The following is a 54,755-nucleotide window of genomic DNA, read 5'->3' as shown; positions in this document are numbered from 1 at the left end:
TGTGCACCGCGGCCGCCGCATGTCTGCGGAGCCCTCAAATCCCGGCCTTCCGCAGCAGCCTGCTGTTCGACGTGCGGATTCGTGCAGGTCGGACGGGAGATGAGGAATGAGTAAGCCCGATCTGCGTCGGCCGGTTGCCGGACCTTATCGCCAATCGCGATGGGCGGCCGGACTGGAGGCCGTCTTTGGATGGGTGGCCAAGGGCACGTTGGTACTGGCCGGGCTGGCGATGGTCGCGTTGATGGCACTGACGGGTGACGTCGGCGCCGTGACGGACCTGCCGTCGACCAGGAAGGGTTGGCTATACCTGTTGTTGATCCTGGTCGTGGCGCTTGCGCTGATATTTACGGTGTATCACTACTGGCTGCACCCGGCCGGCGCACGTCCGGCGGGTTAGCCGGAACGGAAAATGATGTGGCCCCGAGATTCGCGCAGGCAATAAAAAAGCCCGCTGCTTGAGCGGGCTGAATCCATGTTTGGAGACATGGAGGAGACAGACGTCAATTTAAGGGAAAACCCGGACGTTTGCAAGCGCTAGTTGTATCCATGCAACTGGCAGCCGCGTGATCCATTCACATGCCGCTGGCCCGCGCATGTGCCGCAAACGCGCCGAACCGCTCCTGCGCGACGGGCAGCGCGTACTTGTCGCGCATTTCCGTCTCGATCCATGCACAGGCCTCGCGTGCGCAGTCGGTCAGCGCATGCCGCGTCGCATGGCCGTCGATGTCGTAGACGAAGCGTACGCCGACCTCGTCGTCGGCCACCTGGCGCTCGAGCTGATTGAGCTGCAGTTGCGGCCCGTGCTGCTGCGACAGCGCGCGCAACTCGTCGAAGTGATATTCGAGCCAGTCGGCAAAGAACAGCGCGTCGCTGTGGCACGGCAGGCGAAAGGCCGTGCTGCGTGACGGGCGCGGGGCGGCTTCGCCTGCCGGGGCGAGCGGCGCGCTGTCGGCGGCGCGGGTCGTATCGACGGGCGCCAGCGGGTGCCGAATGTGCCGGTACGGTGCGCGATCGCGCAGCGCATGCCACAGCAGCTCGTCGCCGGCGGCGCCGGACGGCTGCATCGTCAGGTCGTGCTGGCCGCCTCCGGCCGGGGCGGTGCCGCGAATCACGAGGCGCAGCGAGCAGAGCGGCTCGTCCGCGACCAGCAGCGTCGCGGGGCGCGGCAGCCCGCAGACGAGCGGCGCGGCGCCGGCGGCGCGAAACACGAGCCCGCGGCGGTCGAGCCGCACGAGCGGCAGCGGCCTGGGAAACGACGGATAGGCGACCGCAATGCGGGCGCCGCCGGCGCTCGTCAAGCCGGGCATCATCGCGCGAAAGACCTGAGACTGGTCCACGTTGGTTCTCCTTCGTTACGATGCCGCCCGGACGGACACGCGCGTTCCGGCTCAGGCGGCGATGGCTTGCCGGGTTGCCTGCCCCGGCTCGATTCCTAGCGCGGCAAACGTTTGCGGATCGATGTCGATCCAGCACGCGACCACCAGACGACCGTCCACCTGTTTCGGCGGGCCTGCGCGGTGCGCGTGAATGCCGATCCGGCGGAACAGCCGCTCCATGCTCGCGAACGTCACGCCGATCAGCTGGCGCGCGCCGAGCTGCGCCGCGCATTCGACGACCGCGGCCAGCATCGGGCGCACGGCCCACTCGGCGTTGCCCGGGCCGCCTTCGTCGTCGGTCGCCGCGAACCTGGACAACTCCCAGACGGCGGCCGATTGCGGCAGCGGCATGTCTTCGGCGATCAGGTCGGCGAACAGCGACTTCAGCAGGTACGGGCGCGTGGTGGGCAGCAGGCGCGCGCATCCGCACATGTCGCCGCCGGCGTTCCTCGCGAACACGTAGACGGTATCGTCGCGATCGAACTGGTCGCGCTCGAAGCTTTCGTTCGCCGACGGAAGCGCCCAACCGAGCTGTTCGACGAATACGCGGCGCCGATAGCGCCCTAGATCCGCTGCAAGTTCGTGTGGCAACCGCCCTTCCTCGTGAACGAAGGTCCGCATGGTGTCCTCGGATCTGTGCTTTTGTATGCGTGCATTACATCGCGCGGCACGAGGGGGCTGTAACTGGTAACTCTTACAGGGTGGCGGCCCAAAGGCGCCATTTGCGGCGTGGTAACGGTTTCTTGATCGACGGGATTGAAAACTGGACGGCTTTTGCTTATAAAGAGCGCCAGTCTTGCGAAATGATCAGATGAATGCGCGGCAGGTTGTCACTGGAGCGTGGGACCGGCATGATAGGCGTCGTTGCGACCGAGCACGGCCGACGCGACCGCGGCGGGCCAGTCCATGCCGGCAAGTCGCGCGGCGAGCGCGGCGGCCGTGCGGACCATGCCGATGTCGGCGCCGGTGGCATCGACGACCATCACGTTGCTGCGGACGTCGCCGCCCGCGATCACGAACGTGCCCGTCGCGCGTTCGAGGTACCAGTCCCAGCCGACCGTCACGTAAGGGGCGCCGGCGCCGGCCGCGCGGTGCCATTCGGTGTAGCCGGCGAGGCGTGCGTCGATCGCGCTGTCGCGCAGTTCGGCCAGCAAGGATGCGTCGAGGCCGCTCGAGACATGGTCGAGTGCAAGCACGGCCAGTGCGTCTTTTGACAGGCGTACGTAGCCGTCCGGGGACGGGCCGGGGACCGGGTGCAGCAAAGGTGAGGTCATGCGCGGAATGTATCAGCCTCGAACGGGTGCTGGAACCTGACAAGTATGACAGCGTGACGTTGTCGGAGAACGAATGGAACTGCGCTGGCAGGATGCCTATCAACAATTCAGCGCCGCGGAAGACGAGCAGCAGCTCTTCCAGCGGATCGCCGCCTATTCGAGGCGGCTGGGATTCGAATACTGCTGCTACGGCATTCGCGTACCGCTGCCCGTATCGAAGCCGTCGGTCGCCATCTTCAATACCTATCCCGACGGCTGGATGGCGCACTACCAGGCGCAAAACTACATCGAGATCGATTCGACGGTTCGCGACGGCGCGCTGAGCACCAACATGATCGTCTGGCCGGATGTCGACCGGATCGACCCGTGCCCGCTGTGGCAGGACGCGCGCGATTTCGGGCTGTCGGTGGGCGTCGCGCAGTCGAGCTGGGCGGCCCGCGGCGCGTTCGGCCTGCTGAGCATCGCGCGCCATGCCGACCGGCTGACGCCTGCCGAAATCAACATGCTGACGCTGCAGACGAACTGGCTCGCGAACCTGTCGCATTCGCTGATGAGCCGCTTCATGGTGCCGAAGCTGTCGCCCGCGGCGGGCGTCACGCTGACCGCGCGCGAGCGCGAGGTGCTGTGCTGGACGGCCGAGGGCAAGACCGCGTGCGAAATCGGCCAGATCCTCAGCATCTCGGAGCGGACGGTCAACTTCCACGTCAACAACATCCTCGAGAAGCTCGGCGCGACCAACAAGGTCCAGGCGGTCGTGAAGGCGATTTCGGCCGGGCTCATCGACGCGCCGTGACGCAGGCGAGGGCGGCGCCGGATGCGGCGGCCGCCACGCCGCTCACTCCATCATCGGTTCCGCTTCCTTCGCGGTCCAGCTCACGCTGGAAATGCTCTTCTCCATGCTCATCCGGCTCGCGATCTGTTCGAGCTTCTGCTGATCCTTCGGATGCAGCTTCAACGTCGCGGTCACCTTCAGCCGGTCCGGCTGATCGGGTACGTCCTCGCTCGTCAGGCTCTGGAACGACAGCGGCTTCGCGTACATCGCGTTCGACAGCAGCGTGCGGATGTGCACTTCGTCGGCGGCCAGGCAGATCACCGTGATCTGGTATTCGCGCACGAGATCGGCGTTCGAGACGGGCGTCGCGTTGATCGCCTGGCTGACACCGCGCAGCACGGTATTGGTGAGCAGCACGACGCCGGTGCCGGCCAGTGCGGGCACGTAATGGCCGGAGCCGGCCAGCACACCGACGGCGGCCGAGCACCACAGCGTCGCGGCCGTGTTGATGCCCTGGATCGAGCCCTTGTCGCGCATGATCACGCCGCCGCCGAGAAAGCCGACGCCCGACACGACGTAGGCGGCGATCTGCGTGACGCCCGCGACGCCATTGCCGGTCAGTACGCCGAGCGTGACGAACAGGCACGCGCCGCTGGCGACGAGCGTGATGGTGCGCAGGCCGGCCGTGCGCTGGCGCATCTGGCGCTCGAGGCCGATGGCGACGCCGCAGGCGAACGCGGTGAAAAGACGGAGTGCGAAATCGAAAGTCATGGTTGTCCTGCCGTGCAAGAAGCGCGCGCCGGCCGTCGTCGCCGCGGCGCAAGGCCATGGGCGACGCGTGGACGGCCGTCATCGCGCGGTACTGTACCGCGCGAATGCGTCATTCAGTGTGTAACGGGGGGCGTGCGGGCTCGCGGAACGCGAGCCGGGGCAGGAGAACTGCGTCGGACAGGCGTTCAGGCGGCAAGCGGCGCACGCAACGGAGTGCTGCAACTGTCCACGATGGTTCCTGAAGGAAGAATGGGCGGCATTCTAGTGGGCGGCGCGCGCAGGCGTCAACCGCCTTGCGGCGGCCGTGCTACTGCGCGGCGCCGATCGTGCCCGTCGCGAGCGCGAGCGCGGCGGCGGCCGACAGCGCGCCCGCATAGCTGCCGACCTCCGCGTTTCGGGCCGCGAGCAGCTGGCTCTGCGCGATCGTCGCGTCGGTGACCGAGCCGACGCCGTTGCGGTACGCGGTCAGCGCCGCGTCGTAGCTCGTCTGCGCGGCATCGACGAGCGCCTTGGCCGCGTCGTGCGACGCGAGGCTCGTCTGCACCGCGTTCTGCGCGGCGACGACCTGCCGCACGGCTTCCTCCTTGGTCCGCGTGAGGCGCGCGGACGCGCTTTCCGCATCGTTGCGCGCCTGCATCAGCACGGCCGAGCGCAGGCCGCCGTCGTACAGCGGAATCGTCACGCCGAGAAACACGCCGCCGCCGTAGCGGCTTCCGTTCAGGTTGACGGTCGGCGCCTGGTCGCCGATCGCGGGTAATGCGGAAATGGCCGTGCCGCCACTCGCGTATGACGTCGACGCGGACAGGAAGATCTTCGGCATGAACGCGGCTTCGGCGGCCTTGATCTTCGCGCGATTGGCCTTTTCGAGCGCGAACGCGCCCTGCAGGTCGGGGCGGCGCGCGATCGCATCCGACACGATCGCATCGACCGACGAGCCGAGCGCGGGTGGCAGCGGCCGCTTCGGCAGCGCGGCGATCGTCGGCTTCGACAGCGGCGAGATGCCGAGCGCGGAGACGAGCGCGAGGTAGCTGTCGCTTTCCGCGCCGTTTGCCTGGACGAGCGCGAGGTTCGCCTGCGCGCGGTTCTGCGTCGCCTGCGCGAGCTCGACGACCGTGCCGACGCCGTGCTTGAGCCGCGCGCGCGACGCCGCGAGGATCGCGTCCGCGTTCGCGAGACCCTGCTGGGCGCTGACGGCGCGCGAGCGCGCGGCTTCGTAACGGTAGTACGAGACCGTCACGTCGTGGATCACCTGCTGGTGCACGGCCGTGAACGCGACGTTCGACGCGATCGAGGCCTGTTCGGCCGCTTCGACGCGCGCCGCGCGGCCGCCGAAATCGAACAGCAGCCATTGCAGCGACAGCGCCGAAATCGTGCCGTGCACGGTGGTGTCGCTCGACGAATCGCCGAGGATCGTGGACGTCGAGCCGTGGCTCGTCTGGTACGCGCCCATCGCGGTCGCCGACAGGCGCGGCAGGTAGGCGGCCTTGGCGAGGCCGACCGCGAGCGCCGCATTGCGAGCGTCGTTCCACGCGATGCGGGTGAGCGGGTTCGCCGATTCGGCGAGATCGATCAGCTCGGGCAGCGTGTACGGATGCGCGGCATCGAGCACGGCCGGCGGCGAGACCGACGCGAGCGCCGGCGACGCGGGCAGCGTGTAGTCGTGCGCGCCTGGCGCGGACGCGCGCGGCGGGCCCGGCACGATGTCGCCCGCGGCCGACGTTTGCGGCTGCCACGGGCGGTCGGATGCCTCCGGCGCCAGGTCGATCGACGACGTCGCGCAACCGGCCAGTGCGACGGCGGTCGCGAGGGCGGCTACGGCGATCGAGGCGGCCGGCGGTTCAGGTCGACGCATGGGGGGCAGGCTCCTTCGGTGTGGCTGGACGGGCGGCGTCGGCGATCTGCGCGAGCCGCGTGTCGATCAGGTTCAGCAGCGCGTCGCGTGCGGGGTCGGTGGGGGCGGCGCCCGGCGGCGCGGCCGAGGGTGCGCGGGCGTCCGTATCGGGTGCGTTGTCGTCGCCCGGTTCGGTCACGCGCGCGAGTTGCGCGTCGATCGCGATGTCTCCGGGTTGGCGTTCGGCGAGCAGGAACAGCGGGCCTTCGATCGCGCCGAGTTCCGCGAGCGCGCGCCGCCGCGAGGCGAGCCACGTCGCGGCCGGCCGGACCCACGACGGTTCGTAATGGACCAGGCCGAGCTCCTGCGTGATCGCGCCGTGGCGCGCGAACGCTTCGGCCGCGAGCGTGCGCCGCTCGGCCGGCTGCGCGATCCGCGCGATCCGCCGCCACTGGTCGAGCAGCGCGGCGAGCGCGACGTCGATCTGCTTGCCGATGCTGACGGGCCAGATGCGCGTGAACACGAGATACACGACGACGTTGCCGAGCAGGATGCCGATCGTGCGGTCGCGCGCGATCGTCAGGTCGAAGCCGGGGCCGGCGCCCTGGATCACGCACAGGAAAAACGCGAACGCGATCTGGAAACCCGCATACGCGATGCGCGGCGAGCCGAATGCGATCCACGCGGACAGCCACGCGCCGGCGAACACCAGCGCCATCAGGTGGCCGACCGACGACAGCGCCGGCACGACGAACACGAGCGCGGCGGTGCCGAGCAGCGCGCCGACCATGCAGCCGACGATCCGCAGCGTGAGCTTCTCGACCGTCTCGGCCGTCGAGCCGAGCGACACGATGTAGCAGGTGACGACGCAGGTATGGATGCCCGACCAGTCGAGTTGCGAGTACAGCAGGTAGCAGAAGATCGCCGCGGCGGTCGTCTTCAGCGCATAACGGATGTGGTCGGGATTGGTGCGGGCGTCGGGCAGGAAGAAGCCGCCGCGTGCGGCCGGCGCGGGGGCTTCGGGTATGGCGGCAGGGGCGGCGGGCGCGGCATCGGCCGTCGCGCCCGGCTCCGCGAAACGCGTGATCGCGGCATGGAGGTCGGTCGCGGCGATGTGCGCGAGCGGCGGCAGCGCGTCGGCGGGCGGCAGCGCGAGCGTCACGTCGACCGGGTAGCCGCCGCGTTCGAGAATGGCGGCCATGTCGTCGAGCGTCGCGGCGATCGGCGCGGCGAACGCATCGGGCAGCCGTGCGTCCGGTTCGCGATCGGCCAGCGCGACGCCGACCATCAGCGCGGTGCTCGACGCGATGGCCTGCCGCAGCGCCGCGACGTCGGCGGCGCTCGACGAGCCTTCGAGTTTCGACAGCTTGAGCCACGTGAGCAACTGCTTGTCGCCTTCGCGCAGGCTCGCGTCGAACGCGGCGCGTGCATCGTCGCCGCCGCGCAGTCGTCGCGCGGAGAGCCGCAGCCGCTTCGCGAGTTGCGCGTGCAGGAGCTTGCGCGGCGACGGCGCGATCAGCAGGTTGACGACGATCGCCACGCCGACGGGGATCGCGATCGTCAGCCAGATATAGAGCAACGCGCGCGTCGCGGCCTCGCCGAACGGCGCGAGGCCGAGCTGGTCGAGCCCGAAGCCGACGATCATCGCGAGGATCGCGCCCACCGGGCGCAGCTTGCTGGCGGAAGTCAGATACAGGAGGGCGACCGACAGCACGGCCATGCAGGCGACCCGCAGGATCGAATAGTCGATGCTGAAGATCGCGATGCCGAGCACGAGCCCGATCACGATCGTGACGATCAGCAGCAGCGCGGCCGCGAGCACGATGCTCGTCACGCGGTCGGCGCGGATCATGAAGAACACGACGTACGCGGACAGCGCGGCTTCGGGCGTGCCATTCGCGGCCGTCACGAGCGCGGTCAGCGCGCAGATGAGCGCGACGCGCACGGCGATGGCCGTGCGCCCCGGAAACGGCGCGAGCAGTCGCAGGACTTCGCGCGGGCCCGGCGCGCGAACGTCAGCGGCAGGCAGTGCCATGCCGGACCTCGACGATCGCGCTGGCGCCGACGCGTACGAGCGCGGCGTCGGGCTCGTCGAGCTTCACGCGCACCGGGAAGCGCTGCGCGACGTGCACCCAGTTCACCGAGTTCTGCACGATCGGCAGCGAGCGCGGCAGGTTGATGCGCGCGCTGTCCGCGATGCCGGCGCCGATGCCGACGACCTTGCCCGTCAGCGGGCGGCTGCGGTCGATCATCGAATAGACGGTGGCGCAATCGCCGACCGCGATGCGGCTCAGCGCCGTCTCGCGGAAGTTGCCGACGGCGAACCATTCGCGCGCGTCGATCAGCGTGAAGATCGACTGGTTCGGCGCGAGGGTTTCGCCGGCGAGCACGGTCAGGCCCGTCACGAGCCCGTCGTGCGGCGCGCGCACGACCGTATCGTCGAGTGCATGCTGTGCGCGGGCGAGCGCGGCTTCGCGCGCATGCAGCGTCGCGATCGCGTCGGCTTCGTCGCCGATCGTCCGGGCCGATGCGTGCTGCTGTTCCTGCGCCTGCGCGAGCGACACGGACGCGTCGCGCTGGCGGACCTTCGCCTGGTCGAACTGCTGCGCGCTGACGTAGCCCTGCGCGGCAAGCGGCGCGAGGCGGTTCACGTCGCGCGTCGCGAGATCGTAGTTTTGTGTCGCGCGCTTGACCTGCTCGGCGGCGACCGCCGCGTTCGAACGCTCGCCGATCAGCGAGCGGCGGCGCGTGTCGAGCGATGCGCGCGCGAGTTCGACGTCGGCCTGCGCCTGCGCGACCGACAGCCGGTACGGCACGGGATCGATCTCGTACAGCAGGTCGCCCTTCGCGACGCGCTGGTTCTCGTGCACCGCGAGTTGCACGATGCGGCCGCCGACCGGCGATGCGACGTGCACGACGTCCGCGTCGATCGACGCGTCGTCGGTGGACGGGTAGGCCGTCGTGCGGTAGTACGCATACACGAGCGCGGCGATGCCGAGCGCGACGATCGCGAGCGCGATCACGCGGCCTTTCACGGACGGGCGGGGGAGTCCGGCGGCCTTCATGCGAACGGCCCCGTGCCGGTGAGCCAGACGATCACGGCGACCACGAGCCCGATCGCGGTGCAGACGGCGAGCTGGTAAGGCACGGTGGCGGCCCAGCCGGTCGCGACGAACACGCGGTGCGCGACGATCGCGCCGATGACGCCGACGATCGCGCTGACGAGCCAGAGCGGGAAATACGCGCCGAACAGCACGTACGACGGGGCGCCTCGCGACGCGCAGCCCGCGAGCGGCAGGGCGGGCGCCAGGGCGGCGGCAACGCGCAGGGGCGCGCGCGGCATTGTTTTTCTCATGGTGTGACGAGCTCGACGTTGGGGGTGGATGCCGGGCGCGGCGCAATGCGGATCGTCGCCGCGACGACGATTCCAGGGTACGGAGCCGATCATAAATCAGCGCGATGCGGATCGCCAGCCATCCGGCGCGCGTGCACGGCACGGGCGGTGCGCGCTCGCGGACGCGCCGACGGTCGTGCCGGTCCGTCCGGCCGCGCGTTTCCGCAACGATGGCTGGCCCGCCGCGATTCTGCCAGTGCACGCTCGCGTAGGGTTGCTAACGGACTGTAAAGGATCGTCAGATGAAAGAAGGGAGGCGGCTTTTGCCATGCCGACGCAGTGCAATGACGGTGGAAACGATCGATTGCTGCCTGACCGTACGCGAATCCGGCCGGCTATCGCGTGAAGCCGCGCGGTCCTTCACCGGCGGCCGCGACCGGTCGTCACGGGCGGGATCTGTGTACCATCGTGCGTATGGCGCGACGTGCGGTACGGGACAGCCCCGTGCCGCGCGTCGCGGAAGCGGTATCGCAACGAAGGTGAGTGTTCCATGCGAAGTTTCTTTGTCCGGTTCATTGCAATCGGCGTGCTGTTCCATCTGTACGTCGGGATGCGGATCATTCCCGATGCATTCGCGTCGCCGGTCGCGCGCGCGATCGCGGCGCTCGTGCTGGCGAGTTTCGTCGTGCTGATTCCGGTCGGCATGTTCTCGCGCCGCTTCGACGAAGGCTGGGCGGCGACGCTGGTCGGCTGGGCCGGCGCGCTCGTGATGGGTTTTTTTTCGTCGCTGCTGGTGCTGACGTTGCTGCGCGAGTTCGTGCTGCTCGGCGTGGTCGCGTGGCGGTATCTCGGGCACGACGGCGCGTGGCGCGGCGCCGCGACCGACACGGCGCTCGGCGTGCTGGCGGCCGCGGTGCTCGTTACCGCGATCGGGTTCGTCGGCGCGCGCCGCACGGCGGCGGTCAAGCGCGTGTCGATTCCGGTGGCGGGGCTGCCGGCGGCGCTCGACGGGTTGACGATCGTCCAGCTGTCCGACATTCACGTCGGGCCGACGATCAAGCGGCCGTACATCGAACGGATCGTGCGTGCGGTCAATGCGCTCGACGCCGACCTGGTGGTCGTGACCGGCGACGTGGTGGACGGTTCGGTCAAGCGCCTGCGCGACCACACGGCGCCGCTCGGCCAGATGCGGTCGCGGCACGGCAGCTTCCTCGTGACCGGCAACCATGAGTATTACGCGGGCGCGCATGAGTGGATCGACGAATTCCGCCGCATCGGGCTGACGGTGCTGCTGAACGAGCACGTGCTGATCGAGCATGACGGCGCGCGCGCGGTGCTCGCGGGCGTGACCGATTTCACGGCCGGCGGGTTCGATCCCGCGCATCGCAGCGACCCCGAGCAGGCGCTGGCGGGTGCACCGCGCGACGTCGGCACGAAGATCCTGCTCGCGCATCAGCCGCGCAGCGCGGAAGCGGCGAATCGCGCGGGTTACACCGTGCAGTTGTCGGGCCATACGCACGGCGGCCAGTTCCTGCCGTGGCCGCCGTTCGTACGGATGCAGCAGCCGGTGATCGGCGGGCTGAACCGCTTCGGCGACATGTGGCTTTATACGAGCCGCGGCACCGGATACTGGGGGCCGCCGAACCGCTTCGGCGTGCCGTCCGAGATCGCGCTGATCCGCTTGACGCGTGGTTGAGGCCGGCGCAAGCCCGTTAACGGCGTGAACGGGCTTGCGCCCGCAACCGTTATTCGATGCGTGCGATGTCGTCGAAATCGAAGCGCGGGCTGCGCGGGAACAGGCCGGCCGGATCGCCGTAGCCGAGATTCACGAGGAAGTTGCTCTTGATCGCGGTGCCCGGGAAGAATTCGGCATCGACCTTCGCGCCGTCGAAGCCCGACATCGGGCCCGCGTCGAGGCCGAGCGCGCGTGCGGCCAGGATCAGGTAAGCGCCTTGCAGCGACGCGTTGCGGAACGTGGTGGCCTCGATCAGCGCATCGTTGCCGGCAAACCAGCTGCGTGCGTCGGCGTGCGGGAACAGGCGCGGCAGGTGCTCGTAGAACGCGTAGTCCATCCCGACGATCACGGTGACGGGCGCGGCCATCGTTTTCGCGAGGTTGCCTTCGGACAGCGCGGGTTTCAGGCGCGCCTTCGCTTCGGGCGACTTGACGAACACGAAGCGCGCGGGGCTCGAGTTCGCCGACGTCGGGCCGAATTTCGTCAGGTCGATCAGGCGGTGCAGCAGCGCGTCGTCGACGGGTTTGTCCTGCCACGCGTTGTGCGTGCGGGCGGAGCGAAACAGTTGATCGAGGGCGGAATCGGAGAGCGTCGTCATGATGGGATCCGGGAAGAATGCGGCCGGGTCGCGCCGGCCGGCATGGCGGAGAAAAGCGGCGCCCCTCGGCGGGGCGTGCCGCGACACGCCGCGATGATAGCGTGATGCGCGAATGCGCATCGCGGCACGCGGCCGCTTCCTTTCATCGGCGAATGACAGCGCATGGCGGGGCGGGGCGCCGTTGGCTAGTATGCAGACAGGCCTCGTTCGTTCCGTTTCTCGCCCGTTCCTTCCGACATGTCGACCCCCGATTTCTTCGCTGACACGCCCGTGCCCGACGTGGACTGGTATCCCGACTGGCTCGCGCAACCCGATGCCGATCGCGCGCTGGCCGCGCTGATCGGCGAGGTCGCCTGGCGGCAGGACACGATCCGCACGCCGCGCGGCCGCATTCCGTTGCCGAGGCTGACCGCGTGGCAGGGCGAACCGGATGCCGTCTACGTGTACTCGGGGATCCGCAACGTGCCCGCGCCGTGGACGCCGGCCGTGCTCGACCTGAAGCAGGCGGTCGAGGCGACGTGCGGTACGCGCTTCAACAGCGTGCTGCTCAATCGCTATCGGAACGGGCTGGACGGCCTCGGCTGGCATGCGGACAACGAGCCGGCGCTCGGGGATGAACCGGTGATCGCATCGGTGAGCCTCGGGGCGATGCGCGTGTTCGATCTGCGCCACCGCGCGACCGGCATCACGCATGCGTATCGCCTCGTGCACGGCAGCCTGCTCGTGATGCGCGGGCGCACGCAGGCGGAATGGCAGCACCGCGTGCCGAAGGCGCCGGGTGTGCAGGGCGAGCGCGTCAACCTGACTTTCCGGCGCGTGATGTCCGCCGGATAGGTCGCGCCCCGTTTATGCGATCCACGAATGGCCGATGCAAGCAATCGTTCGCGTGTGCGGCACGTTGCCGCACGAATGCGATGCCGCATCGCCCGACGCGGCGCGAAAGCCCGTGCCGTATGGGTTTCAGTCAGTTTCGATCGACCGGCCGGTTCCGATAGATGAGTGAAACCTCTGATGGTGCGTCGCAACAATTATTGACTAGACTGTCGAATGGCAGAAGCGCGTCGGCACACCGGCGCGACCCTTTCGACATGCCTCGAGTGTGGCCTATGCGGCGCGCAAGGGGCAGGAGCAAAACGCGTGACCGTACTCGACCCTTCCTTCGAACCCTCGCTGCACGTCTTCGAGCAAGACGGCGGATGGCAATGGGCGCTGACGGTGAAGCGGGCGACCGGCGTCGGTGTGAAAGTCGTTGCGTTCAGCCAGGAAGGCTTTCGCGGCGAGGCCGAGGCGTACGCCGCCGGCCAGCTTGCCCGCGCCGAATATGACGCAGCCGTGACGGCCTGACGCCGTCGCGGCGGTCCGCCCGAGGATCGCCTCTCGCCGTCCCCCTTTCGCCGCCCGCTGCCGGGCGGTGCTTGCCCGATTCCTTTCCGTTTTCAGCTTTTTGTCCGCCGCGCGGCGCGCATCGCGCGACACCGCATGCGGGACGTCGTCACGCGCGTCGAGTTCGTGTCGCTCGGCGATCCCGGTGCCGATGCGACGCTGCGGCAACTGCTCATGACCGGCCCGCTGGCGGAGCCGCGGCCCGACATGCCGCAGCCGTTGCGGGTGCGCCCGCGGCTCGCGCCGAATCCCGACACGTTGGCGGCGGCGCGCACGCCGTGACACCGGTAGCAGGGTCGGCGCCGGCGGATATCGTAATAAGATATGAGGTTATCGCGCCGGCGGGACGACGGCGTCCGTTTTCCTCACAAGGAGCTATCCATGCAACTGACCCAGCTAGGCGGGCATGTCGCCCAATCCGGCCTCGGCGAAAGGCAAAAACACGCGCAGGCGCTGATGTTCGGGATGGCCAACATCAACGAGTACGTGTCCGGCGGCGTCTGCTACGACGCCGCGGCCTATGTCCGGTATCTGCTGCGTGCCGACGCGCTGATCGCGCCCGGTGCGCTGCTCGACACGATCGGCCAGCTGTGGAAGTCGCGGTTCAACTTCGAGACCGGCGATCAATGGGACGGACGCGCGAGCATTCCGGCGGGCACCGCGGTCGGCTTCTCCAGAAACGGCAACGTGTTTCATGCGGCGATCGCCGTCGGCGGCAGCCGGATCCGCGCGATCAACGGCGGCCTGCTGGGCAGCGGCTGGATGTATGCGGTCGATCTCGCGCGGGTGCTGGAGCCGGATCCGGCCGGCGGCTTCACCTACGACCGCGCGAACATTCGCGTCTACCTGTCGCGCCTGTAGGCGATCCGGCGCGCCACGCCGGACACGGGCCGGCCGCACCTCGGCGGTGCGGCCGGCTGCCCGCCGTTCGGCGATTCCCGCATGGCGTCGCGCCGTCCAACGCTGCTATCCTCTCGACCTTGAATGACACCGCATCGCGGTGTGGATGCGCATGTTGCGTCGCGGCGTGCGTGCCGGTGCGATCCGGCGCGCGCGCTGAGGTAGCATGACTGAATATCCACGATGATCCATGACCTGTTTCGTGACTGATTTCCTTTCGTCCATGTCCACATGGTCAAGACAACGATGAGCGGCGCACCCGATCCGGCGACGCCCGGCGACGACGAATCGTCCGGCGGCGCGTCGTCCTACCTGGTGCCGGGGCTCGAACGCGGGCTGCGGATCCTGGCCGAATTCTCCGCGCGCGAGCCCGTGCTCGGCGCGCCGGAACTGTCGAAGCGCATCGGCATTCCGCGCACGACCACGTTCCGTCTGCTGCAGACGCTCGAGGCGCTCGGCTTCCTCGAGCGCGTGAACGGCGACCGTTATTTCCGGCTTGGCGTCGGCGTGCTGCGGCTCGGTTTCGAATACCTGAATTCGCTTGAATTGACCGATCTCGGCACGCCCGTGCTCGAACGGCTGCGCGATGCGACCGGCCTGTCGACGCATCTGCTGATCCGCGACCAGCGCGACGTCGTGTTCGTCGCGAAGGCGCAGAGCAATACGTCGATGTTCGGTTCGGTGAAGGTGCACGTCGGCACGCGCTTGCCCGCGCACGCCACCGTGCATGGCCACGTGCTGATGGGCGACCTCACGCGCGACGCGTTGCGTCAGCTCTATCCGGAGAAAAAACTCGAGCAGTTCACCGAGCGCACGCCGGGCAGCGTCGACGAGCTGTACGAACGCGTGCGCCACTACGCGCGGCTCGGCTACGCGGTCAGCGAGGCGGCGTTCGAGAGCGGCATTTCGGCGGTGACCGCGCCCGTGCGCGATCAGTCGGGCTCGATCGTCGCGGCGATCACCGCGACGGTGCCGCGTTCGGAGATCGGCGAGGCCGGCGAGAAGGAACGGCTCGTCGAAGCCGTGTGCGGCGCGGCGGTCGACCTGTCGCAGCGGCTGAACTATCGTCCGCTCGAAAGCGATCCGACGTTCGCGCACGCGCGCCACAAGGTCGCGATGTTCTGACATCGACGCTTCGGGCAGGCCGCCGCACGCGGCCGCGCACAGAAGAAAGAGCGGCCCGCGGGCCGCTCTTTTCGTTTCAGGCGCCGGACGCCCGGCACCGCTCAGAACGAGTGATGGATCCCGGTCAGGACGATCACCTGGTTCGCGGTGCTCGACACGCCGGCCGTGAAGAACGCGGCCTTCGCGCCGCCCGACCCGTGTTCGTAGAGCACGTTCGCATAGAGCTGCGTGCGCTTCGACAGCGCGTAGATGTCGCCGAGCTCGACCTGCGTCCAGCGGCGGCCGGCCAGCGTCGTGGTCGCCGCGCCGCCCGCGATCGTGTTGAACGCGCTGCTGCGGTAGTTCACGCCCGCGTCGTAGCTCTGGAACGTATCCGAATAGCCGTTCGACTGCATCTTCGTGCGCGTGTAGAGGCCATGCACGAGGAAATCGCCGAACTGGTAGGACGCGCCCGCGCCGATGTTCTCGACCTTGTTCGCGAGATAGCCGTTCGCGGTGTTCTGCCCCTGGAACGACGTAATGCCGGTCTGGCTGATCAGGATCGAGCGGTCGTGCTCGTTCGAGTACACGGCCGACGCCTTGAACGGCCCGTTCGCATAGTTCAGCGCGACGCCGACCGACTTGCCGGTCGAGAAGTTCGTCGTGTTGCCGAGCGCCAGCGTGGCCGCGGCCGAGAAGCCCGCGAAGGTCGGCGAGCGGTACTTGACCGCGTTGTTGTACGGCACGTTGCCGGTCGCGGCGAGCCCGTCGATGTTGCCGGGGTGGAACGCGTACCAGCTCAACGCGAGGTAGGCCGTGCTGAGCGGATCGAGATAGTCGAACGACAGCGGCGTCTGGCGGCCGAGCGTCAGCGTGCCGTAGCGGTCGGAGCTCAGGCCGACGAATGCCGCGCGGTTCCAGATCGTGTTCGCGGTCGCGAACTGGCCGTTGTTCGTATAGAAGCCGTTTTCGAGCTGAAAGATCGCCGACAGGCCGCCGCCGAGATCTTCCTTGCCCTTCAGGCCCCACCGGTCGGGCTGGGTGTTGCCCTGGATCATCGCCCACTTTGCATGGCCGCCGACGTTGTTCACGTATGCGACGCCCGCATCCAGGCTGCCGTACAGCGTCACGCTGCTCTGCGCCCACGCGCCCGACGCGGCGCCCAATCCGACCACTGCTGCTGCTACCGCATGCTTGACCATTTGATCTCCTGAATCTCCAACCTGATGAAAACGTGCCATGGCGGCATGTGCGGGGACGGCCGGCCGTCGCACTGGGGTTCGCCATTTGGTGGGCATTTTTGTGTTCCATATAAGGAACGATGTGCCTCTGATGGAATGGAGTATAGAGTCGTCAAGCACCGTATCAAAAATAAATTTTTCGGGCCGGAAGGGTTTTCCGACGATGCCCGGCATCGGTGCGTGATGCCCCGAAAATGACGATAAATGCCCGTTACACAACAAAAAATTACATTTGACAAGGTGATCGAAGGCGATCGCCGATCGCACGGTCAGTGTTTTCCCTAGGACATGCAGCTTTTTATTTTACTCACGGAAGGTCGCTCCTATAATCACCATCCATAAACTGATGTTCCTGATATGGAACAAATCGGAACAAACCGAGAGTCGATCAGAAGGAAGGGTGTGAGATGTCAGAGCAATGGATTTGCGCCGGTCACGCCGGCGCGCTGTCGGAAGACACGCCGATCGAGTTCAAGCGGACCGACGGCGTCGAAATCGGGATCTATCGCGTCGGCGACGACGTGTATGCGCTCGAAAACGTGTGCCCGCATGCGTACGCGCTGCTGACGCAGGGGTTCGTCGACGAAGGCACGGTCGAATGCCCGCTGCACGAGGCCGTGTTCGACATCAAGACGGGCGAATGCCTGAAGGGTCCGGGCGGGCGCGCGCTGAAGCAGTACGCGGTGCGCCTCGCCGGCGAGGAAATCCAGATCAAGGTGGAATGACATGAAAGAAGCGACCGTCAACTTCAATCCCTTCCTGAAGCCGTGGGTGGCGCCGCAGCCGAACAACGTCGCGGGCAAGGGGCAGATCGAGATCCCCGGCCAGGTCGAGAACCAGGTCTGGCAGAACCGCAAGGCCGCGCCGACGCAGTACGAGAACGATCTCGGCGATGCGCTCGAGCGCGTGTTCGAAGCCGGCGCGACCGAGCTGGACGACGTCGTCGCGGGCCTGAACCGCATCGGCTTCCGCGCACCGGACGGCACTGCGTGGACCGCCGAACGTTTCCGCGCCGAAATGGCCGCGCTGGCGGAATGAGCGCGCCGCGCGCGTGAACGCCGACCCGACGACAACCGCATCCGGAGCACACTGATGACGTCCCCCGTACAACACGCAGTCCAACACGACCCGGTCCGTGACTATCTCGACCGCGGCATCAAGAACTACTGGTATCCCGTTGCACCCAGCTGGCAGGTGTCGAATGCACCCGTCGGCCTCACGCGCCTGTCCGAGCAGATCGTGCTGTGGCGCGATCACGACGGCAAGGTCCACGCGCTCGAGGATCGCTGCCCGCACCGCGGCGCGCGCCTGTCGCTCGGCTGGAACCTCGGCGGCAGCATCGCGTGCTGGTATCACGGCATCGAAGTCGACGGCGGCGGCACCGTCAACCGCGTGCCGGCCGTATCGAACTGTCCGCTCGAAGGCACGAAGTGCGTGAAGTCGTACCCGGTGGAAGAGAAGGCCGGCGCGATCTTCCTGTGGTTCGGCGACGAAGCGCACGGCGAGCCGGCGCCGCTGAACCTGCCCGAGGAACTGGTCGCCGACGAGTACGCCCATTTCCTGTGCGTGTCGAACTGGAAGTGCAATTACCAGTACGCGATCGACAACGTGATGGACCCGATGCACGGCGCGTACCTGCACGCGACGTCGCACTCGATGGCCGAAGGCGACAAGCAGGCCGACATGCGCGTGCGCAAGACGGAAACGGGCCTGATGTTCGAGAAGACCGGCCAGCGCGACGTGAACTTCGACTGGGTCGAGCTCGGCGAAACGGGTTGCCTGTGGATGCGCCTCGCGATTCCGTACAAGCAGAAGTTCGGCCCGGGCGGCAACTTCGGGATCATCGGCTTCGCGACGCCGGTCGACGGCGACAACTGCCAGGTCTATTTCTGGCGGACGCGCAAGGTCGGCGGCTGGCAGCGCGACGTGTGGCGCTTCATGTACCGCAACCGTCTCGAGGGCCTGCACTGGGACGTGCTCGAGCAGGACCGCTACGTCCTCGAAAGCCTCGCGCCGCACGCGCGCGATCACGAATACCTGTACCAGCACGACGTCGGCATCACGCGCGTGCGCCGGATGCTGCGCCAGCGTGCGCAGGAACACCTGTCCGCACTCGATGCGCATCGCGCGGCACACGCCGCTTCGGAGCCCGCGAATGGCTGAGCTCGCTCCGGTCGTGCCGCTGCCGGGGCGCCGCGTGCTCGTCACGGGCGGCGCACGCGGTCTCGGTGCGGCGTTCGTGAGGGCGCTCGCCGCCGCGGGCGCGCAGGTCGCGTTCGGCGACGTGCTCGTCGAAGAGGGCCGCGCGCTGGCCGCGGAACTCGCGCAAGCGGGCCACGCCGCGCATTTCCTCGCGCTCGACCTGGCCGATCCGGCGAGCATCGACGCGTTCGTCGCGCAAGGTGCCGCGGCGCTCGGCGGCATCGATGCGCTGATCAACAACGCGGCGATCACGAACTCGGGCGGCAAGCTGTCGACGGAGCTCGACGTGTCGACGTGGGACGCCGTGATGAACGTGAACGTGCGCGGCGTGTGGCTCGTCAGCAATGCAGCGCTGCCGCACCTCGCGCAGTCGGGCCGCGGCGCAATCGTGAACCTCGCATCGGACACCGCGCTGTGGGGCGCGCCGAAGCTGCTCGCGTACGTCGCGAGCAAGGGCGCGGTGATCGCGATGACGCATGCGCAGGCACGCGAGTTCGGTGCGCACGGCGTGACGGTCAACGCGATTGCGCCTGGGCTCACCGAAGTCGAGGCGACCGCCTACGTGCCGGCCGAGCGTCACGCGTTCTACCTGCAGGGCCGCGCGCTGACGCGCGCGCAGGTGCCCGACGACGTGACGGGCCCCGTGCTGTTCCTGCTGTCGGACGGCGCGCGCTTCGTGACGGGTCAATTGCTGCCGGTGAACGGCGGCTTCGTAATGAATTGATGTTTTCACACTGAATGAAGGAGTGGACGATGGCGGACGCCGATCTCGAACGCAAGTCGTGGGACCAGCCGGAAGGCGCAAGCTTCAACGACTGGATGGAAGGGCGTGTCGCGCGTTACGCGACGCGGCGCTACGACTGGGACGCGCTGAAGTTCCAGGCCGACTACGACCCGAAGTACCGCCGCGCGCAGATGCGCTACGTCGGCACGGGCGGCACGGGCGTCGCGAAGGACGTCAACACGGTGCCGGCCGGCGGCTTCACGTTCTCGACGATGGTCATTCCGGCCGGCAACATCGGCCCGAGCCACATCCACACCGACGTCGAGGAAATCTTCTTCGTGCTGCGCGGCAAGATGAAGGTCATCTGCGAGCGAGACGGCGAGACATGGGAAGCGATCCTCGGCGAGCGCGACCTGATCTCGGTGCCGCCGGGCGTGTATCGCACGGAAATCAACGTTGGCGAGGAAGATGCGCTGATGTGCGTGATGCTCGGGTCACCGAAGCCGATCACGCCGACGTATCCGCCCGATTCGCCGCTCGCGAAGATCAAGCGTTGAGACGGAGCCGGTGAAGCAATGAGTGTCATCGACAAACGTGAACGCGACCGCACCGCGGCGTTCGCCGCGCTGCTCGGGCAGTTTCCCGAGCAGCGTTGCGCGGCCGGCGCGGCGGGCACGATCGGTTACCGCGAGGCCGGCGCGCAGCATGCGGGCCGCGCGCTGCCCGTCGTGCTGCTGCACGGGATCGGCTCGGGCGCCGCATCGTGGGTTCGCCAGCTCGACACGCTCGGCGCGTCGCGGCGCGTGCTCGCATGGGATGCGCCCGGTTACGGCGTGTCGACGCCCGTGCACGGCGCGTCGCCGGATGCCGCCGATTACGCGGCATCGCTGAACGCGTGGCTCGAGGCACTCGGCATCGAACGCTGCGTGCTGGTCGGTCATTCGCTCGGCGCGATCGTCGCGGGCGGTCTCGCCCGCGCGATGCCTGCGCGGATCGCCGGCCTGCTGCTGGTATCGCCCGCGGGCGGTTACGGCAGCGCGCCGGCCGATACGCGCGACGCGCGCCGCGACGCGCGGCTCGCGATGCTCGCGGCGCTCGGTCCGGCCGGGCTCGCCGAGCAGCGCAGCGGCAACATGCTGTCCGGTTTCGCGAACGAGGAAGCGAAGGCGTGGGTGCGCTGGAACATGGCGCGCATCGTGCCGGTCGGCTACGCGCAGGCCACGCATCTGCTCGCGAATGCCGATCTCGCGACCGATCTCGCCGGCTTTCGCGGCCGCACGGCCGTGGCCGTCGGCGCGCACGACGCGATCACGCCGCCCGCCGCGTGCGAGCGGATCGCCGCGGCCGCGCACGTCGCGCTGCAGGTGATTCCGCAAGCAGGCCACGCCGGCTACGTGGAAGCGCCGGCCGTTTATTCCGCCTTGATCGACGGTTTCTGCCGTCAATGCGACCCACAGCGGGGGCTGGCATGAGCGAACCGCTGCAACGACCGGCATCCGAACACGCGAAGGCCGACGCGAACTATGTGGTGCCGGGCCTCGAACGCGGGCTGCGGATTCTGGCCGAATTCTCGCCGCGCGAGCCGGTGCTCGGCGCGCCCGAACTGTCGAAGCGGCTCGGCATTCCGCGCACGACGGTGTTCCGTCTGCTGCAGACGCTCGAATCGCTCGGCTTTCTCGAGCGTGCGGACAAGGATCGCAACTACAAGCTCGGCATCGCCGTGTTGCGGCTCGGCTTCGAATACCTGAGCTCGCTGGAGCTGACCGATCTCGGCCTGCCGGTGATCGAAAGCCTGCGCGATGCGACCGGCTTCACGACGCACATCGTGATCCGCGACGGCCGCGACGTGGTGTTCGTCGCAAAGGCGCAGAGCCAGTCGCCGGTGTTCAGCTCGATTCGCGTGAACGTCGGCACGCGCCTGCCCGCGCATGCGACGACCCACGGCCATGTGCTGATGGGCGACCTGTCGCTGAAGGAGCTGCATGCGCTGTATCCGGAAGGCGCGCTGACCCGGATGACGAGCGCGACGCCGGAAACGGTCGACGCGCTGTACGACGTGATCCGCGAGGATGCGCTGCGCGGCTACGGCGTCAGCAATTCGTCGTTCGAGCGCGGCATCTCGGTGGTCACGGCGCCGGTGCGCAACGAGACGCAGAAGATCGTCGCGTGCATCACGGTGACGGTGCCGCGTCCGGAGATTGACGCGGCGCTGATCGCGGACGGGCTGATCGACAAGGTGCAGCGCGCGGCGGCGGAATTGTCGCGGCGGCTCAATTACCGCTCGGATGACGAGCACACGTTTCTGAAGGCTTTAGGACTCCGATGATTCAGATCGATCTGACCGGGCAGGTCGCGGTGGTGACGGGCGGTTCGTCCGGCATCGGCCTCGCGACGGCCGAACGGTTCCTGCAAGCGGGCGCGTCGGTTGCAATCTGCGGCCGCGACGGCGACCGCCTTGCGCGCGCCGAAGCGATGCTCGACGGGAAATACCCGGGCGCGCAACTGCTCGCCGCGCGCTGCAACGTGCTCGACGAAGCCGACGTGGCCGCATTCGCGCAGGCGGTATCGGCGCGCTTCGGCCGTGCCGACATGCTGGTCAACAACGCCGGCCAGGGTCGCGTGTCGACCTTCGCCGATACGACCGACGACGCATGGCGCGAAGAACTCGAGCTGAAGTACTTCAGCATCATCCGCCCGACGCGCGCGTTCCTGCCGCTGCTGCGCGACGCGCAGGCGCCGACGATCACGTGCGTGAACTCGCTGCTCGCGCTGCAGCCGGAGCCGCACATGGTCGCGACGTCGTCGGCGCGCGCGGGCGTGCTGAGCCTCGTGAAGTCGCTCGCGACCGAACTGGCGCCGCAGCGCATCCGCGTGAATTCGATCCTGATCGGCATCGTCGAGTCGGGGCAGTGGCGCCGTCGCTACGACACGCAGGCGCAGCCCGGCGAAAGCTGGGAAGACTGGACGGGCGCGCTCGCCCGCAAGAAGAACATTCCGCTGAACCGCTTCGGCAAGCCTGACGAGGCCGCCTGGGCACTCTTTTATCTCGCAACGCATCTGTCGTCGTACACGACGGGCAGCCATATCGACGTTTCTGGAGGCTTTGCACGCCATGTCTAAAAAAACCACGGTTGGCGAGCTGATTGCCGCCTTTCTCGAGCAGTGCGGCGTGAAAACCGCATTCGGTGTCATCTCGATCCACAACATGCCGATCCTCGACGCGATCAACTCGCGCGGCAACATCCGCTATGTCGGCGCGCGCGGCGAAGCGGGCGCATTGAACATGGCCGACGGGCTGGCCCGCGTGTCGGGCGGCCTCGGCGTCGCGTTCACGAGCACCGGCACCGCGGCCGGCAATGCGGCCGGCGCGATGGTCGAGGCGCTGACGGCCGGCACCGCGCTGCTGCACGTGACGGGACAGATCGAGACGCCTTACCTCGACCAGGATCTGGCGTACATCCACGAAGCGCCCGACCAGCTGTCGATGCTCGACTCGATCTCGAAGGCCGCGTTCCGCGTGCGCACCGTCGAAACCGTGCTGCCGACGATCCGCGAAGCCGTGCGCATCGCGCAAACGGCGCCGACGGGCCCCGTGTCGGTCGAGATTCCGATCGACATCCAGGCAGCCGAAATCGAATGGCCGGAAGACCTCGCACCGGCGCACGTCACGGTGCGCGAGCATGACACCGCGCGCGTCGCGAAGCTCGCCGACGCACTCGCGGCGAAGCGCCGCCCGCTGCTGTGGCTCGGCGGCGGTGCGCGCCACGCACGTGAGGAAGTCGAACGCCTCGTGAAGCTCGGCTTCGGCGTCGTGACGAGCGTGCAGGGCCGCGGCGTGCTGCCCGAGGATCATCCGGCGACGCTCGGCGCGTTCAACGTGCACGCGTCCGTCGAGGCGTTCTACAACACCTGCGACGCGCTCGTCGTCGTCGGCTCGCGCCTGCGCGGCAACGAGACGCTGAAGTACAAGCTCGCGCTGCCGCAGCCGCTGTTCCGCGTCGACGCCGATGCGCTCGCCGACAACCGCGGCTACCGCAACGAACTGTTCGTGCACGGCGATTCGAAGCGCGTGCTGGCCGAACTGGCCGATCGCCTCGAAGGCCGCCTGTCGGTCGATCCGCAATTCGCGGCCGATCTCGCGGCGGCCCGCGAACAGGCGGTGGCCGACGTGTCGAAGGGCCTCGGGCCGTACAAGAAGCTCGTCGACACGCTGCAGGGCGCGGTCGGCCGCGACTACAACTGGGTGCGCGACGTGACGATCTCGAACAGCACGTGGGGCAACCGCCTGCTGAAGATCTTCGAGCCGCGCTCGGGCGTGCATGCGCTCGGCGGCGGCATCGGCCAGGGCATCCAGATGGGCATCGGCGCGGCGCTCGCGGGCGCCGCGGCGAAGACGGTCTGCCTCGTCGGCGACGGCGGCCTGATGGTCAACGTCGGCGAACTCGTGACGGCCGTGCAGGAAAACGCGAACGTGATGATCGTGCTGATGAACGACCAGTGCTACGGCGTGATCCGCAACATCCAGGACGCGCACTACGGCGGCCGCCGCTGCTTCGTGCAGTTGCACCAGCCCGATTTCGCGCAGTTCTGCGCGAGCTTCGGCCTCACGCACTACCGGATCACGTCGCTCGACGACGCCGAGGCGATCGTGCGCGAAGGGTTGGCGAAGGAAGGGCCGGTGATGGTCGAAGTCGACATGCTGTCGGTCGGCACGTTCGCGTCGCAGTTCGCGGGCCCGCCGGTGAAGAAGGAAGCGCCGACGGAGCGCCAGTATGCGTAACGCGCACGCACCCGTCGACGTCGCGATGATCGGCTTCGGCGCGATCGGCGCGGCCGTGTACCGCGCGGTCGAGCACGATGCGTCGCTGCGCGTCGCGCACGTGATCGTGCCGGAACACCAGCGCGCGGAGGTACAGCGCGTGCTCGGCGGTGCGGTGGAGGTCGTGTCGTCGGTCGACGCACTGGCCCGCCGCCCCGAGTTCGCGCTCGAATGCGCGGGCCACGGCGCACTCGTCGATCACGTCGTGCCGCTGCTGAAGGCCGGCACCGACTGCGCGGTCGCCTCGATCGGCGCGCTGTCCGATCTCGCGCTGCTCGATTTGCTGTCGCGGGCGGCCGACGAAGGCGGCACGACGGTGACGCTGCTGTCGGGCGCGATCGGCGGTATCGACGCGCTGGCGTCCGCGAAGCAGGGCGGCCTCGACGAAGTGCTGTACGTCGGCCGCAAGCCGCCGCTCGGCTGGCTCGGTACGCCGGCCGAGGCCTTGTGCGACCTGCATGCGATGACCGGGGAAAAGGTGATCTTCGAAGGCACCGCGCGCGACGCCGCGCGGCTGTATCCGAAGAACGCGAACGTCGCGGCAACCGTGGCGCTCGCGGGCCTCGGCCTCGACGCGACGCACGTGCGGCTGATCGCCGATCCGGCGGTCGAGCGCAACGTGCACCGTATCACCGCGCGCGGCGCGTTCGGCGAGATGTCGCTCGAAATGAGCGGCAAGCCGCTGCCCGACAACCCGAAGACGTCCGCGCTGACGGCGTACAGCGCGATCCGCGCGCTGCGCAACCGCGCGGCCCGCTGCGTGATCTGACCGGGCCTTGGACCGTCCGCCCGCGCCACGGCGAGGGCGGACGCGCAGACACAGAATTGTGGGACTTGTGACATGACTCCTTTCGATACCAGCCTCGTACCCGACGGCACCATCCTGGTGGGCGGCGAGTGGCGGCGCGGCCGTGGCGCGCCCTACGCGAGCATTTATCCGGCCGACCAGTCGCTGAACATGGAAGTGTCGACGGCGAACGCGGAAGACGCGGCCGAAGCCGTCGAGGCCGCCGACGCCGCCTGGCGTCGCGCCGACTGGGCCGGGCTGAAGCCGCACCAGCGCGCGCAGGTGCTGTACCGCATTGCCGACCTGATCATGCAGCGCCACGAGGCGCTCGCGAATCTGCAGCGCCGCGACAACGGCAAGCCGATCGGCGAGACGCGCGTGCTGGTGGCGAGTGCGGCGAACACGTTCCGCTATTTCGCGGCGTGTCTGGAGACGCTCGACGAGGAACTGACGCCGTCGCGCGGCGATTACCTGACGATGAGCGTGTACGAGCCGATCGGCGTGATCGCGGCCATCACGCCGTGGAATTCGCCGATCGCGTCCGATGCGCAGAAGCTCGCGCCGGCGCTCGCCGGCGGCAACGCGGTCGTGCTCAAGCCGGCCGAAGTCACGCCGCTCGTGTCGCTCGCGCTGGCGCGCATCTGCGAGGAAGCCGGCGTGCCGAAGGGCGTGCTGAGCGTGCTGCCGGGCAAGGGCTCGGTGATCGGCGACGTGCTCGTGCGCCATCCGCTGGTGAAGAAGGTGTCGTTCACGGGCGGCACCGAAGTGGGCCGCGGCATCGCGCGCCTCGCGGCCGAGAAGCTGATGCCGGTGTCGCTCGAACTCGGCGGCAAGTCGCCGACGATCGTCTGCGACGACGCCGATCTCGATCACGCGGTCAACGGCGTGCTGTACGGCATCTTCAGCTCGTCGGGCGAAGCGTGCATCGCCGGTTCGCGGCTGTTCGTGCAGCGCGCGGTGGCCGACGAATTCATGAAGCGCCTGGTGGCCGGCGCCCGCAAGCTGCGCGTGGGCGACCCGACGCGGCCCGACACGCAGATGGGGCCGCTGATCACCGCGAAGCATCGCGAATCGGTGGAGCGCTACGTCGCGCTCGGCCTTGAGGAAGGCGGCCGCCTGCTGTGCGGCGGCGAGCGGCCGTCGGGCGACGGGCGCGAGAACGGCTTCTTCTATCAGCCGACGATTCTCGAAGGCTTGCCGAACAGTGCACGCATCTGCCAGGAAGAAATCTTCGGGCCCGTGCTCGTCGCGATGCCGTTCGACGACGAAGCGTCGCTGATCGCGCAGGCGAACGACAGCGTGTTCGGCCTCGCGGCCGGCATCTGGACGCGCGACTACAAGCGCGCCTGGCGCATCGCGCGCGCGCTCGAAACGGGCACCGTATGGATCAACACGTACAAGCTGTTTTCGATTTCCACGCCGTTCTCGGGCTGGAAGGAGAGCGGAATGGGGCGCGAGAAAGGGCGTCTCGGTATCCGCGAGTACATGCAGCAGAAGAGCCTCTACTGGGGCTTGAACGACGCGCCGCTGCCGTGGGCGAACTGAGCGAAGGGGAATGACGCAATGAGCATTTTGGGAATCGAGCAGATCACATACGGCGTCGACGATCTCGCGACCTGCCGGCGCTTTTTCGCCGACTGGGGGCTGAAGGAAATCGCGTACGACGACACGCGTGCGCGTTTCGAGACGCTGAACGGCTGCACCGTGCTGGCCGTCAAGGCCGACGATCCGGCGCTGCCGCCGGCATTCGAGGCGGGTCCGACGCTGCGGGAAGTCACGTGGGGCGTCGCGACGCAGGGCGAACTCGACGCGCTGCGCACGACACTCGCCGGCCAGCCCGGCTATTACGCGCAGGACGATGCGGTCGGCTGTATCGACCCGAACGGCATGGCGATCCGCATCGAAGTCACGCGCAAGCGTGCCCTCGACATCACGGGCTCGCCGTCGAACGTGTGGGGCCGGACGCTGCGCGTCGACCAGCCGAGCCCGATCTACGCACGCGCGGAGCCGGTCGAGGTCGGGCATGTCGTGTTCTTCACGAACTGCCTCGACGCGCAGGAAAAGTTCTATCACGAACTGCTCGGCTTCGAGACGTCGGACCGCTACCCGGGCCGCGGCGCGTTCATGCGCTGCGCGCCGCACGGCGGCCACCACGACCTGTTCCTGCTCGCGCTGCCGACGGGCAAGCGTGGCCTGAACCACGTCGCGTTCACCGTGCGCGACATCCATGAAGTGTTCGGCGGCGGCATGCACATCGACCGCTGCGGCTGGGAAACGCAACTCGGTCCGGGGCGGCACCCCGTGTCGTCCGCGTACTTCTGGTACTTCCAGAACCCCGCCGGCGGTCTGATCGAGTACTACGCGGACGAAGACATGTTGACGCCCGAATGGCAGCCGCGCGAATTCGAGCCGGGCCCGACCGTGTTCGCCGAATGGGCCGTCGACGGCGGCCTCGACGGCAACACGCGCCGGCAGAAGCACGCGCAGGCGCCGGAAGGCAAGTTCATGACGGAGCGCAAATCATGACCGAAGCGAATACGTCCGCGCAGCCCGCGCCGGGCACGGTCGTCGTGATCGGCGGCGGCCAGGCCGCCGGCTGGGTGCTGAAGACGCTGCGCGCGCAAGGCTACGCGGGCCGTCTCGTGATGATCGCCGACGAGCCGCACCTGCCGTACGAGCGTCCGCCGCTGTCCAAGGCCGTGCTGGCCGGCGACGCCGACATCGAGACCGTGCGCGTCGTGCGTCCCGACGAATTCGACGCGTTGAACGTCGAGGCGTGGCAGCCGGAACGCGCGGCCTCGATCGACCGTGCGCGACGCGTGGTGACGACCGCGAGCGGGCGCGAGATCGAATACGACCGGCTCGTGATCGCGACCGGCGGCACGTCGCGCCGCCTGCCCGATTCGATCGTCAGGACGCCGAATCTGCATTACCTGCGCACGCTCGACGAAGCGGCCGCGCTCGGCGAGAAGCTGCGTGCGAGCCGGCGCGTGCTCGTGATCGGCGGCGGCTGGATCGGCCTCGAAGTCGCGGCGACCGCGCGCAAGCTCGGCGTCGACGCCGTCGTGGTCGAAGGCGCGCCGCGGCTGTGCGGCCGCTCGGTGCCGCAGATCGTGTCGGATTTCCTGCTCGACCTGCATCGCTCGAACGGGGTCGACGTGCGCACGGGCGCGGCGCTCGCGTCGCTCGACCCGCAGCCGGACGACGCATCGAAGGTACGCGCAACGCTCGCCGACGGCACGACGATCGACGCCGATTTCGCGGTGGCCGGCATCGGCCTCGCGCTGAACGCGTCGCTCGCGAGCGATGCGGGGCTGGCGGTCGACGACGGCATCGTCGTCGACGAATTCGGCGCGACCAGCGACCCGGCGATTTTCGCGTGCGGCGACGTCGCGAACCATCACAACGGCTGGCTGAAGCGGCGCGTGCGGCTCGAATCGTGGGCCAACGCGCAGAACCAGGCGATCGCGGCGGCGAAGGCCGTGCTCGGCGTGCGCGCGCCGTACGCGGAGATTCCGTGGTTCTGGTCCGATCAGTACGACGTGAACCTGCAGATTCTCGGCGATCTGCCGGCCGATGCGCAGCTCGTCGTGCGCGGCGAGCTCGCCGCGCGCCGTGCGACGCTGTTTTTCGTGGGCGATGGGCAGGTGAGAGGTGTCATCGCCGTGAACAACGCACGTGAGCTGAAGCTCGCGCGCAAGTGGATGAACCAGGGCCGGGCCGTGGATACGGAAGCCCTGGCAGACACAACCCAAGCGCTTGCCTGACCGGCGAAAGACCAGGAGATCCCCCGCATGAGCACTTTCGACAACGTCGTGGCCGGTCGCGCCACGATGGAAGCTGCCGCCTCCACGCCCGGCGCGATCATCGCGCGGCTCGAGCGGCTTCCGGCCAACGCGATGCAGATCCGCGCGCGCGTGCTGATCGGCACCGCGACATTCTTCGACGGCTTCGACGTGATCACGATCGCGGCGACGCTGCCGTTGCTGATTCACAAATGGGGGCTGTCGCCGACGCAGATCGGCATGCTGATCGCGTCCGGCGCGATCGGCCAGCTGATCGGCGCGTTCCTGTTTCCCGCGCTCGCGGAAAAACACGGTCGCGTGAAGGCGATCGCGTGGAGCTCGGCCGTGATCGGCATCACGAGCATCGCGTGCGGCTTCGCGCCGACCTTCGAGGTGTTCGTGCTGCTGCGGATCCTGCAGGGGCTCGGGCTCGGCGGCGAGCTGCCGGTTGCCGCGACGTACATCAACGAGATCACGCGCGCCCATGGCCGCGGCCGTTTCGTGCTGCTGTACGAGATCGTGTTCCCGATCGGGCTGCTCGTGTCGATGGCGCTCGGTGCATGGCTCGTGCCGCGCTTCGGCTGGGAAATCATGTACTTCGTCGGCGGGTTGCCGCTGATCCTGGCGCTCGTGCTGACGCGCCTCGTGCCGGAATCGCCGCGCTGGCTCGCGTCGCGCGGGCGGCTCGCGGAAGCCGGGCGCGCGACGAGCGCGTTCGAAGCGTCGGTGCGCGGCGATCTGCCGCCCGTCACGCAGACGGCCGCGTTCGACGAGATGGTGCGCCAGCATCCGAAACGCAGGATGAGCGACCTGTTCCGCGCCGCGTATCGCAAGCGCACGCTCGCGGTGGCGACGTTGTGGGCGACCTGCGGGTTCATCCAGTACGGGCTGTCGACGTGGCTGCCGACGATCTACAAGAACTTCTATCACGCACCGCTGCAGCTCGCGCTGAATCTCGCGGTGATCGGCTCGGTGATGGGCGTGCTCGGCTCGCTGGCCTCCGCGCTGCTGGTCGACAAGCTCGGCCGCAAGCCGGTGATCGTGTGGTCGTTCGTGCTGTGCGCGCTGTCGCTGGCGCTCGCGGGTGTCTATCACGCGTCGTCGGTGTACGTCGTCGCGATCTTCTGCTCGCTGTCGCTCGGGTTGATGGCGTCGGGGTTCATCACCGCGTACGTCTACACGCCGGAGCAATATCCGACGAGCATCCGCGCGTCGGGCTGCGGGCTCGGCAGCGCATGGCTGAAGATCGCGTCGTTCGTCGCGCCGATGGTCGTGCCGCACGCGATCATCGGCGGGAACCTCGCGCCCGCGTTCTACCTGATCGGCATCGTGCCGCTGATCGCGGCGGTGACCGTGCATTTCGTCGGGATCGAGACGAAGGGGAAGGTGCTGGAAGCGCTGGAGGCGTGAGCGCATGCCGCGATGGCGGATGAAGTGAACGGAAGGGCCGGGTGAGGTTTCCCGGGCCTTCTTGTTTCGGGGCGACCCGGTCGTGTCGCGTGGTTGGCCGCTCGGGTGCGCAATTGTTGACGGACGGCTGGCGTGTTCTAATTCACGGTCGCCATTTCGTCAGACCATTGCCATGCCCCTGTTCGAACCCGTCACGCTGGATACCTCCCGCCTCGTCCTGAGGCCGCCTCGCGAAGCCGACGCGCAGGCGTTCTTCGAGATCTGGTCGGATGCCGAAGCGATGCGCTATTTCTCGTTCTCGCCGATGACGCGGATCGAGCAGGCCGCGGAGCGCGTCGCGCGCAACTTGACGACGTCCGCGAGCGGGCAGGACCTGATCTGCGTGCTCGAACTGCGCGAAACCGGCGAGGCGCTCGGCGAATGCGTGCTGTTCCATGCGCACGAGCAATGCCGGCGTGCCGAGATCGGTTTCAGCCTGCGGCCCAGGTTCTGGCGCGGCGGATACATGCGCGAAGCGGCGACGGCCGTGATCGAGCATGCGTTCGGCGTGCTGAAGCTGAACCGGATCGAGGCCGATATCGATCCGCGCAACGTCGCGTCGGCGCGGCTGCTCGAAAGCCTCGGCTTCGCGCGGGAAGGGCTGCTGCGCGAACGCTGGATCGTCGGCGACGAAGTGTCGGACAGCGCGTTGTACGGGTTGCTGGCGAGCGATCGGCGCGGGTGAGCCGGTGTGACTTGCCCGATTCGCGAGACGAACGTACGCTTTGTCGATACCACGGTCCACCAGCGGGTTCTCGTCCATGCAAGCCCATCCCCTGCGTCTGTCCCCCGGCGACGATCTGCGCGGCGCCATCGAGACGGCATTACGCCAGCGCGAATCGCACGCCGCCTTCGTCATCCAGGGCATCGGCAGCCTGAGCGTCGCGCAACTGCGCTTCGCCGGTGTCGACGCGCCGACCGAACTGCGCGGCGACCTCGAAATCCTGACGCTAGCCGGCTCGGTGTCGCCTGAGGGCGCGCACCTGCACATGTCCGTTTCCGACGCGCATGGTCGCGTGTCCGGCGGCCATGTGTCGAGCGGCTGCGTGGTGCGCACGACGGCCGAGATCCTGCTCGTGCTGCTGCCCGCGCACCGGTTCTCGCGCGAGCTCGACGCGGGCACCGGCTTCAACGAACTGGTCATCCGGCGAGGGCAGGGTGGCGGCGCCGCATGAGTGTCGCGCCGCGGCGCTGGCATGGCCGATCATTCGAGCCCTTCTCGTTACCGCTCATTCCGCAAGATACGATTCATGAACGACTCCGACATCGAACAGAAGGCGTGGGACCTCGTCCGGGCCTGGCTCGAAGGCGCGACGCCCGAGCAGTGGCACCGGTTCGCCGCACGCTCCAATTACGACGGCAACGGCCGCGCGTTGCGCTGGCTGCTGGACAACCGCAACGTCGATCGCGCGACCGCGTTGCTGATCTACTGGAATCTCGGCGCTGCGTGGTTCGTGCAGTACGCGAACGAAAGCGATCTGGGCCATGCGTCATATCAACGCGATACGTTCCGGCTGCTTCGTGAAATCGAGCAACGGTACGCCGACGGCTATTACGCCGATCACGGAATCTGGTTCGATCCGTACGACTTCGATGGCGCGGGGCCGAACGATTATCCGGACGTCCCGGTCGCGCGGCCCGTGCCGCCGCTGATGCTGCAGCCGACCGACGGCCGCGAGTACGTCGATCTCGAAGAAGCGGACGGGTATGACGAGGGCTTGCCGTTCGACGTGGTCGAGCAACTGCACGCGCTGTACGACTGACCGGGCGGGCGCGTCCGGCCGATGACGCATAAAAAAGGCGCCGCAGCCATTCGGCCCGCGGCGCCTATCGGTGCGCTGCGACGTCGACCACCCGCCGCAGCCCGACTGCGTGCTTAGATCTGCACGGTGTCGGCCACTTCCTTGAAGTCTTCGATCTGGTCGAAGTTCATGTACTTGTAGATCTTGTCGCCGTTCGCGCTGAGCACGCCCATGTCGGCCATGTACTCTTCCTTGGTCGGGATCTTGCCCAGACGCGAGCAGATCGCCGCCAGTTCCGCCGAGCCGAGATACACGTTCGTGTTCTTGCCGAGACGGTTCGGGAAGTTGCGGGTCGACGTCGACATGACCGTCGCGCCTTCGCGCACCTGAGCCTGGTTACCCATGCACAGCGAGCAGCCCGGCATTTCGGTGCGTGCGCCGGCCGTGCCGAACACGCCATAGTGGCCTTCTTCCGTCAGCTGCTTCTGGTCCATCTTGGTCGGCGGCGCGACCCACAGCTTGACCGGGATGTCGCGCTTGCCTTCCAGCAGCTTCGACGCGGCACGGAAGTGACCGATGTTGGTCATGCACGAGCCGATGAACACTTCGTCGATCTTTGCACCGGCGACGTCGGACAGCGTCTTCACGTCGTCCGGGTCGTTCGGGCAGGCGACGATCGGCTCGTGGATGTCGGCGAGGTCGATCTCGATGACGGCCGCGTACTCGGCGTCGGCATCCGGCGCGAGCAGTTGCGGGTCGGCCAGCCACTGTTCCATCGCCGCGATACGGCGCTGCAGGCTGCGCGGATCCTGGTAGCCCTGCGCGATCATCCACTTGAGCAGCGTGATGTTGCTGTTCAGGTACTCGATGATCGGTTCCTTGTTCAGGTGCACCGTGCAACCGGCGGCCGAACGCTCGGCGGACGCATCCGACAGCTCGAACGCTTGCTCGACCTTCAGGTCGGGCAGGCCTTCGATTTCGAGGATGCGGCCCGAGAAGATGTTCTTCTTGCCTTGCTTGGCGACCGTCAGCATGCCTTGCTTGATCGCATACAGCGGGATCGCGTTGACGAGGTCACGCAGCGTGACGCCCGGCTGCATCTTGCCCTTGAAGCGGACCAGCACCGATTCCGGCATGTCCAGCGGCATCGTGCCGGTGGCGGCCGCGAACGCGACGAGGCCCGAGCCCGCCGGGAAGCTGATGCCGATCGGGAAGCGCGTGTGCGAATCGCCGCCGGTGCCGACGGTGTCGGGCAGCAGCATGCGGTTCAGCCACGAGTGGATCACGCCGTCGCCCGGGCGCAGCGCGATACCGCCGCGCGTGCTGATGAAGTTCGGCAGCGTCTGGTGCGTCTTCACGTCGACCGGCTTCGGATACGCGGCGGTGTGGCAGAACGACTGCATCACGAGGTCGGCCGAGAAGCCGAGGCAGGCGAGATCCTTCAGTTCGTCGCGGGTCATCGGGCCCGTGGTGTCCTGCGAGCCGACCGAGGTCATCTTCGGTTCGCAGTACGTGCCCGGGCGCACGCCCTGGCCTTCCGGCAGACCGCATGCGCGGCCGACCATCTTCTGCGCGAGCGAGAAGCCCTTGCCGCTGTCGGCCGGCTGGTGCGGCAGGCGGAACAGCGTCGACGGCGCGAGGCCGAGCGCTTCACGCGCCTTCGCGGTCAGGCCGCGGCCGATGATCAGCGGAATGCGGCCGCCGGCGCGCACTTCGTCGAACAGCACGTCGGACTTGACCTGGAATTCGGCGATCACTTTGCCATCTTTCAGCGCCTTGCCTTCGTACGGGCGCAGTTCGACCACGTCGCCCATTTCCATCTGCGACACGTCGAGCTCGATCGGCAGCGCGCCGGCATCTTCCATCGTGTTGTAGAAGATCGGGGCGATCTTGCCGCCGAGGCACACGCCGCCGAAGCGCTTGTTCGGGACGAACGGGATGTCTTCGCCGGTGAACCACAGCACCGAGTTGGTGGCCGACTTGCGCGAGGAGCCGGTGCCGACCACGTCGCCCACGTACGCGACCAGGTGACCCTTTTCCTTCAGCGATTCGATGAACTTGACCGGGCCGCGCTTGCCGTCTTCTTCCGGCGTGATGCCCGGGCGCGCATTCTTCAGCATCGCCAGCGCGTGCATCGGGATGTCCGGGCGGGTGGTGGCGTCCGGCGCCGGCGACAGGTCGTCGGTGTTGGTCTCGCCCGTCACCTTGAAGACGGTGATGGTCAGGCTTTGCGGCACTTCCGGACGGCTCGTGAACCATTCGGCGTCGGCCCAGCTCTGCAGCACGGCCTTCGCGTGCGCGTTGCCCTTGTCGGCGAGTTCCTTCACGTCATGGAACTGGTCGAACATCAGCAGGGTTTTCTTCAGCGCGTCGGCCGCGACGGCCGCGACCGCGTCGTCGGACAGCAGCTCGATCAGCGGCTGGATGTTGTAGCCGCCCAGCATCGTGCCGAGCAGTTCGGTGGCGCGTGCGCGCGAGATCAGCGGGCAGGCGGTTTCGCCCTTGGCCACGGCGGCCAGGAAGCCGGCCTTCACGCGGGCGGCTTCGTCGACGCCGGCAGGCACGCGATGGGTGATCAGGTCGACCAGCGTCTGCTCTTCGCCGGCCGGCGGGTTCGTCAGCAATTCGACCAGTTCGGCGGTCTGCTGAGCCGTCAGCGGCAGGGGAGGAATACCGAGCGCGGCGCGGGCGGCCACGTGAGCACGAAAGTTTTCAAGCATGGGGAGACCTGCTGATATTGCGTCTGAGGGGAAGGCCTTGCCGGCACTCCGGGGCGATTCCAGGCACTGCTTTGAGCGGGATTCTAATCTCAATGGTCTGGAACGTCAAATGTCTTATGTCTTATATAAGAGTTGATGTGCAAAAGGCCGGGCATCGGGGCTGCATGGCCGAGCTGGCCTTGTCTGGCGTGGCCCGGTGGGCGGCCGGCGAGCCCGGATCAGGTTGCCGGTGCCGCACATTTCTGCACAAGTACGCGGGAAACGGCACACACGCGGCGCGTTCGCGCGGCTACGCTTCCTGTCGCGCAGCTTGCGATCGGGTTGTGACAGCGCGAGGCGGAAATTGGCGCGTGCCCGCCGATTCGTCCCCGGCGGCGGCTATTCTCTTACTCCGGTGTTCAGGACCATGCGATCCAGAGACTCGATTTTCCTGGCGATGTCGCTCGTCGCGTCGTCGGCCGTTCATGCGGCGGCGACCGGCGACGAAACGCGTCGCGAGGCGAGCCGGCTCGTCGCGCTCGTCTATCGCGGCCCCGCCGCGTGCGATGGCTGCCCCGAGGCGATCGCCAGCCGCCTGCGGGAATCGGACGACAAGTTCAAGGTGATCTACGTCGGCCCGGCGGAAAAACTCAAGATCACCCCCGCCGCGCTGGCCGGTGCGGCGTTGTATGTGCAGCCCGGCGGGGGGCAGGACATTTCCGGCGCGGCGGCCAGCATCGGGAAAAATGCAATCAGGGCCGTGCGGCGTTACGTGTCGAACGGCGGGCGTTATCTGGGGCTCTGCATGGGCGCGTACCTGGCGGGCGAACACGGTTTCCGGATGGTCGACGGCGAGATCGATTCCGAGGTCGGCCGGCCGGGCTCGGCGCTTCACGGCATCGCCGACACGGTCACGCCGGTCGTCTGGCGCGGCAAAAGGCGCTGGATCTACTATCAGGACGGCGCGATGCTCCCGGCCGTGCCGGCCGGCTCGGGCGGTGTCGTGCTGGCGACGTATCCGAACCGCGATATCGCCGCCGCGACGTACCGCTACGGCAGAGGGCGCGTCGGGCTCGCCGGCCCGCATCCCGAGGCCGATGAAAGCTGGTATCGCCGGTACGGCCTCAGGAACCCGGACGGCGTGTTGCCGGACATGGCCGATGACCTGATTCGCGCGACGATGGCGCCGTAGCGGCGCGGTTGCGGGGCGTGACTTATTTCCGCTTCGCCCGGTACGCGTCGAGATTTTTCCGCGCCTGCGCGCGGATGGCGCGTTGCATGAACGGCGTCCAGCCGAGCAGCGCGCCTTTCAGCCCGAGCGCCTGACGCGCCCAGCGCCACAGGTCGAAACTGTCGCGATGCTCGACGATGCGTCCGTCGCGAAACCGGAACCGCGCGTCGATCCGGTTGCCCACCATCCGGCCGGTCGCGGCGAACCGGTAGTGCGCGATCCACGCGGCACGCCCGGCCTGTTCGTCCGCCGCCACGTCGCCGAACGTCAGCGAGAATTCCTGCGCCCGCGCGACCAGCATGCGCCACATGTCGCGGGCGAGGTCGCCGCGCAGTTCGCCGAACGCGGGATCGCTGAAGATGACGTCGTCGGCATAGCAGGCGAGCATCGCGTCGATGTCGCGCTGCTGGAAGGCCGTGTAGAAGCGCTGGATCAGTTCGGTGTTCGGATGACTCATCGTGGGGCGTGGCGGAGGGGCGGACCATGACGTCCGTCGAAGCGTCGATAAGGAAAATGGCGCCGAGCGGCGTGAGCGGGCGGTTTCGCCCGCGGCCGGCATGTTACAGGATGCGCGTCAACGATTCGCCATCGTGACGTCCCGCTCGTCTCGCCCGGTCACCAGGCAACCGGACATGTAGGCCTCGCTCTGGCTGCCGGCGGCGGCCTCGCCGAAGCCGCGGCCGAGCGCGTCGGCCTTCACCTGCGCGGCGCCTTGCTCGCACGCGAGCGGGCTGGCGTCGCGGCCCTGTGCATGCAGGATCGCGCGATCGCCGATCAGATAGGCCAGCAGCGCGAATACGGCGATATGTACGGTTCGTCTCATGATTCGTCTCCTCGTCGCTGCAGCGTAACGCGGATACGTCTGACGAAGCACTTGGGGCTTCCCCCGGTAAACATCTGCTGAAAACGGCGGCGGGGGCGGTGTGATCCCGCCCTGTCTAACGTCGCCGCGCCGGCGCGCGGGTGATTCGCGCGAGTTTGACGAATGTCAGGGTGCGGACGGGCGGCGGCGGTTGCGTGGCCGCTCGAGGCGATAGCATGAACACATGATTTGACGGAATGCGATGGCGGATCAATGCCCCGGTTCCGGCAAGCAGGTGCATGTCGAATATCGCTGTCGAAATAGTGAGGAATCCAAATGCTTAACGTCTCTTCCGTCCTGCTCAGTCTCGCCCCGATGTGGGCCATCCTGCTGCTGGCGTCGTCCGCCGCCGCCTATTTCGTGTTCTGGCGCAAGGTCATCGACTGAACGCCGCTCGATGACAGGACGTGCGCGACGCACCGTGCGCGCACGTCCTCGCCGCGCGTTCGACGGCCGACGGCGCAAGCCCGCGGTCCGTCACGCGACCGGCGGCAAGGGCATCCCCGCGCCCGATGCCGGTCATTGCACGGCCGTCACCGGCACATTCGAAATCCGCACCAGCCGGCCCATCACGCTGCGGCGAAACACCGACATCAGCGCATGCAGCGGATCGTGCCGCGGCGCGACCACCACGATCTCGTCGCATCCGGTCTCGGCTGCCGCGGTTGCGATCGTGTCGGCCACCGGGCCGACCTTCATCACGACGGTGTATTTGACGCCGGCTTCCCGCAGGATCCGCTCCGCCGTCGCCAGATCGTCGGACGCGAACTTCTCCTCGATCGAGCGCAGCCGCGACAGCGGGTAATAGGCCTCGAGCCGCGTCGATTCGAGCGGCGCCTGCACGTTGATCAGCACAATCTCCGACGCGCACCGTTCGCGATACAGGAATGTCGCATGGCGAACCGCCTGCAGCGAGCGGGGCGAGTGACCGACCGGAACCAGCAGCTTGAGCATGAACGATGTCCAGGAAACGAGATGCTTCCAGCGTAGCGTGCGGCCGCGGCGGGCGATCTAAAGAGATCGGGCGGCCGCGTAAAAATGTCGTTAACGCGCGTCGTCGTGTGACGCGCCTAATTAGAAATATAAGAAATTTAAGTTTATGCGCATAAACGATTTCACTGGCCGGGACCGTGTGCATGGCCCGACGCACCACGCGCCGATTTAGTCGGATCCGCAATGAATCGCGACGGAAAATATCGGAGGTCGCCGATCCGGCGTCGCGTAGAGTAGAGCATCGGCCGCGGCGGCGGCCCCTTCCGGCCGGCCGGGAGCGACCGCCGCCTCGCGGCCCGCCATTCCATTGCGATTCCAGGAGACCCCGCATGCCGCACGGCGCCCCGCAGCTTCTCGCTCCCGCTTCCATTTCCGTCGATCCGATCGTGCGCCTGTCGGCCGGCGAGCTCGCCGCGGCGATCCGCAGCAAGGCGGTCTCGTGCGTCGAGACGATGCGTGCGTATCTCGATCACGTCGAGCGAGTGAACGGTGCGGTCAACGCGATCGTCGCGCTGCGCGAGCGCGATGCGTTGCTGACCGAAGCCGCGGAAAAGGATGCCGCACTGGCGCGCGGCGAGTACCACGGCTGGATGCACGGGATGCCGCAGGCGCCGAAGGATCTGGCGATGACGAAGGGGCTGCGGACGACCTACGGTTCGCCGATCTTCCGCGAGAACGTGCCGCAGGCCGATTCCGTCGGCGTCGCGCGGATGCGCGCGGCCGGCGCGATCTTCATCGGCAAGACCAACACGCCGGAGTTCGGGCTCGGCTCGCACACGTTCAACGAGGTCTATGGCGCCACGCGCAACCCGTACGACCTGACGAAGAGCGCGGGCGGCAGCAGCGGCGGCACGGCGGCGGCGCTCGCGGCGCGGATGCTGCCGGTCGCGGACGGCAGCGATTTCGGCGGTTCGCTGCGCAACCCGGCCGCGTTCTGCAACATCTACGGCTTGCGTCCGTCGCAGGGTCGCGTGCCGCGCTGGCCGGGCGTCGACGTATTCATCCAGCAGCTCGGCATCGAAGGGCCGATGGGCCGCACCGTCGGCGACGTCGCGCAGTTGCTTGCGATCCAGGCCGGCTACGACGCGAACGATCCGCTGTCGCTCGCGGAAGATCCGGCCGTGTTCGCGCGACCGCTCGACGCCGACCTGCGGGGCAAGCGCATCGCGTGGGTCGGCGACTGGAACGGTTATCTCGCGACCGAGGCCGGCGTGCTTGCGCAGTGCGAGCAGGGGCTCGCGGTGCTGCGCGAGATCGGCTGCGACGTCGACGCCGCGTTGCCGGCGTTCGCCCCCGACCGCATCTGGCGCTTGTGGCTCGCGCACCGGCACCTGCTGTCCGGCGGCGGGCTGCTCGCGCACTATCGCGACCCGGCACGCCGCGCGCTGCTGAAGCCGGAGGCGATCTACGAAGTCGAGGGGCTGCTCGCGATGCAGGGCGCGGCGGTGTTCGACGCGAGCGTCGAGCGCACCGCGTGGCATCAGGCCGTGCTGAGCTTCTTCGAGCGCTACGATTTCATCGCGGCGCCGACCGCGCAGGTCTTCCCGTTCGACGTCGACCAGCGCTGGCCGAAGGAGATCGCCGGCCGTGCGATGGACACCTATCACCGCTGGATGGAGACGGTCGTGCCGTGGACGCTGGCCGGCTGCCCGGTGATCAACGTGCCGGTCGGCTTCAACGACGCGGGGCTGCCGATGGGCATGCAACTGATCGGGCGCCCGCGTGCCGATCTCGCGGTGCTGCAACTCGCGCGCGGCTACGAGCAGGCGGCCGACTGGGTGGGCCGGCGGCTGCCGGCGTGGATGGCCGCGTAATGGCGCGGCCGGCCGACGGCCGGTATCGGGGTGATGAAACGGGCGGCGGCGAGCCGCCCGTTTTGTTTCGACCGCCGAACGCGACGCCCGGCGGCGATGCGTGTTGCCCTGCTGCATGCAAGGCTTGACTCCGCCCTCATTGACGCAACGGAAGAACGAATGCCGGTGCGCGCGTGAGATCGAACGGCAAACGTGGACGAATCCGCGCAACGACGTCCACCGGTCGCGGAATGGCAAGCGGCTACGCACCGCGATTTCGTTTCGATGTGTTTCAGTCGTTGCGGTACGGCGCGACGCGCTTCGACAATATCGCCTCGACCATTCGGGCACGAGGGAAACACATGAAGCACATTCGCGCGACCGGCCGGTACCTGGCCTCGGCAGGCATCGCGTTCGGCATCCTGGCGAGCGGTGCCGCGCACGCGCAACTCGACCTGCAATCGCTCGGCGCATCGCTGCTCGGCGGCGGGCAGCAGCAGGCGGCCCCCGCGCAGGGCGGCGGTGTCGCGCAGTTGCTGCAAGCCTATGTCGGCGCGAACCAGCAGGTGCTGACCGGCCAGTCGTCGCTCGCGTCGGCGATGGGGCTGACCGGTGCGGCCGGGCAGGCGCAGCAGGCTGCGAGCCAGCTGTCCGGCGGCAATGCGCTGACGCCGGCCGCGCTGTCGCAGATGGGCGGCGCGCAGCAATCGGTGTCGCAGGCGCTCGGCCAGGCGTTCGCGAGCGGCGGCGCGACGCACGGTCCGATCGACAAGCAGGCGTTCAGCAACGGCCTCGCGTCGCTCGGGCAGGGGCTCACGCAGTATTCGCAACTGCAGTCGGGGCTCGGCAATCTCGGTTCGACGAGCGCGGCGTCGCTGCTGCAGTCGGGCCTGAACCCGCAGAACATGCAGGCCGCGTCGTATATCGCGCAAAGCGCGCCGGGCCAGTTGCAGTCGCTCGCGGCGACGCTCAGCCAGGCCGTGCAGTTCGCGACGAGCCAGGGCATTTCGGTGCCGTCGGTCGCATCGTCCGCGCTGAAGCTGCTGCCGTAACGTCGTGCGGTTGCGGGTTCGGGTTCGGGTTCGGGTGCGGGCGTGGACGCATCGGCATCGGGTGCGGCGATGAACGATCGCCCCGCCCAACATGGGGATGTCGCACGATGCTATCGTGGCGTGTCCCTGTTATCGGTGCCGGTTCATGACTGATTCGTTCGACCTCTCGCGCTATTTTTCCCGCATCGGCTACGACGGCCCGGCCGAGCCGACGCTCGACGTGCTGCGCCGGCTGCATCTGCTGCATCCGCAGGCGATCCCGTTCGAAAACCTCAACCCGCTGACCGGCGCGCGGGTCGCGCTCGACCTGCCGTCGATCGTCGACAAGGTGATCGAACGCCGCCGCGGCGGCTACTGCTTCGAACTCAACAAGCTGTTCTACACCGCACTCGCGACGATCGGTTTTCGCGTGACGCCGCTGATCGCGCGCGTGCGCTGGATGCGGCCGCCGGACGTGCCTGCCGCGCACACGCACATGCTGCTGCGCATCGACCTCGACGGCGCGGCGTGGCTCGCGGACATCGGTTTCGGCAGCGCGACGCTGACGGCGCCGCTGCGTTTCGTGCCCGACGAGCGGCAACCGACGCCGCACGGCGCGTTTCGTATCGTCGCCGCGCCGGTCGACGGTGAATTCGACGTGCAGCTCGAGACGCCGGACGGCTGGCAGACCACGTACCGCTTCCTGCCGAAGCCGGTCGAATGGATCGATTACGACGCCGCCAACTGGTTCACGTCGACCTATCCCGACTCCATCTTCCTGCATGACCTGATCGCGTGCCGCGTGCTGCCGGAAGGCCGCGCCGCGCTGCGCAACACCACGCTGACGCTGCGCGACGCAGCGGGCGCGGGGCGCGCCGTCACGTTCGACAACGCGGCGGAGTGGAGCGCGTGCCTGCGCGACACCATCGGCGTCAATACCGACGGATTCGATCTCGACGCGCTGTTTGCGCGGCTCGCGGCGCGTGCCGCCGCGCAATAACGCGAACGCACGATCGTCGCAGGGCGGCCCGTGCGCGGACCGCTTCCGGCTTTCATCGTCGATCCCGCCGCTTGCGCGATTGACATTTGCTAGATTGCTAGCATACTAGTATCCATGACCGACGAAGAAGTGAAGCAGTTCAACGTGTACCTGCCGCTCGGCCTGATCCGGCAGGTGAAGCATCGCGCCATCGAAACGGAGCAATCGCTGTCCGCGCTGGTGGCCGACGCATTGCGTGCGTATCTCGCCGCGCCGCCGCCCGGCGCGGAACCGTCCATCAAGGAGCCGTGACATGTCATCCGAGCGAATCGAAGCCGTGTACCTGACGACGCACAACTGGGGCAAGTCGGCGAAGTTCTTCCAGGCGCTGGGCTTCAGGCTGGAATTCGAAACCGATCACCAGTCGGGCCAGCTGCGCAGCGGCGACGGTCCGTTCCTGTTCATCGCCGAAGTGCCGCCGAGCGAGACGCCGGACATGCAGGTCGTGCTCAAGGTGCCCGACGAGCAGTCGGTGCGGCCGCAACCGATCGTCGACGTCGTCACGCCGTTCGAGGACACGCATTGGGGCACGCGCGACATGACCGTGCGCGACCCCGACGGCCGCGTGTGGCGCCTGCAGGCGCCGGGCAAGCAGGGTGCGTGAGGCCGGCATGACCGCTATCCGCGAAGACGCCCCCGACAGCACGGCCGCCCGCGTCGCGCTGTGGCGCGCGCTGCACGTGCGGCTCGACGCGCCACCGCACGTGCTGGCCGACGAGGTCGGGCTCCGGTTGCTCGCGCCGCCGCCGGGCTGGCAGCAGCGCGGCGACATGGATCCGCAGTTCACGCGGCCGTTTCGCGCGTCGATCGTCGCGCGGGCGCGCTTCATCGAGGATCTCGTGACGGAGCAGGCCGCGCGCGGCGTGAACCAGTACGTGATCCTGGGCGCGGGCCTCGACAGCTTCGCGCAGCGCCGGCCGGACATGGCGTCGCGCGTGACCGTGTTCGAAGTCGATCCGCCGGCGCCGCAGGCCTGGAAGCAGCGCCGTCTGGCCGAGCTCGGTTTCGGCGTGCCCGACTGGCTGCGTTTCGTGCCGGTCGATTTCGAGGCGAAAGCGTCGTGGCGCGACGCGCTCGTCGGCGCGGGGTTCGATGCCGGCAAGCCGGCCGTCGTGGTGTCGACCGGCGTCAGCATGTACCTGACGCGCGAGGCGAACGCGGCCGCGCTGCGCGAGGTCGCGTCGCTCGCGCCGGGCTCGACGCTCGCGATGACGTTCCTGTTGCCGCTGGAGAACGCGGATCCGGATGTGCGTCCGGCGCTCGACATGGCCGCGAAGGGCGCGCGCGCGAGCGGCACGCCGTTCATCAGCTTCTTCATGCCGGCGCAGATCCGGGCGCTCGCGCTGGAGGCCGGTTTTGCGAAGGCCGTGCATGTATCGGCCGCGGAGCTGACGCGCCGCTATTTCGCCGATCGCGCGGACGGCCTGCGGCCGCCGAACAACGCGGAAGAGCTGCTGGTCGCGACGGTCTGAACCGTCACGCGCGTTCGAGCACGGCCATTTCCCGCACGACCACGAGCAGCACCGCCAGGCTCGCGCCCCCCGACGCGCGCAGATCCGCCAGCAGGTGCGCGTAGCGCGCGAGCGCGGCGTCGCGGCGCTCGCGCCACGCGCCGACGATCGTCTCCGGCGTCGTCGAATCCGGTGATTCCGCGAGCGCGCTGGTCGTCAGCGTGCGCTTCAGGCGCGCGACTTCCGCGAGTGCGGCGGCGCGCGCGAGCATGTCCCAGTGCGTCGGCGTCGGCAGTGTCGCCGCTCGCTCGCTGATCCATCCGTAATTGAGCAGCGTGCCGAGCGAGAAATAGACGCCCGCGACGAGTTCGAGGCTGCGGTTGCAGGTGGCCGCCACCTCGGCGATGTCGAGCAGCGCGGCCGAAATATCGCCGCTCGCGACGCGCACCGCGAGCGCGCTGTCGACGCCGGCTTCGACCAGCACGCGCTGCCGCTCGGACAGCGCATCGAGATCGTCGGCCGGCAGCAGCGCCGGCAGTTGCGGGGCGAGCCGTTGCGCCGCGTCGCGGCAGCGGGCGATCAGTTCGGCGACGCCGCCGTCGGCCACCGCGCCGGATTGCAGATGCCGCAGGAACCACAGCGCCGCGCGCTCCAGCAGCCGCGCGACGTCGACGAACATGCGCGCCTGCACGTCGTCGGCCACGCGGTTGTCGAGCGCGTCGATGTCGCGCCAGACCGCATCGAGATCGAACACGTCGCGCGCCATGATGCATGCACGCGCGATATCGCCCGGCTGCGCGTCGGTTTCCTCCATCAGCCGGTGCACGAACGCGCAGCCGACACGGTTCACGAGCGCATTGGTCAGGTGCGTCGCGAGAATCTCGCGGCGCAGCGGATGGCGGCCCATCGGTTCGCTGAAACGCTGCTGCAGCGGTTTCGGGAAGTAATCGACCAGCATCGCGGCGACGAGCGGGTCTTCGGGCACGTCGGATTCGAGCAGCGCGTCGTAGAGCCACATCTTGCTGTACGCGAGCAGCACCGCGCGCTCCGGCGACGTGAGGCCGAGCTTCGCGGCTTGCCGCTCGGCGATTTCGTCGTCGGTCGGCAGGAATTCGATCACGCGGTTCAACCGGCCCGCGCGTTCGAGCCAGCGCATCAGCCGCGCCTCCGCGTCGAGCAGCTCGACCGCATGGCGGCCGGCGATCGACAGCGCCTGCGTCTGGTAGTAGTTGTCGCGCAGCACGAGCAGCCCGACTTCGTCGGTCATTTCCGCGAGCAGCGCATTGCGCTGCTTCTCGGTCATCTCGCCGTCCGACACGACGAGCCCGAGCAGGATCTTGATGTTGACTTCGTGATCCGAACAATCGACGCCGGCCGAGTTGTCGATCGCATCGGTGTTGATGCGGCCGCCGCGCTGCGCGAACTCGATGCGGCCGAACTGCGTGCAGCCGAGGTTGCCGCCTTCGCCGACCACCTTGCAGCGCAGGTCCGCGCCGTTCACGCGCACCGCGTCGTTCGCGCGGTCGCCGACCTGCTGGTGGGTTTCGCGCGCGGCCTTCACGTAGGTGCCGATGCCGCCGTTGTACAGCAGGTCGACCGGCGCCTGCAGGATCGCGCGGATCAGCTCCGTCGGCGGCAGCGCATGCGCGTCGATGCCGAGCGCCGCCTGCACGGCCGGCGACAGCGGGATCGTCTTCGCGGTGCGCGGGTACACGCCGCCGCCCGGCGAAATCGCGGCCGGATCGTAGTCGGCCCAGCTCGAGCGTTCGAGCGCGAACAGGCGCGCGCGCTCCGCGAAGCTCGCCGCGGGATCGGGGTTCGGGTCGAGGAACACGTGCCGGTGATCGAACGCGGCGACGAGCCGGATATGCGGCGACAGCAGCATCCCGTTGCCGAACACGTCGCCCGACATGTCGCCGACGCCGACCACCGTGAAGTCGGTCGTCTGCGTATCGATGCCCATCTCGCGGAAGTGCCGCTTCACCGATTCCCACGCGCCGCGTGCGGTGATCGCCATCTTCTTGTGGTCGTAGCCGACCGAGCCGCCGGACGCGAACGCGTCGTCGAGCCAGAAGCCGTATTCGTGCGAGATCGCGTTCGCGTAGTCGGAGAAGGTGGCCGTGCCCTTGTCGGCGGCGACGACCAGGTACGGATCGTCGGCGTCATGGCGGACCACGCCGGGCGGCGGCACGATCGCGTTGCCGACGAGGTTGTCGGTCAGGTCGAGCAGCCCGCGCAGGAAGGTCTGGTAGCACGCGACGCCTTCGCGCATCCACGCTTCGCGATCGCTCGGCGGCGGCGGGTTCTTCACGACGAAGCCGCCTTTCGAGCCGACCGGCACGATCACGACGTTCTTCACCATCTGCGCCTTCATCAGCCCGAGCACTTCGGTGCGGAAATCCTCGCGGCGGTCCGACCAGCGCAGGCCGCCGCGCGCGACGCGCCCGCCGCGCAGGTGCACGCCCTCGACACGCGGCGAATACACCCAGATCTCGAACATCGGCTTCGGTTCGGGCAGGCCCGGTACCTTCGCCGGATTGAACTTGAACGACAGATACGGCTTCGACTCGCGGTTCGCATCGGCGAGGAAGTAGTTCGTGCGCTCGGTCGCGTTGATCACGCCGAGGAACTGGCGCAGGATGCGGTCCTCGTCGAGGTTCGGCACCTGGTCGAGCGCGCCTTCGATCGCTTTCAGCAGCCGTTCGGCCTGCACGTCGCGCGAATCGCCGGTGGCCGGGTCGAAGCGCAGCAGGAACAGCTCGACGAGCTGCCGCGCGATCGCCGGGTTGCCGGTCAGCGCGCGTTCGATATAGGCATCGCTGAACGTCGACCCGACCTGCCGCAGGTATTTCGCGTACGCTCGCAGGATCGTCACTTCGCGTGCGCTCAGGTGCGCGCGCAGCACGAGGCGGTTGAAGTCGTCGTTCTCGATCCAGCCGGTCCAGATCCGGTCGAACGCATCCTCGAACAGGCCTTTCACGCGCTCGATGTCGAACTCGGTATCGTCGGCGAGTTCGAGGCCGAAGTCGTGCACCCATGCGTGCGTCGCGTCCTGCGTCTGGATCCGGTACGGCCGCTCCTCGTCGACGCGCACGCCGAGATGCTCGAGCATCGGCAGGCTGCGCGACAGCGCGATCGGGTCGCCCGCGCGATAGACCTTGAAGCGGAATGCACGCGGCTCGGCCTCGATCGGCCGGTACAGGTTCATCGCGAGCTGGCCGGTGTCCTTCACGCGCTCGATCAGCTCGATGTCGCGCACGGCCGTGCGGGCCGGGTAGTCGTCGCGATAGCCGGCCGGGAACGAATCGGCATAGCGCTGCAGCAGGCGGTTGCCTTGCTCTTCCCCGAAGGCGTCGAGCAGTGCATCGGCGAGATCGTCCTGCCAGCGGCGCGTGACCTGCACGAGCCGCGTTTCGAGCTCGCGTGTATCGACGTCGGGCATCGTGCCTGGTTCGGCATGCACGACGAAATGAATGCGTGCGAGCGCCGATTCCGACAGCAGCGGCGTGAATTCGACGTTCACGCCGTTGTACGCGTCGACGAGCAGCTTCGCGATGCGGCGGCGCAGGTCGGTGTTGTACTTGTCGCGCGGCACGAACACGAGGCACGACACGAAGCGGTCGAACCGGTCGCGCCGCACGAACAGCCGCGTGCGCTGGTGTTCCTGCAGGCGCAGGATGCCGAGCGCGATGTCGTAGAGCCGGTCTTCGTCGGCCTGGAACAGTTCGTCGCGCGGATAGGTTTCGAGCACCGTCACGAGCGACTTGCCGAGGTGCCCCTTCGGCAGGAAGCCCGCGCGCCGCACGATGTTCGCGCACTTGCGGCGCACGATCGGGATCTCGGTGTACGAACCGAAATAGGCGGTCGACGTGTAGAGCCCGATGAAGCGGCGCTCGCCGGTGACTTTCCCGTCCGCGCCGACGAGCTTCACGCCGACGTAGTCGAGATAGCCGGGCCGGTGCACGGTCGCGCGCGAGTTTGCCTTGGTCAGGAAGATCGGCCACGCGCCGGTGATGATGTCGGCGGCGGCGGGCGGCAGCGGCGTCACGTCGGGCGTGCCCGACGTGCGCAGCGATTCGCGCAGGATGCCGTAGCCCGAGCCCGCGATGCCGCGCAGGCCGAAGCCCGTGCCGTCCGAGACCAGCGCATAGTCGCGCTGGCCGAGGAAGGTGAAGTGATCGGCGGCCATCCATTCGAGGAACGCGCGCGCCTCGATGTCTTCCGCGGTCGATTCGCGCGCCTTCATTTCCTTGATCGTCGCCCGGGCGATGTCGACGATCCTCGGCCAGTCCTCGACCGACGCGCGCACATCGCCGAGCACGCGCGCGATGTCCGCGCGCAGCGTGTCGAGCAGCGCGGCGTCGCCGCAGCGGTCGACTTCGAAATGGATGAACGACGCGAGTTGCGACTGGCCGTCGCCGGGCGTCGCGCCGCCCGCGTCGACACGCGCGATGCCGCCGTCGGCGCCGCGCCAGATGCGGAACACCGGGTGCAGCGCCGAGTGCAGGGCGAGCCCGAGGCGGTTGACGGCCATCGTGACCGAGTCGACGAGGAACGGCATGTCGTCGTTGACGATCTCGATCACCGTGTGATCGGAGTGCCAGCCGTGCTGTTCGAGGATCGGGTTGTACACGCGCAGCCGCTCGCTGCCGGGCACGAATTTCTGCGCGGTCTGCCAGTGCGCCATCGCGGCGCCGTACAGGTCGGCGATGCCGCGGCTCTGCAGATCGTCGGCGTCGACGAAATCGTAGTAGTGACGCAGGAAGGGTTCGACGATCCGGAAGGTGGCTTCGGGCAGGCGCCCGCGCGCGAATTCGACGACATCGGAGAGCAGGTGTGCGACGACTTCCTCGTTCTTCGCTTCCATGGCGGTCTCCTCGTCGGGTGGCCATTGGCTGCTGCGTCTGTCCGGCATTATGGCGCCGAATGCGTGACAAAGCGATGTGCGGGCGCACAACGCGGGGCGGCCCGAGGCGGCCGCAGCGTGTGAATCAACGCGGGGTGGGCGGTGCCGAAGCGCCGCCGCCGATGCTCAGCCCTCGTCGCTCCACAGCTTCCCGCCCGTCGCCCAGTTCTCCTTCCTCACGTCGGTCAGGATGATGTCGACGGAGCCCGGCGTGCAGCCGAGCGTCTCGCATGTGACGCGCGTGATGGCTTCGACGAATGCGCGCTTCTGGTCGACGCTGCGGCCTTCGAACAGCTGGATATTGAAAGTCGGCATGGCAATGCTCCGGTTGAGGTTGAACGATTCGGCAGGACGAGGATGAGGCACGCGGCGTCAGTCGCGATACGACGGGTCGATCCGGTCGAGGCGGCGCAGCAGCGCCGGCCATTCCAGTTCGCCTTCGATCGCGCCGCCGTCGCGCAGTTGTTCGGCGGTGCGATTGGCGATGGCCGGGTCGGGCAGCACGAGCGGCCCGCCGCCTGCCTGCGCACGCACCTGGACGTCACAGGCCTTGATCAGCGTATCCATCAGCACATACGCTTCGGCCACGGTGCGGCCGACCGTCAGCGTGCCGTGATTGCGCAGCAGCATCGCGGATTTCGCGCCGAGGCTCGCGGTCAGCCGCACGCCTTCGGCTGGCGAGAACGCGAGCGCCTCGTAGTCGTGGTAGGCAAGGTCGCCGTGAAAGCGCAGCGCATGCTGCGACGCGGGCAGCAGCCCGTCGCGCTGGATCGACACGGCGATGCCGGCCGTATTGTGCAGATGCATCACGCAGACGGCGTCGGCGCGCGCGGCATGCACGGCCGCGTGCAGCGCGAAGCCCGTCACGTTGACCGCGTGCGCGCTGTCGCCGATCCGGTTGCCGGCCAGGTCGATCTTCACGAGGTTCGACGCGCGCACCTCGTCGAACGTCAGGCCGAACGGGTTGATCAGGAAGTGGCCGGGCTCGCCGGGCACGGTCGCCGACAGGTGCGTGTAGATCAGGTCGTCCCAGCCGTTCAGCGCGACGAGCCGGTACGCGGCGGCGAGATCGACGCGCATCCGGCGTTCGGCATCCGAGACCGGGCCGCCGGGCTTCACGGCATCAGGACGGTGTGCGAATGACGACATCGGGTTCTCCGAGAGGGAAGCGGCGCGCGACGGCGACGGTTGCCCACGACGCGAGTGCGAACGGGGCCGTGAACGCGGGGACGCCCGCGCGCATCGCGAGCCACTGGATCAGCGCGGCGAGTGCGGCGGCGGCCAGTGCGGCGCGCGGGCCGCGCGACATCAGCGCGAGCGCGGCGAGCGCGCCGTTGAAGCCGAGCAGGCCGTCGGCCAACCAGGCGCCGTTCGCGCCGAGCGCGACCAGCAGCACGGTCGTCACGCTCGCGCCGACGAGCGCGAACGCGGCCGCGCGGCGCGATGCGACGGCGAGGCCGGCGACGATCAATACGCCGGGCCAGACGCCTTGCGCGAAGGTGGTCTGCGCGACGCCCGACAGCAATGCGCCGGCAGCGGATGCAAGCGTCGGCACCGGGGCAGTCGCCGCGCCGGCGGCATGCTGCAGCGCGACAAACGGCAGCCACAGCGCGGTGACGGCGAGACAGGGGCTCGAATACGGACACAGGTGCAACCGGGCGAGGGGCCCGCGCGTCGCGCGCTGCACGAGCGCCGCGCCGATCGAGACCAGCGGCACCAGCGCGACGGCCGCAAGCTGACCGGGCGCGAACAGCACGGCGATCAGCGCCGCGAGCGCGCCGTTGAAGCCGTGCAGCCCCTGTTCGACGTCGCGGCGCTCGGCACCCGTCAGCACGGCGGTCATGCTGGCGGCGGCCGAACCGACCAGCGCCGCGCTCGCGAGCCGCAGGTCGGTCAGCGCCAGTGCGACGAGCAGCAGCGCGCCGGTGAACGCGTTCGCCTGCAGCACGATCTGCCCGATGCCGCGCAGCAGGGTACGCAGGTCGATCGACGGCGAGGCGGGGCGGGCGGTAGGCATGATGGTGGCGTAGCAGGACGAGCCGCGAGCATAGGACACAATCCCATGCACCGGAATAGGGAATTCCGGATAGTCAGGATTTGTCGCCGATGCACCGAGGTGGGGAATGAGGCGGAGCGACCCTGTCGTACCGGCGCTGCATGAACGTTTTTTTGATACGAAATCCGCGTGGTGGGCGAATGGGGGCCTTCGCTGGCGTTGCCGCCGGCGAATTCGTGCGACGATGCCCGGCATCGGGCAACCGGGAGGGGAAAAGATGCGTGAAGTGCGTTGGGCGTCGCTCGAAGGCGACGGGGTCGAACATCTGACGTTCGACCGGAGCGGCGGCGCGATCGTCGTCGAAAGCGCGGTGGTCGGCCAGCGGTACGGCCGCGCGTACGGGCTCGCGTATCGCGTCGAGTGCGATCCGCAATGGCGGGTGACCTACGCGGTGCTCAAGGTGATGGGCGGCGGCACGCTCGAGCTGCATGGCGATGGTGCCGGCCACTGGCGCGACGGCTCGGGCCGCGCACTGTCCGAGCTCGACGGTTGCGTCGACATCGACATCGCGGCGACGCCGTTCACGAATTCGCTGCCGATCGGCCGCCTGGGGCTCGCGCGCGGCGAGCGGCGGCCGATCGACGTCGCGTACATCTCGACGCCGGACCTGAAGGTCACGCCGGTCAAGCAGGCCTACGCATGCATCGAGCCGGGCCGGCGCTACCGCTACGAAGGGATCTTCCGGAATTTCACGGCCGAGATGGATATCGACGACGACGGCCTCGTCGTCGACTACGAGACGCTGTTCAGACGCCTGCCGGCGCTTGCGGGCCGCTGAACCGCCGCGTTCGCGACCGACGGCCGCTCCTGCGCGGACGCGAAGCGGTCGATCCGCGACGCGATGATGTCGGGGTGGCGCAGCACGATCCAGTGGCTGCCGTCGATTTCCTCGCGCACGTGGTCGCCGAGCCAGCGGTCGAGGTCGACCGACATCTCGGGCGTCACGTAGCGGTCGCGCACCGGCACGAGGATCTGCACCGGCGCCTGCGCGTATCGTTCGCGCGGCTTGCGTGCCCGTGCGAGAAAATTCGCGCGGTACAGCTGCAGCCCGTTCAGCGCGTTCTTCAGTTGCACGGGATCGCGCTCGGCACGCACGCGCTCGGTCAGTTGCAGCCAGCGCGGCCATAGCGCCGCGCCGCCGAGCCGCCAGACGAGCGACGGCACGACCGGCAGATGGAAGAACGCGATGTACCACGACTTCAGGCTCTGCCTGAGCCGCATCTTCGCGCGGAACACGTGATCGAGGCACGGGCCCGAGATCGACGTGTACGACGCGATCCGGCCGCGGAACGCGGGATCGGTCACGGCCTCCCAGCACTGGATCGAGCCCCAGTCGTGGCCGACCAGATGGAACGGCCGGCCGCCGCAGGTCGCGTCGGCCACCGCCTTCAGGTCGGCGGCGAGCCGCTCGAGCGTGTAGTCGGCGCGGCGGCGCGGCGCATCGGACGCACCGGCGCCGCGCACGTCGTAAGCGATCACGCGGTAGCGCTTCGCGAGCCGCGCGCGGATCGGCGCCCACACGGTGGCCGAGTCGGGGTAACCGTGCACGAGGATCAGCGGCGGCGCGCGACGCGACCCGCTGACGTAGACGGCGAGTTTCACGTCGCCGGACTGGACGGTCAGCATCTCGTGGGCGCGCGCCATGGCGTCATGCCTGCGGGACCGGGTGCAGCGGCACGCGGCGCGGGGCGGCTTGCGCCGCGTAGCGTGCGTTGGTCGCGTCGATGTTCTCGAGCAGCGAGTCGAGCCCCTGCAGGTACTGGTGGTTGTCGTGGTCCCACGGGTGGAAGCCCGGGCGGAAGTAGTCGAGCCATTCGCGCGCGATGCTCGGAAACACGCCGTGCTTCGGGCCGTACAGATACTTCACGAGGCGCCACATGCCGCCGAACTTGCCGTGTTCGCGACGGTGCGCGCGCATCAGCCGAACGTGGAAGTCGAACACGATCGTCCAGAAGAATACGGTGGTCGTCAGCATCGTGCCCGTGCGCAGCAGGTAGCTGCCGAGGCCCGGCTTCATCACGGTCTTCCACACGTCGTAGGACACCGCCTTGTGCTCGGTTTCCTCCATCGCGTGCCACATCCACATCTGCTGGTAGCCTTCGACCGAGCCGTCGATCCGGTGCTCGTGGCCCGACAGCAGCTGGTTCGCGAGGATCGCCGTGTAGTGTTCGAGCGCGATCGTGATCGCGAGCTGCATCGAATGCGGCAGCACCTTCTTGAACCAGCCGAGGATCGTCCACAGGCGCTTGTCGAGCTTGTGCGCGGGCAGGCCGGACGCCTGCAGCAGGTCGTTGTATTCGATGTGCTCGCGCGTATGCATCGCTTCCTGGCCGATGAAGCCGAGCACCTGTTTCTTCAGCTCGGGATCCTCGATCCGGTCGCGGTAGTTGCGCACCGAATCCATGAAGAAACGCTCGCCGGCCGGGAACAGCAGCGACAGCGCATTCATGAAGTGCGTGACGGGCACGCCTTGAACGTGCCAGTCGCGTGCGCGTTCGGGCGGCAGCGCGAAACGGACGTCGCGCCGCACGGGCATCATGTTCGGGGTCGTCATGATTGTTCTCCTCCCTGATTGCCTGCATTGTTGTAGGTGGCGGCGTGCAGCGGCGCGGGCGCCGGCGTGCCGCGTGCGGCCTCGCGGCGGGCCCGCGCGGCCTCGCGGCGTGTCGCGAGCACGACGAGCGCCTGGTACGCGGCGGGCAGCACGCGCGCCATCCAGTCGCCGGCCTTCGCGTCGCGGCCGATCAGCACGCGGCGCTTGTTCTTGCGCACGCCGGCGAGGATCGTGCGCGCGGCGTCGTCGGCGGTCGTGATGAAGAACTTCTCGAACGTGTCGCGGCCTTGCTGCTCGCTCGCGACCATGAAGCCGACCATGTTCTTCGACACGCGGCTCGCCTGCGCGATGTTCGTGCGGATGCCGCCCGGATGCACGCAGGTCGCCGACACGCCGCACTTCATCATGTCGAGTTCCTGGCGCAGCGATTCGGTGAAGCCGCGCACCGCGAACTTCGTCGCGTTGTAGCCGCTCATGCCCGGCTGCGCGAAGATCCCGAACAGGCTCGACGTGTTGATCACGTGGCCGTCGCCCGATGCCTTCAGGTGCGGCAGGAATGCCTTCGTGCCGTGCACGACGCCCCAGAAATTGATGTTCACGATCCACTCGAGATCGCTGTATTCCATGCCCTCGATCGTGCTCGACAGCGCGACGCCCGCGTTGTTGAAGATCAGGTTGACCTTGCCATGTTCCTTCGCGGTGTCGTCGGCCCACGCGAACATCGCGTCGCGTTCGCCGACGTCCAGCACGCGCGTCGATACGCGCACGTTCGGCGCGATCGCGCGGACGATCCGTTCGGTTTCGGCGAGGCCGACGCCGTTCTTGTCGGCGAGCGACACGTGGCAGCCGGCCTGCGCGAGCTGGACCGCGAGCGCGCGGCCCATGCCCGAACCGGCACCCGTGATCGCGGCGACCTTGTTGGCGAAATCTCTCATGTCGGTGACTCCTTGTCTGGCTCAGGCCGCTTCGGCGGACGTGGAAGCGGCGGGCGCGGCGGCGGGCCGCGCGGCCGTGTCGTGTTGCGGTGCGCGATACGCGTGGTAATCGGCGATCGAGAAGTGCGCGGTCGCCTGGCGGAAGCGCCACGTGAAACCCGGCCACAGCGTCGTGTTCTTGCCGGTGCGCGGATCGAGATACCAGCTCTTGCAGCCGCCCGTCGACCAGATCGCCTTCTTCAGCTTGCCCTGCAGGTCGCTGTTGAACTGCGCCTCGACGAGCGGGCGCACCTCGATCGCCTCGGCGCGCTCGCGGCGCATCGCCTGCAGCGCGCCGAGGATGTATTCGATCTGCGACTCGATCATGAACACCATCGAGTTGTGGCCGAGGCCGGTGTTCGGGCCGACGATCATGAAGAAGTTCGGGTAGCCGGGCAGCGTCGAGCCGAGATACGCATGCGCGCCGTCGCGCCATGCGTCGACGATGTCGAGCCCGCCGCGGCCGATGATCGCGCCGCGCGGATACGGATCGGCGACCTGGAAGCCGGTGCCGTAGATCAGGCAGTCGACTTCATGGCGGCGGCCGTCGGTCGTCACGACCGCGTCGGCTTCGATGTGGTCGATGCCGGTGGTTATCACGTCGACGTTCTTGCGCGACAGCGCCGGGTAGTAGTCGTTCGAGATCAGCACGCGCTTGCAGCCGAGCGTGTAGTTCGGCGTGACGGTCTTGCGCAGCTCGGGATCGGGGATCTGCTTGCGGATATGGCGCAGCGCGAGCTTCTGCACGTTCTTCATCAGCGACGGATGGATCGCGAAGCCGAGCACGCGCGATTCGAGCATCCAGTAGATGCCGCTGCGCACGGCCTTCTGCGTGAACGGCAGCGTGCGGAACAGCCATTTCTCGAAGCGGGTGAGGTTGCGGTCGGGCTTCGGCATGATCCACGGCGGCGTGCGCTGGAACAGCGCGAGCGTCTTCACGCGCGGCGCGATCTGCGGCACGAACTGGATCGCGCTCGCGCCGGTGCCGATCACCGCGACGCGCTTGCCTTCGAGCGCGTAGTCGTGATCCCACTGCTGCGAATGGAATGCGCGGCCCTGGAAATGCTCGACGCCGGGAATCGCCGGCAGCGCGGCGCGCGACAGGCCGCCCATCCCCGAGATCAGCACGCGCGCGGACAGCCGCTTGCCGTTCGCGAACGTGAGGCGCCAGCGTTGCGCGGCCTCGTCGTATTCGGCGCGCTGCAGCTCGTGGTTCATGCGCAGGTGCGGGCCGACGCCGAAACGCTGCACGCAGTCTTCGAGATACGCGCGGATCTCCGGCTGCGGCGCGAACATGCGCGTCCAGCGCGGGTTCGGCGCGAACGAGAACGAATAGACG

At 68.2% G+C, this 54,755-nt stretch carries 55 protein-coding genes (1 of these 55 cut by a window edge); 33 read left to right on the top strand and 22 right to left on the bottom strand.

Annotated elements, in window-relative coordinates; genetic code table 11:
- Positions 1-106: 106 nt before the first annotated feature.
- On the top strand, positions 107-397 hold the full coding sequence (locus tag AC1VVG_RS29095) for a hypothetical protein (RefSeq protein ID WP_059557577.1): 291 nt from the start codon (positions 107-109) through the stop codon (positions 395-397).
- A 175-nt stretch (positions 398-572) separates the two neighbouring features.
- Here AC1VVG_RS29095 and AC1VVG_RS29090 read toward each other — a convergent pair whose 3' ends face one another.
- From AC1VVG_RS29090 to AC1VVG_RS29080, 3 genes are all read right to left on the bottom strand, one after another.
- Positions 573-1,337, bottom strand: a complete 765-nt coding sequence (locus AC1VVG_RS29090; RefSeq protein WP_197423869.1) for a hypothetical protein — start codon at positions 1,335-1,337, stop codon at positions 573-575.
- A gap of 51 nt (positions 1,338-1,388) precedes the next feature.
- Complete coding sequence (locus AC1VVG_RS29085) at positions 1,389-1,997, bottom strand: acyl-homoserine-lactone synthase (protein ID WP_049035377.1); 609 nt, start codon at positions 1,995-1,997, stop codon at positions 1,389-1,391.
- 209 nt (positions 1,998-2,206) lie between these two features.
- A complete protein-coding gene (locus AC1VVG_RS29080) occupies positions 2,207-2,650 on the bottom strand; it encodes a DUF4902 domain-containing protein (protein WP_034189912.1) in 444 nt (147 codons plus the stop codon).
- A gap of 73 nt (positions 2,651-2,723) precedes the next feature.
- Between AC1VVG_RS29080 and AC1VVG_RS29075 the strand changes: the two genes are divergently transcribed.
- The gene (locus tag AC1VVG_RS29075; RefSeq protein ID WP_034189911.1) at positions 2,724-3,443 is read left to right on the top strand and encodes an autoinducer binding domain-containing protein; all 720 of its coding nucleotides are present in this window, start codon (positions 2,724-2,726) and stop codon (positions 3,441-3,443) included.
- Positions 3,444-3,485: 42 nt separating this feature from the next.
- Here the strand turns inward: AC1VVG_RS29075 and AC1VVG_RS29070 are convergent, their stop codons facing one another.
- From AC1VVG_RS29070 to AC1VVG_RS29050, 5 genes are all read right to left on the bottom strand, one after another.
- The gene (locus AC1VVG_RS29070) at positions 3,486-4,193 is read right to left on the bottom strand and encodes an MgtC/SapB family protein (protein WP_006483946.1); all 708 of its coding nucleotides are present in this window, start codon (positions 4,191-4,193) and stop codon (positions 3,486-3,488) included.
- Between the two features lie 307 nt (positions 4,194-4,500).
- Complete coding sequence (locus AC1VVG_RS29065; protein ID WP_482837020.1) at positions 4,501-6,045, bottom strand: TolC family protein; 1,545 nt, start codon at positions 6,043-6,045, stop codon at positions 4,501-4,503.
- Positions 6,032-8,059, bottom strand: coding sequence for an FUSC family protein (locus AC1VVG_RS29060; RefSeq protein WP_482837018.1), 2,028 nt, complete (start codon positions 8,057-8,059; stop codon positions 6,032-6,034). The genes AC1VVG_RS29065 and AC1VVG_RS29060 overlap by 14 nt, the downstream gene beginning before the upstream one ends.
- Positions 8,040-9,089 carry a multidrug transporter subunit MdtN gene (gene mdtN / locus AC1VVG_RS29055; protein WP_034189908.1) on the bottom strand — a complete coding sequence of 350 codons (1,050 nt, stop codon included), beginning with the start codon at positions 9,087-9,089 and terminating at the stop codon, positions 8,040-8,042. Before mdtN ends, AC1VVG_RS29060 begins: the two co-directional genes overlap by 20 nt.
- Positions 9,086-9,379 carry a hypothetical protein gene (locus tag AC1VVG_RS29050; RefSeq protein WP_034189907.1) on the bottom strand — a complete coding sequence of 98 codons (294 nt, stop codon included), beginning with the start codon at positions 9,377-9,379 and terminating at the stop codon, positions 9,086-9,088. The genes mdtN and AC1VVG_RS29050 overlap by 4 nt, the downstream gene beginning before the upstream one ends.
- 529 nt (positions 9,380-9,908) lie before the next feature.
- Between AC1VVG_RS29050 and AC1VVG_RS29045 the strand changes: the two genes are divergently transcribed.
- Positions 9,909-11,054 (top strand): metallophosphoesterase, encoded by a 1,146-nt coding sequence (locus tag AC1VVG_RS29045; RefSeq protein ID WP_200088587.1) that lies wholly within the window; start codon positions 9,909-9,911, stop codon positions 11,052-11,054.
- 49 nt (positions 11,055-11,103) lie between these two features.
- On the opposite strand, the gene AC1VVG_RS29040 is transcribed toward AC1VVG_RS29045, so the two are convergent.
- On the bottom strand, positions 11,104-11,691 hold the full coding sequence (locus tag AC1VVG_RS29040) for a malonic semialdehyde reductase (RefSeq protein ID WP_200088585.1): 588 nt from the start codon (positions 11,689-11,691) through the stop codon (positions 11,104-11,106).
- A gap of 237 nt (positions 11,692-11,928) precedes the next feature.
- Between AC1VVG_RS29040 and AC1VVG_RS29035 the strand changes: the two genes are divergently transcribed.
- The 5 genes from AC1VVG_RS29035 (at position 11,929) to AC1VVG_RS29015 (ending at position 15,099) form a co-directional block, all read left to right on the top strand.
- Positions 11,929-12,525 (top strand): alpha-ketoglutarate-dependent dioxygenase AlkB family protein, encoded by a 597-nt coding sequence (locus AC1VVG_RS29035; RefSeq protein WP_034189905.1) that lies wholly within the window; start codon positions 11,929-11,931, stop codon positions 12,523-12,525.
- 303 nt (positions 12,526-12,828) lie between these two features.
- Positions 12,829-13,035 (top strand): hypothetical protein, encoded by a 207-nt coding sequence (locus AC1VVG_RS29030; protein ID WP_034189904.1) that lies wholly within the window; start codon positions 12,829-12,831, stop codon positions 13,033-13,035.
- A gap of 135 nt (positions 13,036-13,170) precedes the next feature.
- Positions 13,171-13,356: a hypothetical protein gene (locus AC1VVG_RS29025; protein WP_059557587.1), complete on the top strand. Its 186-nt coding sequence runs from the start codon at positions 13,171-13,173 to the stop codon at positions 13,354-13,356.
- Positions 13,357-13,455: 99 nt separating this feature from the next.
- Positions 13,456-13,935, top strand: a complete 480-nt coding sequence (gene tecA, locus AC1VVG_RS29020; RefSeq protein ID WP_049035372.1) for a type 6 secretion system effector deamidase TecA — start codon at positions 13,456-13,458, stop codon at positions 13,933-13,935.
- A gap of 270 nt (positions 13,936-14,205) precedes the next feature.
- Positions 14,206-15,099 carry an IclR family transcriptional regulator gene (locus AC1VVG_RS29015; protein ID WP_034189901.1) on the top strand — a complete coding sequence of 298 codons (894 nt, stop codon included), beginning with the start codon at positions 14,206-14,208 and terminating at the stop codon, positions 15,097-15,099.
- Positions 15,100-15,200: 101 nt separating this feature from the next.
- Here AC1VVG_RS29015 and AC1VVG_RS29010 read toward each other — a convergent pair whose 3' ends face one another.
- Entirely contained in the window at positions 15,201-16,280 is a 1,080-nt protein-coding gene (locus AC1VVG_RS29010) for a porin (RefSeq protein ID WP_034189900.1), read from the bottom strand.
- A gap of 446 nt (positions 16,281-16,726) precedes the next feature.
- On the opposite strand from AC1VVG_RS29010, the gene AC1VVG_RS29005 reads away from it, so the two are divergent.
- The 17 genes from AC1VVG_RS29005 to AC1VVG_RS28925 all read left to right on the top strand — a co-directional run bounded on the left by AC1VVG_RS29005 (position 16,727) and on the right by AC1VVG_RS28925 (position 31,848).
- On the top strand, positions 16,727-17,044 hold the full coding sequence (locus tag AC1VVG_RS29005) for a non-heme iron oxygenase ferredoxin subunit (RefSeq protein ID WP_006489883.1): 318 nt from the start codon (positions 16,727-16,729) through the stop codon (positions 17,042-17,044).
- A 1-nt stretch (position 17,045) separates the two neighbouring features.
- Positions 17,046-17,357 carry a recombinase-like helix-turn-helix domain-containing protein gene (locus AC1VVG_RS29000; protein ID WP_034189899.1) on the top strand — a complete coding sequence of 104 codons (312 nt, stop codon included), beginning with the start codon at positions 17,046-17,048 and terminating at the stop codon, positions 17,355-17,357.
- A gap of 54 nt (positions 17,358-17,411) precedes the next feature.
- Positions 17,412-18,482, top strand: a complete 1,071-nt coding sequence (locus tag AC1VVG_RS28995) for an aromatic ring-hydroxylating dioxygenase subunit alpha (RefSeq protein WP_034189898.1) — start codon at positions 17,412-17,414, stop codon at positions 18,480-18,482.
- Entirely contained in the window at positions 18,475-19,245 is a 771-nt protein-coding gene (locus tag AC1VVG_RS28990; RefSeq protein ID WP_034189897.1) for an SDR family oxidoreductase, read from the top strand. Before AC1VVG_RS28995 ends, AC1VVG_RS28990 begins: the two co-directional genes overlap by 8 nt.
- A 29-nt stretch (positions 19,246-19,274) precedes the next feature.
- Positions 19,275-19,802, top strand: coding sequence for a cupin domain-containing protein (locus AC1VVG_RS28985; protein WP_034189947.1), 528 nt, complete (start codon positions 19,275-19,277; stop codon positions 19,800-19,802).
- A gap of 18 nt (positions 19,803-19,820) precedes the next feature.
- Positions 19,821-20,717, top strand: coding sequence for an alpha/beta fold hydrolase (locus AC1VVG_RS28980; protein WP_482837012.1), 897 nt, complete (start codon positions 19,821-19,823; stop codon positions 20,715-20,717).
- On the top strand, positions 20,714-21,571 hold the full coding sequence (locus AC1VVG_RS28975) for an IclR family transcriptional regulator (protein ID WP_034189895.1): 858 nt from the start codon (positions 20,714-20,716) through the stop codon (positions 21,569-21,571). The genes AC1VVG_RS28980 and AC1VVG_RS28975 overlap by 4 nt, the downstream gene beginning before the upstream one ends.
- Positions 21,568-22,365, top strand: coding sequence for an SDR family oxidoreductase (locus AC1VVG_RS28970; protein WP_482837010.1), 798 nt, complete (start codon positions 21,568-21,570; stop codon positions 22,363-22,365). Before AC1VVG_RS28975 ends, AC1VVG_RS28970 begins: the two co-directional genes overlap by 4 nt.
- Positions 22,358-24,025, top strand: a complete 1,668-nt coding sequence (locus AC1VVG_RS28965) for a thiamine pyrophosphate-binding protein (protein ID WP_034189893.1) — start codon at positions 22,358-22,360, stop codon at positions 24,023-24,025. Before AC1VVG_RS28970 ends, AC1VVG_RS28965 begins: the two co-directional genes overlap by 8 nt.
- Positions 24,018-24,833 carry an aspartate dehydrogenase gene (locus tag AC1VVG_RS28960; RefSeq protein WP_034189892.1) on the top strand — a complete coding sequence of 272 codons (816 nt, stop codon included), beginning with the start codon at positions 24,018-24,020 and terminating at the stop codon, positions 24,831-24,833. The genes AC1VVG_RS28965 and AC1VVG_RS28960 overlap by 8 nt, the downstream gene beginning before the upstream one ends.
- 72 nt (positions 24,834-24,905) lie before the next feature.
- Positions 24,906-26,396: an aldehyde dehydrogenase gene (locus tag AC1VVG_RS28955; protein ID WP_034189891.1), complete on the top strand. Its 1,491-nt coding sequence runs from the start codon at positions 24,906-24,908 to the stop codon at positions 26,394-26,396.
- A gap of 18 nt (positions 26,397-26,414) precedes the next feature.
- Complete coding sequence (locus tag AC1VVG_RS28950) at positions 26,415-27,377, top strand: VOC family protein (protein ID WP_034189890.1); 963 nt, start codon at positions 26,415-26,417, stop codon at positions 27,375-27,377.
- Positions 27,374-28,618: an NAD(P)/FAD-dependent oxidoreductase gene (locus AC1VVG_RS28945; RefSeq protein ID WP_034189889.1), complete on the top strand. Its 1,245-nt coding sequence runs from the start codon at positions 27,374-27,376 to the stop codon at positions 28,616-28,618. The genes AC1VVG_RS28950 and AC1VVG_RS28945 overlap by 4 nt, the downstream gene beginning before the upstream one ends.
- 27 nt (positions 28,619-28,645) lie before the next feature.
- Positions 28,646-30,046: an MFS transporter gene (locus AC1VVG_RS28940; RefSeq protein WP_034189888.1), complete on the top strand. Its 1,401-nt coding sequence runs from the start codon at positions 28,646-28,648 to the stop codon at positions 30,044-30,046.
- Positions 30,047-30,218: 172 nt separating this feature from the next.
- The gene (locus AC1VVG_RS28935; protein ID WP_049032715.1) at positions 30,219-30,770 is read left to right on the top strand and encodes a GNAT family N-acetyltransferase; all 552 of its coding nucleotides are present in this window, start codon (positions 30,219-30,221) and stop codon (positions 30,768-30,770) included.
- A gap of 76 nt (positions 30,771-30,846) precedes the next feature.
- A complete protein-coding gene (locus AC1VVG_RS28930; protein WP_482837008.1) occupies positions 30,847-31,260 on the top strand; it encodes a PPC domain-containing DNA-binding protein in 414 nt (137 codons plus the stop codon).
- A 75-nt stretch (positions 31,261-31,335) separates the two neighbouring features.
- On the top strand, positions 31,336-31,848 hold the full coding sequence (locus AC1VVG_RS28925) for a DUF4274 domain-containing protein (RefSeq protein ID WP_482837007.1): 513 nt from the start codon (positions 31,336-31,338) through the stop codon (positions 31,846-31,848).
- Between the two features lie 113 nt (positions 31,849-31,961).
- Here AC1VVG_RS28925 and acnB read toward each other — a convergent pair whose 3' ends face one another.
- On the bottom strand, positions 31,962-34,547 hold the full coding sequence (gene acnB / locus AC1VVG_RS28920) for a bifunctional aconitate hydratase 2/2-methylisocitrate dehydratase (RefSeq protein WP_034189884.1): 2,586 nt from the start codon (positions 34,545-34,547) through the stop codon (positions 31,962-31,964).
- Positions 34,548-34,776: 229 nt separating this feature from the next.
- Between acnB and AC1VVG_RS28915 the strand changes: the two genes are divergently transcribed.
- Entirely contained in the window at positions 34,777-35,718 is a 942-nt protein-coding gene (locus tag AC1VVG_RS28915; protein ID WP_482837238.1) for a BPL-N domain-containing protein, read from the top strand.
- Between the two features lie 22 nt (positions 35,719-35,740).
- Here the strand turns inward: AC1VVG_RS28915 and AC1VVG_RS28910 are convergent, their stop codons facing one another.
- From AC1VVG_RS28910 to AC1VVG_RS28900, 3 genes are all read right to left on the bottom strand, one after another.
- Positions 35,741-36,214, bottom strand: coding sequence for a nuclear transport factor 2 family protein (locus tag AC1VVG_RS28910; RefSeq protein WP_034189882.1), 474 nt, complete (start codon positions 36,212-36,214; stop codon positions 35,741-35,743).
- A gap of 117 nt (positions 36,215-36,331) precedes the next feature.
- Positions 36,332-36,580, bottom strand: a complete 249-nt coding sequence (locus tag AC1VVG_RS28905) for a hypothetical protein (protein ID WP_034189881.1) — start codon at positions 36,578-36,580, stop codon at positions 36,332-36,334.
- Positions 36,581-37,138: 558 nt separating this feature from the next.
- Positions 37,139-37,573 (bottom strand): universal stress protein, encoded by a 435-nt coding sequence (locus AC1VVG_RS28900; protein ID WP_034189880.1) that lies wholly within the window; start codon positions 37,571-37,573, stop codon positions 37,139-37,141.
- Between the two features lie 368 nt (positions 37,574-37,941).
- On the opposite strand from AC1VVG_RS28900, the gene AC1VVG_RS28895 reads away from it, so the two are divergent.
- The 6 genes from AC1VVG_RS28895 to AC1VVG_RS28870 all read left to right on the top strand — a co-directional run bounded on the left by AC1VVG_RS28895 (position 37,942) and on the right by AC1VVG_RS28870 (position 42,947).
- On the top strand, positions 37,942-39,426 hold the full coding sequence (locus tag AC1VVG_RS28895; protein WP_034189879.1) for an amidase: 1,485 nt from the start codon (positions 37,942-37,944) through the stop codon (positions 39,424-39,426).
- 341 nt (positions 39,427-39,767) lie between these two features.
- Positions 39,768-40,457: a hypothetical protein gene (locus AC1VVG_RS28890; protein WP_049030883.1), complete on the top strand. Its 690-nt coding sequence runs from the start codon at positions 39,768-39,770 to the stop codon at positions 40,455-40,457.
- A 145-nt stretch (positions 40,458-40,602) separates the two neighbouring features.
- Positions 40,603-41,436, top strand: coding sequence for an arylamine N-acetyltransferase family protein (locus tag AC1VVG_RS28885; RefSeq protein WP_049030881.1), 834 nt, complete (start codon positions 40,603-40,605; stop codon positions 41,434-41,436).
- A gap of 114 nt (positions 41,437-41,550) precedes the next feature.
- Entirely contained in the window at positions 41,551-41,727 is a 177-nt protein-coding gene (locus AC1VVG_RS28880; protein WP_034189876.1) for a ribbon-helix-helix protein, CopG family, read from the top strand.
- 1 nt (position 41,728) lies between these two features.
- The gene (locus AC1VVG_RS28875) at positions 41,729-42,079 is read left to right on the top strand and encodes a VOC family protein (protein ID WP_034189875.1); all 351 of its coding nucleotides are present in this window, start codon (positions 41,729-41,731) and stop codon (positions 42,077-42,079) included.
- 7 nt (positions 42,080-42,086) lie between these two features.
- Positions 42,087-42,947, top strand: coding sequence for a class I SAM-dependent methyltransferase (locus AC1VVG_RS28870; protein WP_034189874.1), 861 nt, complete (start codon positions 42,087-42,089; stop codon positions 42,945-42,947).
- A gap of 4 nt (positions 42,948-42,951) precedes the next feature.
- Here the strand turns inward: AC1VVG_RS28870 and AC1VVG_RS28865 are convergent, their stop codons facing one another.
- The 4 genes from AC1VVG_RS28865 to AC1VVG_RS28850 form a co-directional block, all read right to left on the bottom strand.
- A complete protein-coding gene (locus AC1VVG_RS28865) occupies positions 42,952-47,793 on the bottom strand; it encodes an NAD-glutamate dehydrogenase (RefSeq protein ID WP_482837003.1) in 4,842 nt (1,613 codons plus the stop codon).
- Positions 47,794-47,958: 165 nt separating this feature from the next.
- Positions 47,959-48,147: a 4-oxalocrotonate tautomerase gene (locus AC1VVG_RS28860; protein WP_124610038.1), complete on the bottom strand. Its 189-nt coding sequence runs from the start codon at positions 48,145-48,147 to the stop codon at positions 47,959-47,961.
- Between the two features lie 57 nt (positions 48,148-48,204).
- A complete protein-coding gene (locus AC1VVG_RS28855) occupies positions 48,205-48,981 on the bottom strand; it encodes a class II aldolase/adducin family protein (protein WP_034189871.1) in 777 nt (258 codons plus the stop codon).
- On the bottom strand, positions 48,956-49,849 hold the full coding sequence (locus AC1VVG_RS28850; RefSeq protein ID WP_482837001.1) for an urea transporter: 894 nt from the start codon (positions 49,847-49,849) through the stop codon (positions 48,956-48,958). The genes AC1VVG_RS28855 and AC1VVG_RS28850 overlap by 26 nt, the downstream gene beginning before the upstream one ends.
- Before the next feature lie 256 nt (positions 49,850-50,105).
- Between AC1VVG_RS28850 and AC1VVG_RS28845 the strand changes: the two genes are divergently transcribed.
- Positions 50,106-50,666 carry a putative glycolipid-binding domain-containing protein gene (locus tag AC1VVG_RS28845; RefSeq protein WP_034189869.1) on the top strand — a complete coding sequence of 187 codons (561 nt, stop codon included), beginning with the start codon at positions 50,106-50,108 and terminating at the stop codon, positions 50,664-50,666.
- On the opposite strand, the gene AC1VVG_RS28840 is transcribed toward AC1VVG_RS28845, so the two are convergent.
- The 4 genes in view from AC1VVG_RS28840 to AC1VVG_RS28825 are tightly spaced (at most 21 nt apart) and all read right to left on the bottom strand, a layout consistent with a single transcriptional unit that may run on beyond the window.
- On the bottom strand, positions 50,621-51,532 hold the full coding sequence (locus AC1VVG_RS28840) for an alpha/beta fold hydrolase (protein WP_226253198.1): 912 nt from the start codon (positions 51,530-51,532) through the stop codon (positions 50,621-50,623). The two genes, AC1VVG_RS28845 and AC1VVG_RS28840, sit on opposite strands and share 46 nt — an antisense overlap.
- 4 nt (positions 51,533-51,536) lie before the next feature.
- On the bottom strand, positions 51,537-52,442 hold the full coding sequence (locus AC1VVG_RS28835; protein ID WP_034189867.1) for a metal-dependent hydrolase: 906 nt from the start codon (positions 52,440-52,442) through the stop codon (positions 51,537-51,539).
- A complete protein-coding gene (locus AC1VVG_RS28830) occupies positions 52,439-53,377 on the bottom strand; it encodes an SDR family NAD(P)-dependent oxidoreductase (protein ID WP_034189866.1) in 939 nt (312 codons plus the stop codon). The genes AC1VVG_RS28835 and AC1VVG_RS28830 overlap by 4 nt, the downstream gene beginning before the upstream one ends.
- Positions 53,378-53,398: 21 nt before the next feature.
- Positions 53,399-54,755: the 3' portion of a flavin-containing monooxygenase gene (locus AC1VVG_RS28825; protein WP_034189865.1), read on the bottom strand. It continues 221 nt past the right edge of the window; only the last 1,357 of its 1,578 coding nucleotides appear in the window; its start codon lies beyond the right edge, outside the window; its stop codon occupies positions 53,399-53,401.

This window comes from Burkholderia sp. L-4 (assembly GCF_056856535.1).
This window is presented reverse-complemented; position numbering and strand designations above follow the sequence as displayed.

Coding starts and splice junctions, on each gene's coding strand:
- AC1VVG_RS28850 (WP_482837001.1), bottom strand. CDS start 49,849: ATGCCTACCGCCCGCCCCGCCTCGCCGTCGATCGACCTGCGTACCCTG.
- AC1VVG_RS28925 (WP_482837007.1), top strand. CDS start 31,336: ATGAACGACTCCGACATCGAACAGAAGGCGTGGGACCTCGTCCGGGCC.
- AC1VVG_RS28985 (WP_034189947.1), top strand. CDS start 19,275: ATGGCGGACGCCGATCTCGAACGCAAGTCGTGGGACCAGCCGGAAGGC.
- AC1VVG_RS28945 (WP_034189889.1), top strand. CDS start 27,374: ATGACCGAAGCGAATACGTCCGCGCAGCCCGCGCCGGGCACGGTCGTC.
- AC1VVG_RS29005 (WP_006489883.1), top strand. CDS start 16,727: ATGTCAGAGCAATGGATTTGCGCCGGTCACGCCGGCGCGCTGTCGGAA.
- AC1VVG_RS28950 (WP_034189890.1), top strand. CDS start 26,415: ATGAGCATTTTGGGAATCGAGCAGATCACATACGGCGTCGACGATCTC.
- AC1VVG_RS28905 (WP_034189881.1), bottom strand. CDS start 36,580: ATGAGACGAACCGTACATATCGCCGTATTCGCGCTGCTGGCCTATCTG.
- AC1VVG_RS28895 (WP_034189879.1), top strand. CDS start 37,942: ATGCCGCACGGCGCCCCGCAGCTTCTCGCTCCCGCTTCCATTTCCGTC.
- AC1VVG_RS28900 (WP_034189880.1), bottom strand. CDS start 37,573: ATGCTCAAGCTGCTGGTTCCGGTCGGTCACTCGCCCCGCTCGCTGCAG.
- AC1VVG_RS29045 (WP_200088587.1), top strand. CDS start 9,909: ATGCGAAGTTTCTTTGTCCGGTTCATTGCAATCGGCGTGCTGTTCCAT.
- AC1VVG_RS29025 (WP_059557587.1), top strand. CDS start 13,171: ATGCGGGACGTCGTCACGCGCGTCGAGTTCGTGTCGCTCGGCGATCCC.
- AC1VVG_RS28890 (WP_049030883.1), top strand. CDS start 39,768: ATGAAGCACATTCGCGCGACCGGCCGGTACCTGGCCTCGGCAGGCATC.
- AC1VVG_RS28865 (WP_482837003.1), bottom strand. CDS start 47,793: ATGGAAGCGAAGAACGAGGAAGTCGTCGCACACCTGCTCTCCGATGTC.
- AC1VVG_RS28960 (WP_034189892.1), top strand. CDS start 24,018: ATGCGTAACGCGCACGCACCCGTCGACGTCGCGATGATCGGCTTCGGC.
- AC1VVG_RS28935 (WP_049032715.1), top strand. CDS start 30,219: ATGCCCCTGTTCGAACCCGTCACGCTGGATACCTCCCGCCTCGTCCTG.
- AC1VVG_RS28930 (WP_482837008.1), top strand. CDS start 30,847: ATGCAAGCCCATCCCCTGCGTCTGTCCCCCGGCGACGATCTGCGCGGC.
- AC1VVG_RS28845 (WP_034189869.1), top strand. CDS start 50,106: ATGCGTGAAGTGCGTTGGGCGTCGCTCGAAGGCGACGGGGTCGAACAT.
- AC1VVG_RS29080 (WP_034189912.1), bottom strand. CDS start 2,650: ATGACCTCACCTTTGCTGCACCCGGTCCCCGGCCCGTCCCCGGACGGC.
- AC1VVG_RS29040 (WP_200088585.1), bottom strand. CDS start 11,691: ATGACGACGCTCTCCGATTCCGCCCTCGATCAACTGTTTCGCTCCGCC.
- AC1VVG_RS29070 (WP_006483946.1), bottom strand. CDS start 4,193: ATGACTTTCGATTTCGCACTCCGTCTTTTCACCGCGTTCGCCTGCGGC.
- AC1VVG_RS29050 (WP_034189907.1), bottom strand. CDS start 9,379: ATGAGAAAAACAATGCCGCGCGCGCCCCTGCGCGTTGCCGCCGCCCTG.
- AC1VVG_RS28860 (WP_124610038.1), bottom strand. CDS start 48,147: ATGCCGACTTTCAATATCCAGCTGTTCGAAGGCCGCAGCGTCGACCAG.
- AC1VVG_RS29065 (WP_482837020.1), bottom strand. CDS start 6,045: ATGCGTCGACCTGAACCGCCGGCCGCCTCGATCGCCGTAGCCGCCCTC.
- AC1VVG_RS29035 (WP_034189905.1), top strand. CDS start 11,929: ATGTCGACCCCCGATTTCTTCGCTGACACGCCCGTGCCCGACGTGGAC.
- AC1VVG_RS28880 (WP_034189876.1), top strand. CDS start 41,551: ATGACCGACGAAGAAGTGAAGCAGTTCAACGTGTACCTGCCGCTCGGC.
- AC1VVG_RS28965 (WP_034189893.1), top strand. CDS start 22,358: ATGTCTAAAAAAACCACGGTTGGCGAGCTGATTGCCGCCTTTCTCGAG.
- mdtN (WP_034189908.1), bottom strand. CDS start 9,089: ATGAAGGCCGCCGGACTCCCCCGCCCGTCCGTGAAAGGCCGCGTGATC.
- AC1VVG_RS29060 (WP_482837018.1), bottom strand. CDS start 8,059: ATGGCACTGCCTGCCGCTGACGTTCGCGCGCCGGGCCCGCGCGAAGTC.
- AC1VVG_RS29085 (WP_049035377.1), bottom strand. CDS start 1,997: ATGCGGACCTTCGTTCACGAGGAAGGGCGGTTGCCACACGAACTTGCA.
- AC1VVG_RS28870 (WP_034189874.1), top strand. CDS start 42,087: ATGACCGCTATCCGCGAAGACGCCCCCGACAGCACGGCCGCCCGCGTC.
- AC1VVG_RS28830 (WP_034189866.1), bottom strand. CDS start 53,377: ATGAGAGATTTCGCCAACAAGGTCGCCGCGATCACGGGTGCCGGTTCG.
- AC1VVG_RS29095 (WP_059557577.1), top strand. CDS start 107: ATGAGTAAGCCCGATCTGCGTCGGCCGGTTGCCGGACCTTATCGCCAA.
- AC1VVG_RS28835 (WP_034189867.1), bottom strand. CDS start 52,442: ATGACGACCCCGAACATGATGCCCGTGCGGCGCGACGTCCGTTTCGCG.
- AC1VVG_RS28975 (WP_034189895.1), top strand. CDS start 20,714: ATGAGCGAACCGCTGCAACGACCGGCATCCGAACACGCGAAGGCCGAC.
- AC1VVG_RS28940 (WP_034189888.1), top strand. CDS start 28,646: ATGAGCACTTTCGACAACGTCGTGGCCGGTCGCGCCACGATGGAAGCT.
- tecA (WP_049035372.1), top strand. CDS start 13,456: ATGCAACTGACCCAGCTAGGCGGGCATGTCGCCCAATCCGGCCTCGGC.
- AC1VVG_RS28885 (WP_049030881.1), top strand. CDS start 40,603: ATGACTGATTCGTTCGACCTCTCGCGCTATTTTTCCCGCATCGGCTAC.
- AC1VVG_RS28840 (WP_226253198.1), bottom strand. CDS start 51,532: ATGGCGCGCGCCCACGAGATGCTGACCGTCCAGTCCGGCGACGTGAAA.
- AC1VVG_RS29010 (WP_034189900.1), bottom strand. CDS start 16,280: ATGGTCAAGCATGCGGTAGCAGCAGCAGTGGTCGGATTGGGCGCCGCG.
- AC1VVG_RS28970 (WP_482837010.1), top strand. CDS start 21,568: ATGATTCAGATCGATCTGACCGGGCAGGTCGCGGTGGTGACGGGCGGT.
- AC1VVG_RS29000 (WP_034189899.1), top strand. CDS start 17,046: ATGAAAGAAGCGACCGTCAACTTCAATCCCTTCCTGAAGCCGTGGGTG.
- AC1VVG_RS28855 (WP_034189871.1), bottom strand. CDS start 48,981: ATGTCGTCATTCGCACACCGTCCTGATGCCGTGAAGCCCGGCGGCCCG.
- AC1VVG_RS28980 (WP_482837012.1), top strand. CDS start 19,821: ATGAGTGTCATCGACAAACGTGAACGCGACCGCACCGCGGCGTTCGCC.
- AC1VVG_RS28990 (WP_034189897.1), top strand. CDS start 18,475: ATGGCTGAGCTCGCTCCGGTCGTGCCGCTGCCGGGGCGCCGCGTGCTC.
- AC1VVG_RS29015 (WP_034189901.1), top strand. CDS start 14,206: ATGGTCAAGACAACGATGAGCGGCGCACCCGATCCGGCGACGCCCGGC.
- AC1VVG_RS28910 (WP_034189882.1), bottom strand. CDS start 36,214: ATGAGTCATCCGAACACCGAACTGATCCAGCGCTTCTACACGGCCTTC.
- AC1VVG_RS28955 (WP_034189891.1), top strand. CDS start 24,906: ATGACTCCTTTCGATACCAGCCTCGTACCCGACGGCACCATCCTGGTG.
- AC1VVG_RS29075 (WP_034189911.1), top strand. CDS start 2,724: ATGGAACTGCGCTGGCAGGATGCCTATCAACAATTCAGCGCCGCGGAA.
- AC1VVG_RS28875 (WP_034189875.1), top strand. CDS start 41,729: ATGTCATCCGAGCGAATCGAAGCCGTGTACCTGACGACGCACAACTGG.
- AC1VVG_RS28995 (WP_034189898.1), top strand. CDS start 17,412: ATGACGTCCCCCGTACAACACGCAGTCCAACACGACCCGGTCCGTGAC.
- acnB (WP_034189884.1), bottom strand. CDS start 34,547: ATGCTTGAAAACTTTCGTGCTCACGTGGCCGCCCGCGCCGCGCTCGGT.